This window comes from Pseudomonas sp. JDS28PS106, assembly GCF_036706555.1.
Classification (GTDB): domain Bacteria; phylum Pseudomonadota; class Gammaproteobacteria; order Pseudomonadales; family Pseudomonadaceae; genus Aquipseudomonas.
The window spans coordinates 1-57,061 of the sequence record NZ_JBAJGT010000015.1; the positions used below are offsets into that span (position 1 = coordinate 1).

53 protein-coding genes, 1 tRNA gene and 1 pseudogene (1 of these 55 cut by a window edge) are annotated in these 57,061 nt (G+C 56.5%); 24 read left to right on the forward strand and 31 right to left on the reverse strand.

The genetic code is table 11. From position 1 onward, the window contains the following. Nucleotides 1-87, forward strand: an 87-nt coding sequence (locus TRP66_RS19945) for an IS3 family transposase (protein WP_333406527.1), incomplete at its 5' end; no start/stop codon positions are given. Between the two features lie 321 nt (nt 88-408). On the opposite strand, the gene TRP66_RS19950 is transcribed toward TRP66_RS19945, so the two are convergent. From TRP66_RS19950 to TRP66_RS19970, 5 genes are all read right to left on the reverse strand, one after another. Next, entirely contained in the window at nt 409-1,302 is an 894-nt protein-coding gene (locus TRP66_RS19950; RefSeq protein ID WP_333406343.1) for a nucleotide-binding protein, read from the reverse strand. Next, nucleotides 1,299-1,577, reverse strand: a complete 279-nt coding sequence (locus tag TRP66_RS19955; protein ID WP_333406344.1) for a hypothetical protein — start codon at nt 1,575-1,577, stop codon at nt 1,299-1,301. Before TRP66_RS19955 ends, TRP66_RS19950 begins: the two co-directional genes overlap by 4 nt. Nucleotides 1,578-1,857: 280 nt before the next feature. Next, nucleotides 1,858-3,636 (reverse strand): hypothetical protein, encoded by a 1,779-nt coding sequence (locus TRP66_RS19960; protein ID WP_333406346.1) that lies wholly within the window; start codon nt 3,634-3,636, stop codon nt 1,858-1,860. After that, nucleotides 3,626-4,111: a hypothetical protein gene (locus TRP66_RS19965; protein ID WP_333406348.1), complete on the reverse strand. Its 486-nt coding sequence runs from the start codon at nt 4,109-4,111 to the stop codon at nt 3,626-3,628. Before TRP66_RS19965 ends, TRP66_RS19960 begins: the two co-directional genes overlap by 11 nt. Continuing rightward, nucleotides 4,108-5,265, reverse strand: a complete 1,158-nt coding sequence (locus TRP66_RS19970; protein WP_333406350.1) for a dsDNA nuclease domain-containing protein — start codon at nt 5,263-5,265, stop codon at nt 4,108-4,110. The genes TRP66_RS19965 and TRP66_RS19970 overlap by 4 nt, the downstream gene beginning before the upstream one ends. 861 nt (nt 5,266-6,126) lie before the next feature. Between TRP66_RS19970 and TRP66_RS19975 the strand changes: the two genes are divergently transcribed. Beyond that, the gene (locus tag TRP66_RS19975; protein WP_333406352.1) at nt 6,127-7,086 is read left to right on the forward strand and encodes a toll/interleukin-1 receptor domain-containing protein; all 960 of its coding nucleotides are present in this window, start codon (nt 6,127-6,129) and stop codon (nt 7,084-7,086) included. A 363-nt stretch (nt 7,087-7,449) separates the two neighbouring features. Here the strand turns inward: TRP66_RS19975 and TRP66_RS19980 are convergent, their stop codons facing one another. From TRP66_RS19980 to TRP66_RS19995, 4 genes and pseudogenes are all read right to left on the reverse strand, one after another. Further along, on the reverse strand, nt 7,450-7,944 hold the full coding sequence (locus TRP66_RS19980; protein WP_333406353.1) for a hypothetical protein: 495 nt from the start codon (nt 7,942-7,944) through the stop codon (nt 7,450-7,452). A gap of 572 nt (nt 7,945-8,516) precedes the next feature. Continuing rightward, a complete protein-coding gene (locus TRP66_RS19985; RefSeq protein WP_333406354.1) occupies nt 8,517-9,263 on the reverse strand; it encodes an AAA family ATPase in 747 nt (248 codons plus the stop codon). A 181-nt stretch (nt 9,264-9,444) separates the two neighbouring features. Then, nucleotides 9,445-9,638, reverse strand: a pseudogene (locus TRP66_RS19990) (DUF7740 domain-containing protein). Nucleotides 9,639-9,728: 90 nt separating this feature from the next. Beyond that, nucleotides 9,729-10,187 (reverse strand): helix-turn-helix domain-containing protein, encoded by a 459-nt coding sequence (locus tag TRP66_RS19995; RefSeq protein WP_333406356.1) that lies wholly within the window; start codon nt 10,185-10,187, stop codon nt 9,729-9,731. Nucleotides 10,188-10,805: 618 nt separating this feature from the next. Here TRP66_RS19995 and TRP66_RS20000 point away from each other — a divergent pair. From TRP66_RS20000 to TRP66_RS20010, 3 genes are all read left to right on the forward strand, one after another. After that, complete coding sequence (locus tag TRP66_RS20000) at nt 10,806-11,534, forward strand: metallophosphoesterase (protein ID WP_333406358.1); 729 nt, start codon at nt 10,806-10,808, stop codon at nt 11,532-11,534. A gap of 24 nt (nt 11,535-11,558) precedes the next feature. Further along, the gene (locus tag TRP66_RS20005; RefSeq protein ID WP_333406360.1) at nt 11,559-11,834 is read left to right on the forward strand and encodes a hypothetical protein; all 276 of its coding nucleotides are present in this window, start codon (nt 11,559-11,561) and stop codon (nt 11,832-11,834) included. A 65-nt stretch (nt 11,835-11,899) separates the two neighbouring features. After that, the gene (locus TRP66_RS20010; protein WP_333406362.1) at nt 11,900-12,538 is read left to right on the forward strand and encodes an HAD family hydrolase; all 639 of its coding nucleotides are present in this window, start codon (nt 11,900-11,902) and stop codon (nt 12,536-12,538) included. A 107-nt stretch (nt 12,539-12,645) separates the two neighbouring features. On the opposite strand, the gene TRP66_RS20015 is transcribed toward TRP66_RS20010, so the two are convergent. Next, nucleotides 12,646-13,344, reverse strand: a complete 699-nt coding sequence (locus TRP66_RS20015) for a helix-turn-helix domain-containing protein (protein ID WP_333406364.1) — start codon at nt 13,342-13,344, stop codon at nt 12,646-12,648. 224 nt (nt 13,345-13,568) lie between these two features. Here TRP66_RS20015 and TRP66_RS20020 point away from each other — a divergent pair, with 224 nt between their 5' ends. Then, complete coding sequence (locus TRP66_RS20020) at nt 13,569-13,883, forward strand: hypothetical protein (protein WP_333406365.1); 315 nt, start codon at nt 13,569-13,571, stop codon at nt 13,881-13,883. A gap of 1,126 nt (nt 13,884-15,009) precedes the next feature. On the opposite strand, the gene TRP66_RS20025 is transcribed toward TRP66_RS20020, so the two are convergent. The 9 genes from TRP66_RS20025 to TRP66_RS20065 form a co-directional block, all read right to left on the reverse strand. Further along, a complete protein-coding gene (locus tag TRP66_RS20025) occupies nt 15,010-17,139 on the reverse strand; it encodes a hypothetical protein (RefSeq protein ID WP_333406367.1) in 2,130 nt (709 codons plus the stop codon). A 402-nt stretch (nt 17,140-17,541) separates the two neighbouring features. Next, nucleotides 17,542-18,135, reverse strand: coding sequence for a hypothetical protein (locus tag TRP66_RS20030; protein WP_333406369.1), 594 nt, complete (start codon nt 18,133-18,135; stop codon nt 17,542-17,544). After that, a complete protein-coding gene (locus TRP66_RS20035; protein WP_333406371.1) occupies nt 18,128-21,472 on the reverse strand; it encodes a site-specific integrase in 3,345 nt (1,114 codons plus the stop codon). Before TRP66_RS20035 ends, TRP66_RS20030 begins: the two co-directional genes overlap by 8 nt. After that, nucleotides 21,469-22,980, reverse strand: coding sequence for a tyrosine-type recombinase/integrase (locus tag TRP66_RS20040; protein WP_333406373.1), 1,512 nt, complete (start codon nt 22,978-22,980; stop codon nt 21,469-21,471). Before TRP66_RS20040 ends, TRP66_RS20035 begins: the two co-directional genes overlap by 4 nt. A 743-nt stretch (nt 22,981-23,723) precedes the next feature. Further along, a tRNA-Gly gene (locus tag TRP66_RS20045) sits at nt 23,724-23,797 on the reverse strand. Between the two features lie 252 nt (nt 23,798-24,049). Continuing rightward, nucleotides 24,050-24,943, reverse strand: coding sequence for an alpha/beta fold hydrolase (locus tag TRP66_RS20050; RefSeq protein ID WP_333406375.1), 894 nt, complete (start codon nt 24,941-24,943; stop codon nt 24,050-24,052). Between the two features lie 300 nt (nt 24,944-25,243). Beyond that, nucleotides 25,244-25,936, reverse strand: a complete 693-nt coding sequence (locus tag TRP66_RS20055; RefSeq protein ID WP_333406377.1) for a pseudouridine synthase — start codon at nt 25,934-25,936, stop codon at nt 25,244-25,246. Nucleotides 25,937-25,972: 36 nt separating this feature from the next. Continuing rightward, nucleotides 25,973-26,185, reverse strand: a complete 213-nt coding sequence (locus TRP66_RS20060) for a cysteine-rich CWC family protein (protein ID WP_333406529.1) — start codon at nt 26,183-26,185, stop codon at nt 25,973-25,975. Nucleotides 26,186-26,205: 20 nt separating this feature from the next. Beyond that, the gene (locus TRP66_RS20065; protein ID WP_333406379.1) at nt 26,206-29,550 is read right to left on the reverse strand and encodes a dermonecrotic toxin domain-containing protein; all 3,345 of its coding nucleotides are present in this window, start codon (nt 29,548-29,550) and stop codon (nt 26,206-26,208) included. Between the two features lie 296 nt (nt 29,551-29,846). Here TRP66_RS20065 and TRP66_RS20070 point away from each other — a divergent pair, with 296 nt between their 5' ends. Continuing rightward, the gene (locus TRP66_RS20070; RefSeq protein WP_333406381.1) at nt 29,847-30,332 is read left to right on the forward strand and encodes a hypothetical protein; all 486 of its coding nucleotides are present in this window, start codon (nt 29,847-29,849) and stop codon (nt 30,330-30,332) included. Here the strand turns inward: TRP66_RS20070 and TRP66_RS20075 are convergent. Beyond that, the gene (locus TRP66_RS20075) at nt 30,329-31,462 is read right to left on the reverse strand and encodes an enoyl-CoA hydratase/isomerase family protein (protein ID WP_333406383.1); all 1,134 of its coding nucleotides are present in this window, start codon (nt 31,460-31,462) and stop codon (nt 30,329-30,331) included. The genes TRP66_RS20070 and TRP66_RS20075 overlap by 4 nt on opposite strands. A gap of 163 nt (nt 31,463-31,625) precedes the next feature. Here TRP66_RS20075 and ung point away from each other — a divergent pair, with 163 nt between their 5' ends. Beyond that, on the forward strand, nt 31,626-32,318 hold the full coding sequence (gene ung / locus TRP66_RS20080; RefSeq protein ID WP_333406385.1) for a uracil-DNA glycosylase: 693 nt from the start codon (nt 31,626-31,628) through the stop codon (nt 32,316-32,318). Between the two features lie 15 nt (nt 32,319-32,333). Here the strand turns inward: ung and TRP66_RS20085 are convergent, their stop codons facing one another. Genes TRP66_RS20085 through TRP66_RS20100 form a run of 4 tightly spaced genes read right to left on the reverse strand, consistent with a single transcriptional unit; the run spans nt 32,334 to nt 36,376 of the window. Further along, entirely contained in the window at nt 32,334-33,368 is a 1,035-nt protein-coding gene (locus tag TRP66_RS20085) for an AbrB family transcriptional regulator (protein WP_333406386.1), read from the reverse strand. Further along, nucleotides 33,361-34,875 carry a tripartite tricarboxylate transporter permease gene (locus tag TRP66_RS20090; protein WP_333406388.1) on the reverse strand — a complete coding sequence of 505 codons (1,515 nt, stop codon included), beginning with the start codon at nt 34,873-34,875 and terminating at the stop codon, nt 33,361-33,363. Before TRP66_RS20090 ends, TRP66_RS20085 begins: the two co-directional genes overlap by 8 nt. Nucleotide 34,876: 1 nt before the next feature. Then, nucleotides 34,877-35,335 carry a tripartite tricarboxylate transporter TctB family protein gene (locus tag TRP66_RS20095; protein WP_333406389.1) on the reverse strand — a complete coding sequence of 153 codons (459 nt, stop codon included), beginning with the start codon at nt 35,333-35,335 and terminating at the stop codon, nt 34,877-34,879. A 60-nt stretch (nt 35,336-35,395) separates the two neighbouring features. Then, nucleotides 35,396-36,376 carry a Bug family tripartite tricarboxylate transporter substrate binding protein gene (locus TRP66_RS20100; protein ID WP_442965236.1) on the reverse strand — a complete coding sequence of 327 codons (981 nt, stop codon included), beginning with the start codon at nt 36,374-36,376 and terminating at the stop codon, nt 35,396-35,398. A 432-nt stretch (nt 36,377-36,808) separates the two neighbouring features. Here TRP66_RS20100 and TRP66_RS20105 point away from each other — a divergent pair, with 432 nt between their 5' ends. Continuing rightward, entirely contained in the window at nt 36,809-37,480 is a 672-nt protein-coding gene (locus TRP66_RS20105; RefSeq protein ID WP_333406391.1) for a response regulator, read from the forward strand. Continuing rightward, a complete protein-coding gene (locus TRP66_RS20110) occupies nt 37,473-38,858 on the forward strand; it encodes a sensor histidine kinase (RefSeq protein ID WP_333406394.1) in 1,386 nt (461 codons plus the stop codon). The genes TRP66_RS20105 and TRP66_RS20110 overlap by 8 nt, the downstream gene beginning before the upstream one ends. Here the strand turns inward: TRP66_RS20110 and TRP66_RS20115 are convergent. Next, entirely contained in the window at nt 38,852-39,673 is an 822-nt protein-coding gene (locus TRP66_RS20115) for an HDOD domain-containing protein (protein ID WP_333406395.1), read from the reverse strand. The two genes, TRP66_RS20110 and TRP66_RS20115, sit on opposite strands and share 7 nt — an antisense overlap. Before the next feature lie 100 nt (nt 39,674-39,773). Continuing rightward, nucleotides 39,774-40,715 (reverse strand): CAF17-like 4Fe-4S cluster assembly/insertion protein YgfZ, encoded by a 942-nt coding sequence (gene ygfZ, locus TRP66_RS20120; protein ID WP_333406397.1) that lies wholly within the window; start codon nt 40,713-40,715, stop codon nt 39,774-39,776. A gap of 147 nt (nt 40,716-40,862) precedes the next feature. Between ygfZ and TRP66_RS20125 the strand changes: the two genes are divergently transcribed. Together TRP66_RS20125 and TRP66_RS20130 are read left to right on the forward strand one after the other, a co-directional pair. Next, nucleotides 40,863-41,117, forward strand: coding sequence for an FAD assembly factor SdhE (locus TRP66_RS20125; protein WP_333406399.1), 255 nt, complete (start codon nt 40,863-40,865; stop codon nt 41,115-41,117). Further along, a complete protein-coding gene (locus TRP66_RS20130) occupies nt 41,101-41,565 on the forward strand; it encodes a protein YgfX (protein WP_333406401.1) in 465 nt (154 codons plus the stop codon). The genes TRP66_RS20125 and TRP66_RS20130 overlap by 17 nt, the downstream gene beginning before the upstream one ends. Here the strand turns inward: TRP66_RS20130 and nadB are convergent. Continuing rightward, nucleotides 41,534-43,150 carry an L-aspartate oxidase gene (gene nadB, locus TRP66_RS20135; RefSeq protein ID WP_333406403.1) on the reverse strand — a complete coding sequence of 539 codons (1,617 nt, stop codon included), beginning with the start codon at nt 43,148-43,150 and terminating at the stop codon, nt 41,534-41,536. The two genes, TRP66_RS20130 and nadB, sit on opposite strands and share 32 nt — an antisense overlap. 496 nt (nt 43,151-43,646) lie before the next feature. Here nadB and rpoE point away from each other — a divergent pair, with 496 nt between their 5' ends. The 12 genes from rpoE (at nt 43,647) to pdxJ (ending at nt 54,010) form a co-directional block, all read left to right on the forward strand. Beyond that, nucleotides 43,647-44,228, forward strand: coding sequence for an RNA polymerase sigma factor RpoE (rpoE, locus tag TRP66_RS20140; protein WP_002554912.1), 582 nt, complete (start codon nt 43,647-43,649; stop codon nt 44,226-44,228). Between the two features lie 33 nt (nt 44,229-44,261). Continuing rightward, nucleotides 44,262-44,855, forward strand: coding sequence for an RseA family anti-sigma factor (locus TRP66_RS20145; RefSeq protein ID WP_333406420.1), 594 nt, complete (start codon nt 44,262-44,264; stop codon nt 44,853-44,855). 8 nt (nt 44,856-44,863) lie between these two features. Continuing rightward, nucleotides 44,864-45,826, forward strand: a complete 963-nt coding sequence (locus TRP66_RS20150; protein ID WP_333406422.1) for a MucB/RseB C-terminal domain-containing protein — start codon at nt 44,864-44,866, stop codon at nt 45,824-45,826. A gap of 5 nt (nt 45,827-45,831) precedes the next feature. After that, complete coding sequence (locus TRP66_RS20155) at nt 45,832-46,080, forward strand: hypothetical protein (RefSeq protein ID WP_333406424.1); 249 nt, start codon at nt 45,832-45,834, stop codon at nt 46,078-46,080. 77 nt (nt 46,081-46,157) lie between these two features. Then, the gene (locus tag TRP66_RS20160) at nt 46,158-47,540 is read left to right on the forward strand and encodes a DegQ family serine endoprotease (RefSeq protein ID WP_442965238.1); all 1,383 of its coding nucleotides are present in this window, start codon (nt 46,158-46,160) and stop codon (nt 47,538-47,540) included. Between the two features lie 170 nt (nt 47,541-47,710). Continuing rightward, nucleotides 47,711-49,507, forward strand: coding sequence for a translation elongation factor 4 (gene lepA / locus TRP66_RS20165; RefSeq protein ID WP_333406428.1), 1,797 nt, complete (start codon nt 47,711-47,713; stop codon nt 49,505-49,507). A gap of 9 nt (nt 49,508-49,516) precedes the next feature. Next, entirely contained in the window at nt 49,517-50,371 is an 855-nt protein-coding gene (gene lepB / locus TRP66_RS20170) for a signal peptidase I (RefSeq protein ID WP_333406430.1), read from the forward strand. 106 nt (nt 50,372-50,477) lie between these two features. Further along, nucleotides 50,478-50,855: a DUF4845 domain-containing protein gene (locus tag TRP66_RS20175; RefSeq protein ID WP_333406432.1), complete on the forward strand. Its 378-nt coding sequence runs from the start codon at nt 50,478-50,480 to the stop codon at nt 50,853-50,855. Then, the gene (gene rnc / locus TRP66_RS20180; protein WP_333406434.1) at nt 50,852-51,541 is read left to right on the forward strand and encodes a ribonuclease III; all 690 of its coding nucleotides are present in this window, start codon (nt 50,852-50,854) and stop codon (nt 51,539-51,541) included. Before TRP66_RS20175 ends, rnc begins: the two co-directional genes overlap by 4 nt. Continuing rightward, complete coding sequence (gene era, locus TRP66_RS20185) at nt 51,534-52,436, forward strand: GTPase Era (RefSeq protein WP_333406436.1); 903 nt, start codon at nt 51,534-51,536, stop codon at nt 52,434-52,436. The genes rnc and era overlap by 8 nt, the downstream gene beginning before the upstream one ends. Before the next feature lie 63 nt (nt 52,437-52,499). Further along, on the forward strand, nt 52,500-53,183 hold the full coding sequence (gene recO, locus TRP66_RS20190; RefSeq protein WP_333406438.1) for a DNA repair protein RecO: 684 nt from the start codon (nt 52,500-52,502) through the stop codon (nt 53,181-53,183). 86 nt (nt 53,184-53,269) lie between these two features. Beyond that, nucleotides 53,270-54,010 carry a pyridoxine 5'-phosphate synthase gene (pdxJ, locus tag TRP66_RS20195; protein WP_333406440.1) on the forward strand — a complete coding sequence of 247 codons (741 nt, stop codon included), beginning with the start codon at nt 53,270-53,272 and terminating at the stop codon, nt 54,008-54,010. A gap of 107 nt (nt 54,011-54,117) precedes the next feature. On the opposite strand, the gene cmoB is transcribed toward pdxJ, so the two are convergent. From cmoB to lon, 4 genes are all read right to left on the reverse strand, one after another. Next, a complete protein-coding gene (gene cmoB, locus TRP66_RS20200) occupies nt 54,118-55,077 on the reverse strand; it encodes a tRNA 5-methoxyuridine(34)/uridine 5-oxyacetic acid(34) synthase CmoB (RefSeq protein WP_333406441.1) in 960 nt (319 codons plus the stop codon). Then, nucleotides 55,074-55,817: a carboxy-S-adenosyl-L-methionine synthase CmoA gene (gene cmoA / locus TRP66_RS20205; RefSeq protein WP_333406443.1), complete on the reverse strand. Its 744-nt coding sequence runs from the start codon at nt 55,815-55,817 to the stop codon at nt 55,074-55,076. Before cmoA ends, cmoB begins: the two co-directional genes overlap by 4 nt. Nucleotides 55,818-55,913: 96 nt before the next feature. Then, entirely contained in the window at nt 55,914-56,306 is a 393-nt protein-coding gene (locus TRP66_RS20210) for a protease inhibitor I42 family protein (protein ID WP_333406445.1), read from the reverse strand. 174 nt (nt 56,307-56,480) lie between these two features. Then, nucleotides 56,481-57,061 carry the end of an endopeptidase La gene (lon, locus tag TRP66_RS20215; RefSeq protein WP_333406447.1) on the reverse strand. Its footprint extends 1,837 nt past the window's final position, so only the last 581 of its 2,418 coding nucleotides appear in the window; its start codon lies beyond the right edge, outside the window; the stop codon is at nt 56,481-56,483.

Below are 57,061 nucleotides of genomic sequence, written 5' to 3' on the forward strand. Positions count from 1 at the left end.
TACATCGTGCGGTTTTATAACGAAGGTCGCCTGCACTCGACACTGGGCTATGTCTCACCAAACCAGTACGAACGCCAGCCGGCCTGAAATCACCTGCTGATGTGTCCGGAAAAAGTTGACCAGCACAGAAAAAGCGTCTGGTTCGTATTGCGGGGAGGGTGCAGCAGAGCTGGAAACTGGAGCGGGTAGAGGGAATCGAACCGTTACTCCACTGGAATTACTTAGTGTTGTGTAGGTGTGTAAGGCTAGAAATCATTTTAATTTCAACAAAATCATCAAGTTACATAAGTTTGCTGTCTTTTGCTGGTTTCATTTGAATGCGAACCGAGGTGCAGCTTGGCAGCTCGTTTTCATCGCTGAGCCAAGACTAGGGAAGCAAGGCAGCGTGGGGCTGCCTTGGCTCGGCCCTCAAAAAATTGAGCTGGTGTCGGGGGTGAGGCCCGCTGCTTTCATTTCCTTCACCAATTTGATTTGCCATGCCTCATTGGTATCCATTTCGGTATAAAGCACGCCGAAGAGATCTGAAGGGATCTCCGGATTACCTTTCTTCAGGAGCATGACTTTGCCTCGACCTAGCTTGCCAGTGAAGTATCCCAGCTCAAAAATCACGTTTTGCCGGGCTCTAGCGTTTGTGGCCGTGGTGCTCTCAGCTTTTCCTCCAACGTCATCAGGTGTGAGTAGCACCACTGCAAATGCAACGTCAGATTCATTTTCGAATTTTTCGATAATAGTTTGGCCTTGATCAGGCATCTCCCGCAGCACCACAGGCTTTAGGTGGAGCCGCTCGATGAATCTCGCCAACCCCTGTAATGCAGCTTCATCGTGCCCATGGACAATGAATACTTTGTTTGAGGGAACAGAGCTTTGTACAGGGCGTAGACTCTTCGGTTGAGCCTGGACGTATAATTTGTAGTCTCGGGCGAACGGTGCTAGCACCTGCCCTGTGAAACCATGGACTCCTGCAATGATCTTGTTGCTACCATTGCTGAAGTGCGCATGCCCGAAATTCAAAGCGAAGTTCGGATCATCTCCCATCCGTTGAGCGAGCAAGATAACTAGCCCCAACCTTTTTTCATCATCCAATGGCCAGTGCAGCGCTTGACCACGGCGTGCCTCTCCGCTGGCTGCAATGAACTCGTTCAAGTCAACTTCGGCGGTTAGTCGGCTATTGATAAGGGCCAAGGACGGATCACCCAAGGCGCGTGCGAGTGTCCTGAGGGGTAGCTCGCAGGTCTGATGCTGGGAATTTTGAAGGTCTAGGATGGCGTTATTGATCTTCGCAAAAACGTCGGCGCTGGTCATTCATCACCCCCGCCAAGGCGCTTCTCCACCGCTTTATCGATGATACGTTGTCGCACTGTTTCCTTGAATTGGTCGACTACTGGCCGGACGATGGGATTCGACGCATAGGAGCCCACACGGGCGTCGATTTCTTGATGCATTTCCGTGATGGCCTGTTCGATGCTCAGTGGATCGTGAGCGTCGTATGCAACAGACCCGAGCGTGCCGTTCAGTTCATTTAGCGCTTTTTCAGCTTCTGTTAGATCTCGCTGAAGCTTGTCCAACCCTTTAATCATTTTACCCATTCCTTGAGAGCTTTACCGGATGGTTATCGTGGCACAGTCATGGTAGCGCAGAGAATGGTTAGCAACGAAACCGGCTCCAATTCATTGCCAACCTCTCTCCCGGTCACTCCGATTTGCAGCAGCATCCATACAAGTCCGACACGGTGGGGCTCAGCGTTTGCGTTCGTTTCCAAAACCTACAAGGCCTTCGTCCTCCTATCCATGCGGGGATAGGAAAGCCGAAAGCGGAGCCTTGAAGACGAAACGCAGATAGATCTGAACTAATCCTAATTCAATCTATCAGGTTATTGAGGTCGCCGAGGTACATTGGCTGTTCAAAGCCTCCAAATCGTGGAAGCCATTCGGTATCCAGGTCTGGATCGATATCAAATCGATAGCTAGTTGTTGAAAACACAATCTGGGCGTCATTTTTGGTGGCGATTAGTTTTAGGCGCTTGAAGTAGTCGTCCAAATCCTCAGCGTGAATTTCCTGCTGACGGGGTGTATCGAAAATAAGCGTGCGAAATGGTGAGTTCGGATCGGCGGTGCATATTTCAAATAGGGCGGCGTGGAAGGCTAAGACAGTACGGGCTTTAGAGCTGCCTTTGATGATTCCCAGTTTTTCTGTGCCTAGTACTGGTTTAAAGTCTGTGTCGATACGGATATCTCTAGATATATTTTTCGACTTCAACGTGTCGAGCCACTCAGCCATTTTTTCAGCCAGGGTTCTCTTGAATTTCAGTACTTCCAGTGACTGTTCTCGTGCGGTGCCGAGCGCCTCTTGATCGCTCAAAGCTTTGTCGCGGCGGTTTTGAAGTTCAACATGGGCATTTTCTTGTGCCTGGTATTTTTTGAGTTTTGTTTTTTCCAGCTCAAGCTCAAATATTTCAGAGGCAATACGGCTGATTGCTTCGATGAACATCTCGATCCCAGCCTCCCGCTCAGCTAACCCTCGCTTCTCTGCATAATCGGATATCTGACGTTCCAGCCAGGACTTCTGTGTAGCAATAGCCTCGGCCTGCTGCATATTTGCAGTGCTGACCGTGTCTAAATCCTTGATTTGGTCGCGCAGGTAAAGAAGGCTTTTCCCGTATGAGTCTTTGCTTACAAGAAACATGCCGCACGATGGTGTTGTGCAAATTTCGCTGAAAGAAATGAATGCGCGACGAGCTTCTTCGTTCAAGTCAAGCGTTTCAATCTCGCTTTCGATTTCTTGCCTGATTTGTGCAGAACTCGTGATTTTTGCTTCAAGCGAAATTTGTTGGGATGCGAGGTCGCGGTGTTGACGCCTCAAATCGCTGATGAGGTGGTCAAAGCTATTAATGGTTTCGCTCTTGATATCTTTGGTCGACTTTAATTCGTCCAGTCGGGATTTAAGGCCATAGATTTCCCTGTCTGTCTCGGCCTCGGTTTTTTTGGTCGCAGGAAGGTCTTGTTTTAACCGAACAATCAGTTTTCGGCTGTCAACAATGGTCTTGTCTAAATATTCAAGTTCTTGCTTTAATGCAATGGCTTTTTTGGCGCTATCGAAAGAGCTTCTGGCTGGCAGTCCGACAGCTAGGCGAACCATTTCTGAGTACTGGCCTTTAATGAAACTTTGGCGTGCCGGTACATAGTAATCGGTGTAGCCAGTATCTTGATCTAGGTAGAACAGCGGGAGAAGTGCCGAAAAATAGGGGATGGTGCTGGTGTTGCCATTGGTTGTGAGTCTTTCAGAGCGAAGTGCCAATTTTTCAAGCATGAATCTCGAAAAGTCTTCTTCGTTGTAGAATCGGTCAATGGTTCTTTCGTCTTTGCTTACGGTAAGGTCGAATGCGCCTGCAAGCCTTCGGCTAAAAGATAAAGTCTCTCCCTTGATAATGACCTTAAGTGTGACTTTGGACGTGTGCCGAACAATATCTTCGCGAAATTGAACTTCTAAACCAAGGCAAAACATGATCGATTGAACAAGGGGTGTCTTTCCACTTCCGTTAGGGGCGTACAGCTGCGTTATCGCACGACCAAAGACCAACTCTTCAGAGGCCCAGCCGGCGCCATGGTTTGGCGAAAACTGTAGAGATTTAAATTTCATCAAGCTTGGCCTCAATATCACGTTCTTTGCAGATGTTTCGATACGATCTTTTTATCGTTAACAGTGCCAGGCAAAGCTGGCTCTCTTGCATGAGAACTTTATCAATAAATTTTTTCCCTGCCTCGCTTGTCTCGATTCGTGAATTGCTTTTGTTCACAGAGACTAAGCCAGTGTCTTCTAAAAAAGTCAGTGCTTTCACAGTTCTGACTCTTAGGTTTGCAGACCAGCCAAGCTCCTGTGTCGATCCTTTGAAGCTTGCAATGCTTTGTTCAAAGCAAGCCGAGATGAGCATCCCGATATCGTCCCGTTTGGGTTTTGCGCGACTACCCGCCAACATGACGATAGTCATTGCAATAAGGGGAATATGAAAAAGAGTCTCGTTACCCAAAACGTCACGATAATGTCGAGACGAGTAAGAGGTTTTAAGGTGCTGTGATTCCGAGCGAGCTACCTTCATGACTTCTTGAAAATTCATACCAGTTCTTCCCTGACCATCTCAGACAAAACTGCTCCAAAGACCAATCCGTCCTCTAGATCCGCCCGTCCAGATATTGTACTCAACTCGGTTCTGAGATTTTCCACGGCGCTGGTGACCGTATCCATATCGACTATTCCGCTGGATAATTTATGCGCAAGTTCGCCAATTTTACTCTGCATTTTCAACAGTGTGAATTCTTGAATCGAGTGTCGATTTATTCTGTACCAGGTCTCCCACTGAGACTTGAACGCTGCAAAGCTATTAATAGTATCTTCTTTGAAATTGTTGCGCTGTAGCATTCGCTGAAGTATGGAGACGCTTTTTACGGCATTTGGATCGCCACCTTCCTTGAGGACATGGTAAGCTGAGCGGGAGAGTGCAAGTATGTCTAAAAGATCATCAATTGCAACGCTGGCTTTGTCATTTAACGCACTTTCAGTGATGGTGCCTTTAAGCTCATATGAAGACTTGTCTTCGATCAAAGAAAGCAGTTGTATGATTATTTTTTGTATTTCTTTGGGGTGAAGATTGATTTCGCTATATTTGTAGATTTTGCTATGCGCGTTCGACAGGAAGCTGTCATCTTCTTCGTTGAGTATTTGGTTTCTAGGATCAAGCTCTAGGTGGGCTAGAAAGGCAAGTACTTCGTTGTCGGTTTTTGTTGATAAGCTTGGGATTAAGGCTTTTGTTTCGTTAATCAATGTCGGCGTTATTTTGCTCGACAAGGTGCCCGAGCTGGCATCGTCTATCAAGGCTTCGACATCGTCGTCAAAATTCACATTGGTGCAAATGACAACAGATAGGCACGCGTCACCGAAACTTTCAATATGCAGTAGTAATTTTCCGGCGAAGCTATTGGCAAGGTCGTGCGCGGCATTCTTTGGCTTTTTTTTGATGCCAAATATTTCTAGCGGGCTATATAGGTGGTTTTGTTTCGTCTTTGTTTTGACTTGGACGAAACGATAGCGAATCCCTGTTTTGTCAACCAGTTTTACTACATAGTCTTCGTGAAAGTCGCAAAATACTCGCTCGATAGTATTACTATCCAGTAGAGCCAAGCATTCTAAACTAGCTGCTCTGAACTGCGCTTTGAACCGGTGGATTGTGTCTCGCCCGTTCAGCTCGCGGGCTTTTACGTCGCTCAGTTTCATAGGAGGTACTCAATAGCCCAGCGCCTTTCGAGGTTCGAATTCAGGCAGTTAACCTTGAGGAGAGGGTGGAAGCAAGGTATCTCCCCGTTTCGCTCTGGAAAGGAAATAATTAGCTTACAGATGTATATCTGAAGCCCGCTATCAAGGCCTAACCTTGCTGGCGAGCAGTCGTACGCTGGAGTGAGAAATACTGACATGGAGGGATCGCATCCGCTGCAATCGACCCGCTATCGGGGCCGTGTCCTTGAGTGCGGTTATCATAAGTGGCTAAGCGCCATCAGTAAACGCCTGATCACCTTTGTTGCATGCGCGGTGTAGCAGTCGCCGGCTCCAATGCCTCGTCATTGGGAGAGGCTCAAGCACATTGGGTTATGCTTAAGATCACGTGATTTCCCTTCGTCCCCATGGCCGAGCCATCGGCTCCCAGCAGTCGCTTCTGCTGATAGCGTCTGATACTCATCCTTCCAATGTCGACTGCTGATCCTTCCACAGCAGGCTGACCGTCATTTTTCCGGGCCTTGAGACCTTAGCATGACCAAGCTGAGGAACGGGCGTTCATCGCTCGAAGTACGCTTGCCGTTCCTGCGGTGCTCGCTGACCTACGGTACTGAATGCATATTAGGGCTGCTATTGCCCGCACACGGTGTTTGCAAGGAAGGGCAGTGCCCCAATCTTGATCTTTTGGGGGGAACTCGCAGAGGTATGCAATCTCGACACTGCTCTGCGCCGAAAGCGTCTGTGGCACTGCATTCATTGGCTTGTAGAGGCTGGGCAGCTATCAGGGTGCGGGATGTCTAGGGTTTGGACTCAAAAGCATTGCGGTCGTAAGATAAGTGTAACTACCTACGCGGAGCTGTCATCTTGCCGAACGTATTTTTCTCCTACTGCCACGCTGACGAGGCGCTGCGAGATCAGCTCGAAAAACAGCTCTCCATGCTCAAGCGGCAAGGGGTCATCGAGACGTGGCATGATCGACGGATCGTCGCAGGTCAGGAAATTGATGCCGCCATCGATCAGCGTATTAATAGCGATGAAATCATCCTGCTGTTGGTGAGCCCTGACTTCATCGCTTCCGACTACTGCTACAACATCGAGATGGCTCGCGCTATGGAGAGGCATGAGTCAGGGCAGGCAACTGTGATCCCTGTCATTTTGAGAGCCTGTGACTGGCATCATGCGCCGTTTGGCAAATTAATGGGGACACCTCAGGACGGTAAGCCGGTGACCCAATGGCCCGACCGGGACGAAGCATTTCTGCAAGTGGCGAAAGAGGTTCGTAAAGCGGCTGAGAGACTGTGCAGTGCCAAGCCGACTTCCTCACCACAGGATGCTCAGGTTAACCGGGTTCTCGCTGGCACGGGCGCGCCCCTTGGTTTCGTTGGGCAGCGTTCAAGCAATTTGCGTTTGGCTAAGACCTTCACGCAACTCGACAAGGATCAGTTCCAGTTCGAAACCTTTGAGTACATTGCCCTGTATTTCAAAAACTCGCTCGCCGAGCTTCAGGCTCGCAACCTTGGATATCAGGGTGTGTTCCGCCAGGTTGATGGAAATCGATTCTCCGCTACCGTTTACCGAGACGGTAAGGACGTAGCGAAAGCCACAGTCTTTGTCGGTGGTCAGATGGGGGCCGGGATTTACTACAGTCATGGTGACGCATTCGGCGGGGGATCATTCAACGAGGCGCTTCATGTTGAATCGGATGATCAGAGCCTATACTGGCGAAGCTTGGGCATGTCCTTTCACATGCAGCGTGATCATAAGCTGTCCCAAGAAGGTGCAGCAGAAGCACTGTGGGGGCTTGTCATCGCAACCCTTCAGTAGGTTCGGTAGGCTTGATACCTCGGCCAGGGATGGGACGTAAACCTGATTTTTTGACCCCTAAACTTCAGAGGTTTACGGGGTAAAAAATTAGGTTACGTTCATGGTGTGTGAAGATGCTGGTCGCTCAATCAGTATGACGCTGCGGAGCGCTGTTCAAGCCCAGGTCACACATCTAGCTATTCCATCTCACTCATCAAGATGCCCCTTCTCCACGTCACGCCTGTAATGCATTTCATGAAGCCTGATATCGGTTTTCCCGAAGCCAATGCCTTCGCCTCTCACGCCCGTCACTTGCTGATCGGCCTTTATTGAAAGCCTACTTGGGCAATCACGGCCAAGCTAGCATGATTTACTAAGTCTGCGCTAAATTCCAAATAGATCAGACATGCCTCTGCGGATCCTCAATTCTAGTTCGTTGAGAAGAGCTTGGTATCGATCTCTGCGGCCATATCTATTTTGCTTGCGGGCAACTCGGAAGGCTCGGCTTTGGAGCTTTGTTAGCTCTGCAGCAATAAACTGGGCTCTGTCGTCTGCATTGGCGATGGAGTTTAGCTTCAGATCGTCAATCATCATTGCTGCTTGTGCGTGACGAATCGAGTTTGGGATTGGAGAGTACACAGGCCCTGGAGAGACTTTGATATTTTCCGTGTAGCTGTCAAAGTATGGGTGTAGCCATTTAAATTGACCGATATGCGGCTGTAAATAAGTTGCTGCCCTTACATTGTCATTGCCCAGGTCTTTTGTGGACTTCACAAAGTTGCAGGGTTGGCAGGCTATTACAAGGTTTAATGGATTGAACGCCCATTTTCTATAGTGAGGCTTTGACTTGTCTAAGTAATGCTCAATTGCCTCCCCCATGTTCCTCCGTTCTATTAAGATTATGCGGCGGCAGTAGTAGCATGATTGGTTTTGATTGGTTCTGAGAGAGAGGCGGACTGCTTCCCGAAGCGGTTTCAGAGATTTATCATCCCACTCCATACTGCTATTAAGAAAACTAGCAATATGAGCCTTATTGACTTTGTAACGCAAGATCTTTGCGTGTGCCAGTGGAAGAGGATCAGGGCAGTTCATGGTGCGCCCTCAAATACTCTAGTGAGTGCAATATTTCGTGCATCGGATCACCAGGCTCGGGATTCAATCCTAGGCTAAGCAAAGTATCAATCGTCTCGTAAAGTTCTATGGAATCAAAGTTTCCTTTGGTAATGTAGCTCAGGCATTTTTGCGTGAGTTCGATAACGACCGTTGATCTCGAAGAATACAAATGGAATTGATCTTTCAGGGCGGAATCCGTCGTTTTGCCAAAAAGTTCTGACGGTTGCCACCGTTGCCCAGCTGGGAAGCTGCATGTAAATGCGTCTTGATTAGGGATGCTGGCCGCTATGAGTGGAGAGTGTGTCGCAACTAAAATGGTTGCGTTTTTTGAGTTGAGGTCAAGTGTTTTTCGGAAGTCTTTTAAGATTTGTCTTTTGCCATGCGGGATGTAAAGAATTTTCTGGTTCGTCGAAGAATATTAATGCATCTTGCTTTGTGCAGTAAAGTGCTCCAAGTAGTGCTACCATGTAAGCGCGTTCACCGGAGCTCAAGTCGGAAAGGGTGTAATACTTGTTTCCTCTTTTGACTGAGATTGTTTGAAGTGATAGGCTCTTCTCTTTGAGAGCCGATGCAATTGCTAACGTGTCGAGATCATCCTGAAAATCTAGGAGATTCAGTGATGTTTCATTAGCTACGAAATCAGATAGGCTAGATTTTCGGTTTTTACCATATCTAAAATGCAATTTTATTTCGGCGTCAATATCAAGCTTGTCAAGGCAAAATGCGATAGCTTCAGGCGTTCTTGCTCTGATATTGTTTTTTCCAAGCAAGGCATCTGTGATTACACGAAAAGGAGCAATGTCTGAAATCATGTTATTAGCTACCTTGTACCCAAGATAGCAAATGTTGAATTTGTCGCCGCCAGGTTGCCATATTTTTCTAGGAAACTTGTCATTGTGCGTGCCCGAAAGGCAAAGAATTTGCTTGAACTGCCCTTGAAATAAAAAATTATTCCCTAGCGCTTTTTCAGTCGCTGATGCAAAAAAGCGCGATTTTCCTGTGCCGTTGCTTCCGGTGATAATATTTACTTTGTTGATTTTTATATCATGAAGTAAATTTTCGAATCGCTTTGACTCCGCGTCCATACTTTGGTTTTCTCCATATCGGTTTTGGCCAGCTAGGTGGCATTCTGACACTATGCTGTAGGTATTGGCTACAGTTGTATCCTTGCCTAGGATTGTTTAGACGTTGCGCTAGCGAGTCCACTTCGGAGGCATCGGAGTGACCGATCCGCCCATGTGGATTAGCTAGAAGCAGATTACTTCATTACTCATCCAGATTCGCCGCGAGATGCTGAATCAACTGGCGCGGGTTCTTCGTATCCACAATCTGAAAAATGATGTCGCGCTTGCTCTTGGGAGCTTTTTGATCACGGTCTTGGCTGCGCGCCGGATCGCCTCATCAGAGCCATGGATGCGCTCGGCCAATAGCAACACTAGGAGGGCGTCCGATAGGGGCATGGTCAGCTTCATAGCAGGATTGAGTTGAGTCATGAGGTGCCGGTCAAACCCGAAAACAGGTCGGTGCCATTCACCCTCTGCCAGGTGCTGTCACTGATTCCAAAAATCAGCCACCGTCGATTTTGCTAGTTGCAATTTCTCAGCAGTCTGACGCTGAGTCATGCCGGCAGCTTTGCATTCCTGGACACTTGCCCGCCGAGATTCACGCTGCTCCACACGCACTTGAGCCGGCCCTAGGTTTATCTGATCCGCGAGGTTTTCCAGCCCTCCAGCTTGGCCGAATGCGGCGAGCTCCTTTTCGATCCGCTGCATCACCGATGACAGAGGCTCATCCCTATCAACTGACGCACTGAGCACCAGCAGCGTTAGCGGATCAATACCTAAAACTTTCCCAATTGACTCCAGCTTCCCAAGCGTGACGTCCGACCGCCCCTGTTCGAGAAGCTGAACGTACGACCGTCCTGCTGCGCCGACGAGATCGGTTTGAGCCAAGGCATGAGTCGACCGTATCGCTCTGAGAGCCACCCCCAGGCCATCGCGCAGAGCCATGTCGTTTCCCCAAAACTGAGGATAAAGCCACGTTGTCATGCCCGGATCGACAGTATATATTGTGCCGCCTCGGGCTAATGGTATTGCCGGCTGCAGCGTTCGGAGCGCATGACCGCTTGCTCAAACGCAGCAGTACCCAAGGCAAGCAAACCGTTGGTGCCGAATTTCAATATAGGCCTAAGTCGTGTTTGGGGTGTTCCCTGAGATCGCCAGACCCTCGCTGCCCAGGCGCATGCGGTGTCGATTTCGCCCTGCTGATCGGCATGCAATCCAGCGGGGAGGGCACGAGTCAGCGCTACAAGGTTGGAAAAATACATTGGAAAGGTGAGGGGTTATGGGAGCGCCGCGACAAGTCCTGGCAGCTCAGGCGCTGGACTTCGGTATCACAATTACAGGCTATCTGTGTGCTGCTCGTTTCTATCCGCCTGTGCTGGTGGGTACTGTTTTCGGAGATGCAAAGGCACGTTTTAATGAGGGCACGATGATTCAAACGTCCGCGATCCTTAAGGCGTGTGAGGCACAAGGATTTTTGCTGTGCCAGACCCTCATGGGTAGCGTGTACGTCGTGTGTGATTGGGCTGGGGGCGATCAGGTGTTTAACGCGGATAGGGCTCTCCATTGAAGATTCATGTCTTGTCCGACCTCCATGTTGAATTTGAACGCTATGTCCCTGTCGAGACCGGGGCCGACCTCATAGTCCTCGCTGGAGACATCCACACGAAAAATCGAGGTGTCGAGTGGGCAAACCAGATGTTCAACTGCCCTGTCATTCACATCCTTGGAAATCACGAGCTCTACGGGGGCCACCTCGATCGTACCATTGAAAAAATGAGGCTCCAGGCGGCGCCCCATGTGCACATTCTTGAATGTGAAACCTTCATCGCCGGTGACATCCGTTTTCTCTGCGCAACGGGTTGGACTGATTTCACTTCGACTGGAAATTTTGCGGTGGCTTCATCTGTAGCCAGGGAGGAGATGAACGACTTTCGCATGATCCGATGTGGGCAGGGGTATAGGCGGATCAGGCCAGATGACCTGATCGCCAGAAATCGCGCGACCCGAGCTTGGCTTAATGAGGAGCTCAACAGGTCATTCGCTGGGAAGACGGTCGTTGTGAGCCATCATGCCCCTATACCTCAGGTCATAGGTTACAAACACGAAGGGCATTTGAATGCGGCCTATGCAAATGCTTGGCACGACTTGCTGCCTCTAGTGGATGCGTGGATCTTCGGACACACCCATCTAGCAGTCGATGTCGTGATGGGAGGCTGCCGCCTGGTGTCAAACCCCAAAGGCTACCCCCAAGAGGACACCGGGTTCGACCCTTGGAAGCTGATTGAGATTTGAGTAAATATGCTGCGAGAAAATGTAATGCGCGCCAACCCAGAAGGTGACCTGCCTTGGGTCGTGATCAAAGCCCGCGAACTCGACTGGGGTGTGTTAATCGACGCGTTTCTAGTCGACGCTGCCAAGGTCGGTGACAGATATGCGGCGCAGGTATTTGATGATTTATCTGGGCGTGCGGAGAACGGCTCCACTGTGGTTACACCACCTCTGAAGCTGGTCTGCTCGCAGGGTATGTTCAAGATGTTTAGAAGCATCTGCGGCAGTGACCACTACGTAGTCGCGTCGGAGTATCGAGACTGAGGTGCCACCCAAGGTAGTGCAAGCGCACTGCCCGTGTGTCGATGAATCCATCAGTGAGGGCTACCATGCTTCCGTCTGCGGTGATCTTTGACGCGTTCGGCACGCTGCTCGACATCAAGCATCGAACGCATCCCTATCGAATGCTCCTGCGTGAAGCTGCTCGCCAAGGGCGTGCTCCCCGCGCCGACGATCTGCGCTCCCTGATGACCTGGAACTGCTCGATAGGTGAGGCTGCTGAACAGTTGGGTATTCGTGTCTCTGCTGAACGTATGGAGGCAATCCAGGTCGCGCTGAATGAAGAGCTTGAGTCAGTGGTGCCCTTCGCTGACGGACTCGAAGCCGTTGAGATGCTCCGTGGTGCCGGTGTTCGTGTCGGCATCTGCTCAAACCTTTCGGCGGCTTACGGCGCAGGTGTGAAGCGGCTTCTCTCTGCTGCGGACGCTTTCGCTTTCAGCTTTGAGATCGGCGCTATCAAGCCTGAACCGTTGATCTATGAAGCCATGTGCGACTCGTTGGGTGTTCAGACCCATCGGTACGTACTACCAGGAGCGCCATCAATACTGATGATCGGTGATTCGCCCCGCTGCGACAGAGATGGGCCCCGCACGCTTGGGATCTCGGGACATCTTTTGACGAGGGGACGGGGTGGGATAGAGAGCCTCGTTCAGTTTGCCCAAATGGTTCTGCAGTCCACAGCGCAGTAAGCGACCTACGCTTGCGTCATTCCGATGCAGGATTTTCAAACTACACAGCAGAGCCCCAGCACCTGGGGTGACCAAGATGCTCTGGGGCTCTTGCTATTGGCACCTGGTCAGAATGAAAAGTCTGGCCTCTTCTGTACAGAGAACTGCCCAGGCGCTTTTCCGCGTTCGAAGGCGACCAAGTAGGTAATCTGAGCCTTCATGGGTTTCAGTCCCGGCTGCTCGCCTCGTGTTTTCAAGTAAACGTCGCGGGTGGCGTAATGCACAGTTACCTGGTGCCTGTGCAAATCGTCGATCATTTCCTGCAGTTCGTCGTAAATGGCGAGCTTGTCGTGCGCTGAGAATTCGCTCGCACAGTCCCGGTACTCGTGGAAATAGTCAGTGAGCGAGGCGAACACCCCATGGGCATCCCGTCCAATGTCGAACCCTGGCTGAATCAAGTCCAATGTGGAGGTCTCGGCCAATTGGGCAAGCTGATACCCCGTTGTGATGGGGGAGGTAGGCACCGTCACGTAGTCGCGCTCAATGCGTGCTTTTTCGGCCTGGATTTCGTCATCAGTTGGGAGGGCAAACGGCTTATTGAAGGCGTCGACGTCCTCGAACTCGAAGGCACTGGCGAGCGCGCGCCGAGTATCAAAGCTTGCCGATTTGGCATTTTCGACGCGTTGTATCGTTCGAGGGCTAATGCGGGCGAACTCGGCCAAGGTCTCCTGAGACCATCCGAGTGCCTCCCGCATCAGGCGCACGACAACGGCGAGTTCTTCGAGATTTAGCAATCGAGGTTGGCCGGAATGAGATTGGCTTTGCATGGTGAAGATCCGTCGTGGGGTTGGTGTGGCTGATGATGAGGCTGACATCCAGGTTCCAACACGACAGCACCACGACAGGCGCCTGTGATCAGCTTCATTCAAAGCGGCCAAGCAGCGTAAAATACAGCGCTGCTCATCACCATAACGTAGAAACCTGACAGCGCACACAACGGCCCACTCTGTTGCCGCGAAGCCCGCCGTTCGTATCACATGAGAGTACGCCAATGACTGTAAATTTGAGTGAAGAGGAAATGCGCGCAGCGCTTTTCGGATCGTCACCTTCCGTCGCTCACGATGAAAAAGAAAAGGCCTCAGTCAAGCCGGTTAGTCAGGCTCCAGCGAAGCCGGCAGCGCGTAAGTTTTCATCCCCACGGCTTCGAGTCACTCTCAGAGTGACCAAAGTTTTTGAAGGGGAGGAGGAGGTCTTCACTTATGACGCCAATACCTTAAGCCGCCTGATTGCAGAGCAAGAAGCCAAGGCAGCCGCGAAGAAAAAACGGTTCAAGTATTTCGAGCTTGTTTCCATCGTGTCTGTTTGAGCGACTTGGTTCGAGGCGGAAATTCATCTCTGCGTTGAAGGTGAGACGTGCTTTCCAATGGCCGACGTTCGGAGCGCGCAGGAGTGCTGGGGCAGTCTCAACCAACACGGCGAATGCAATGAGGAAATTTCATTTTTGAGACATTTGATCCAAAATAGCGACATTTTTTCCGACGCATCCCTTAAAAAATTTTAAACGCGACGGAGTTTATATATTTGAAGACAATGAAAAAGCAGCGGTGCCGGTGATATCGCCGTCAGCCAGGTTGCGCGCGGTTTTTTTCGCTCTGGAGTGTTTTTTGATCCTGCCTTTTGGTTGTACGCAGGGCCGGAAGGTCACGCTGGTTGATGGTCATTCAGGGGCGGGAGCGAGGTCGGGTTTAGCCGCCAAAGGCGGCTACTTTGGCTTTGAATACAAAGGCAGGGACGGCCAAAGGCCGACAGAGTGCGCCCAGAGCTGTACCACTTTCGGACAACACGTCTAGCTAATTTTCGGCTACTCGGCCCGCAGCTTCCAACGCCTCGGTGAGCGCGTCTATCGCATCAGCCAGCCTACGATCCTCCCTTGCGTCACCCGAATGCGGACGGAATGATTGATATGTTTTTGGAGAGCAATTGTACGAACTCCTGACGGATGACAGGGTTATCGATGTTTTCAATTTTTCGTGGTTTACAACTTCCCTTGCCTGTAGAGTTTCAGTGTAGTGAGCTCGAAGTATCTGGATAGCGTTCCTTGTTATACGAGGGATTCGTCGGGCTACCGATATTGAATTAGTTGAGGCTGAATGGCTGGTCGCCTGACCATGTTTCGGAATTCCGATGCATGGTTGTAGCCCGGTCTATTATGTTGGTTTCTTGGATCGGGAGTCATGCTTCGAATTCGATTTGGAATCTTTGTATCCAATCACTAAACTCCCGTAAGACTGAGCAATGTAGAGGGGCGTGTGTTCACCAACGCCGTGGCCCATTTGACGCATAAGGTTTATATTTTTTATATGTGCTAGTAAGAAGTTATGTAGTTTATGTCTTTATTCTTTTGGGCTCATTTTTATCACATTTCTAGTAGTGATTTAATGAGGGTGTGATTGCCGGAAAAGATTAGTGCAGGGTGATATCTAAAATATTCCCTATGTCTTTCTATGTTTGGATTTTTTAGTTCGTGTCAAGCTGGGAATGATGTTCATCATGGTCTGCCGCTCGATCGGCAGCGTTGCGGGTAGCGTTATATTTAAATTTTTTATTCCATAGATGACACCTATGCTCATGTTTGAGCGATAGTGGGCGAGCTGCATGTAATGGCAGTCGTGCTGGCCGTTTTTTGGGGCAATAATAATGGACTTCTCAATTTTCTTTCGCTTGAAATTACTGACAGATAAAAAGTAGCAAGGGCTCGGATTACTCCTGAGGAACACCTCGACGGTGACGGATAGGTATGTATCACTGAATTTTAGGAGTACAGTGGTTTCCTGTATCGATAGAATGAAACCTATTGGGTTTGTTTCAAACTCCAGTGGCCCCCATGCTTTTAGAAATATCACCCGGTCGCCGGGAGTGAACGTGAGCCCGAAAGACTTGATCGACGGCCCCGCCTTAGGCTTTCTTCTGGTGTGCAGCAGTTTGCTCAGCATGACCGCTTGGCGATTAGAGGGCACTAGCGCCAAGGCCTGTGTTCTGAGCAGTAGCGTGAATAGGCGGGACAGTTCGATATCGAAGTATACCTTTGTCGACTGCTTCTTATTGTCCATGTCGACGTGATCAATGGAGTCGGACTCATTATGCATCCCACGCACGCTGAGGGTTAAGGGCATGTCGTCTCTAGTGGAAGACGAAACATTACTGGCAGAAGCCGCATAGACGGTGATGAAAGGATATGCAAGGGAGATCAGATGCTGGGTTTTACTGACAAAGTCTGGCAGCCCTGAATAAGAGGTGGCATGGATCAGCAATCTGTGACGGCTAGTCATGCCACGCAGCAAGGTCAAGATTTCATATTTTGAGTAGGTGTCTGCGTCGAGCGCGATAATTATCGCTTCATTTCGGCTGAAAATAGCTTTGTTTAAATTTTTCGATGCGACGACTACTCCATAAGGTATCGAAAATTTCTCTATTTCCAGGGCCGCAGGAGCGATGATGATAGGGCGCGAGTCAAAAAGCTGCTGGGAAGCCACTGACAGTAGTGGCAACAATTTATGGAGCATGTTAAGTGGACTTGTGTACACGGTACTTATTCGGTTATTCAGACATTGACGAATGACTTCCGATATGGATGGATTTGGCGCCTCCCTCCGTTGAAGCGATACCCTTTCAAGGCAGTTATCGATTTCGTATTCATAGAACTGCGGCGGGGGGGAAAAGGACTCTACATTGGTTAACGCGTTGTGCAATGAAGATTCCAAGTAGTACTCGTTGGATAGCATGACATTGGAGCCTATCAGCTTCACTGAGCTGTTCGCCTGCAGACGTGTCAGCGCGTGATCTACAGCGTCGCCGCTGCCCCTTAGGATCGCGCTGAGGTATTCCCGATCTACTAGGCTCACCCCTCGGCTGCGGGCATACGTGAGCCAGAGCAAAAGCTTGGTCTCTGTTCGGAAAAATTCCGCTGGTGAGACAAGTATCCTCGTTTGGATGTCCAGCGCTAGGCGTTGGTGTGTGATAGGACTTTTTAATGGCATTGGTGCACGGCACAAGATCGGCGCGAGCCTGGTGGGAAAGTTGAGAAATGAAAGATGCAGCACTGCCGCTTCCAAATCTTTCCTAACGTGCCAGACCTGATGGATCTTGAAAGCAGAGTACTGGTCGAAGTAGTTCTCCAGCATCGCGGGGGTGCGGGCATCAAGGATCCTCGCTAACAGTACTGGGTGTGCGCCAATCCTGAGGAGGGCCTTGGTGAGTATCTGATGGTCGATAGGAGGCGGTAAGGTCTCTAGGATGGTCGGGAGAGCCAATGAGTAATGTTGCCGTTGCAGCGGCGCCTCCTCCAACCAAGTAATCGATGGTATAGAGCGGTTGGAGTAACTCAGTCGAACGGAGAAGCAAAGGCCTGGGCTGATCAAGTGCCTATTGCACAGCTTGAGAGAGGCTGTGGCCACCTTGGGTCTTCGCTTAATTGCCTTATGTGAGACCTCCGCCGTGGGCTGATCTGACTCCGACGCCGCTTGACCAGGCGCAGTCGGCCTCGTCCCAATCCGCAGGTAGCTGAGCCGTTGGTGTCCGTGGGGCGTGGCCTCGACGCCGATAATCAGAATGAGCGTCAGCATGGCGGGAGCGAAATTACCTTACCGTTAATCAGGCACTCTTCTACTGAAGAAAGCCTGAGCAGGTCTGCTCGCAGGTTAGAGTTCTCTGCGGCTAGCCTCTGAAATTCAGACTTGTACCGAGACCTAGTTTTTTTGGGCTTGGTGGTACCAGAATGTCTCGGGAGGTTTAATTGAGCAAGGTGTGAATTTGCCCAAGTAACAAGGCTTGCGAGCTCATCATTTCCCCGGCCCGTATAAAAAAGTTGTCGATCGCATTGAAGTGTGCGGCTGAGTGCAGACAAGTTTATCTTTCCGGACTTCATCTCTATAGCGAAATCATCATGAGTAGCGAGTGCCAGAAGGTCGCGAAGCTTTTCCCCCAAGGAGGTGTGACATTTCAGGCCTAATAGGTACTGGATGTATTCACTTCTTTCCATTTTTCCACTTCGCATAGGCTTTCATATGGATGCAGTCGACTACGATCGTGATTGAACCGTCTTCGCTACCGCTGTCTACGATTGTGTATTCATCGTTTGTAGATATCGCCAGGGGTTCAAGATGGCGAAGTAGGGCGTCTAACGCCCGGCATGTCTCCTCATACTCCTTGAGGTAGTTTTTTGGGGAGGGCGCCGAAACGCTTTCATTGGCGGGTTGCACCTCGCCCATTCTGCTCAAGATTTTGGTGAGTTTGTCGACGTTGGCTGTAGAGTTAGAAAGCTCCAGCTCTTTGAGATCTAGGGCGCGGGAGAGTTTGGCGATTTCCAGCTTGTCATCTTCGAGCAAGCCACTGGCGTGTTTGATGTCATGGTATTTGGATAGAATCATCTCGCGGTAGTGGCTACCTGATCGCATTAGGGCCGATCGTGAAATGTGGACATGTGATGCGACAAATTCAAAAAAGTCGGTCGACGTCGTCGGTACCCACCGCTTCGGAATTTCATTATCGAGCACTTGACGTATTAAATCCTTTGTGCGCTTAAGCTTGGCCTGCTGCCATAGTTTGCAGTTGCTATCCATGTCCTATACCTTCCAAGGCGTCGGGGTAGTGCAGTAGGAAATTCCGGGACAAGTCCTTAAGTGTCCAGCCTAGGAGTCGTAGCTGGGTGGCGATCTGCCCTAGGTAAGCTTTCGGGCTTGCGACTTCATACTCCACGGTGCTGTCGAAGCCCTTTAAATTCATTGCCCGCGCCGCACGCCTGAGGCTGGCTATATAGTTTTCATTGGAAAATGATGGGTATTGGCTAGAGTCCAGAAGATCGCTTACGATTTTTTGGATGGGATCATCCGTCATCACCGCAACGGGATGCTTGGTAAGGATTTCAGGGTCACGGATCAGGTACCGCTTTGTGCTGTGCTTGGCGTCGGCTAGCGCCGCATTCATAAGATTCGTGACCTGCTCATAACCAGAGTACTCGACTGTGGAGAGGCCTTTGTCCTCACGGTAGCTCCGTATCATGATCTCTGTTTCGCCAGCAGCTTCTAGCTGTGAAATTAGGGTTTCAATTGATTTGATATGACGCTGAAGTTGCCTCATCCGAGCATTAATTCCCTCTAGATGATCGAGTGCGTAAACTGCGAAGGGACACATCCCGCAACGCCTAGGCCCTTTGGTGATAAGCAATACTGCAGAGGTACAGCGACCGTTGAATACGCAAATGCACGTATCAAAGAAACCTAAGTCTTCAATCAACGCTACTTTGATTAGGTCGTAACCTGTTTCTTTGGTCTCGATAAGCCCATCGGTAAGGCTGATCATGTGCTGCGCTTCCATGGCTTGCTTCTTGTCTGTGAGCAGGGAGCTTCGAAGCGCTGACTCTGGGGCAGAGGCCTTGACGGGTTTAGCCCCTGCCAAATTACTCAACAGTTCATGATCAAAGGCTTCAATGCGCATGTCGGCGATCTCCATGGAATAGTCCGTTCCAGGCCGAGGGCCACTTGCATAGTGGTAGGTCTGGAGGAGATTCGTGTGCCCTACCTGCTTCATCACTTCACTTGGTTCTGCTAGGCCCCGCTCTAGCATCCACGTGATATACGTGTTTCTGAGAGAATGCGGGGTGTGCGGAGTGGTGTATTCTGGTGTGCCACGTCGGGGGTACGCGAGAGTTTGCTCGACTTTGGTGACAAAGTTGTATTGGGTATCCTCTGGTGCGATGGAGTTCCAGACCTCCTGTACTCCGCGCAGAATAAGGATCCAGTAGCTGCTGTAGGCGGCGTCAGAAAACGCGCTGTCGGTTTTTCCGTATGGGCTTCTAAATAGCCATCTGGTTTCTGGATAGCCGGAGTGTTCGTCGTCCTCGAAATAACAGGCTTCTGGGGCTTGAGAGCATATTCGTGTTTGAAACTCTGCCTCATCATCAAGCCATTCCATGATGGAGCGCTGCAGTCTACAAGTCCGATGTGAGTAGATCTTATCTACCATCAGAAATAAGGCGGTGTAGTAAGAAGTGCCATCTTTGTGCTGGCATCTATAGTTGTCTAGACCGAGCCATTGAGCATTCTGCAGTCTTTGCCCGGCGAATAGTCCAACAGATATCATGCGAAGTATAGAAAGCCATGGTGCGCCAGTATAAATTTGCTCCTTGCTGCCAGGTGTGATGTGATAGTTATCCCAAATCCAAGTATAACAATTGGGGACTTGCTTAATTGGCACCTCTACAGTCTTTTCGGTTTCAGAAGGTGAGCGTGTGATAAGGGTGTACTCTAAGCCAAGATCGGTCAGATCTATCCATTCAGATCGCGATATTTCGCGGATTTTTTTATTAGAGATTTTTTGATTTAAGCAAAAATCGCGCAGACTTCTCCCGATACTGTCCAAGGCTGATACGTAATGCCTGACCACACCAACGCTGAATGGAGGAAGTATCTGTTTGTCGGTTCCAGATTTTCTTGGCCCGCTGCCCTGGGAGTCCTTTAAGTCGATGGGGTTTGCAAAGTCTTCATCGAGAGCATATAGCCCCGCATCCCGTGAGCGAGCGTGATTGTCGAGGCAGTACTGAAAAAAGCTTTGGATTGCACTGACGAATGACTTAGATGCTGGACTGTCACGCTGGAGCTTTATCGCCTCTAATAGAGGGAGTGGCAATGGCCCGAGTGACTGAAATCGAGGATCGCTAGCGGGCAGCATCCGCTTCCAAAAGAACACTGCTGAAAAATCGTCTACTCGGACAGGAATAGGAACGCTGCTATGAGGGTTTTCTTCTCGCCACTTAGGAAGGTAGGCGAATAGGTAATCGCACAGTTTATAAACTGGTGAAAGTAGCGTCTTTCTGTGATGTTTTTTAATTTTGCGCCCTAGCAAAAACTCGTTGTAGGAGTCCAGAAATGGAAACCAATCGGCACTAAGGTTAATTGTTTCTTCGACGGGGATTCCTATGTAGCCTTCTTTTTGAAGCCATTGGAAACCTGCTCTGTTTTTTACTGTGATATTTGCAAAATAAATTTCAGATGAGCTATTTCCTTCAAGTCTAATCGTTTTTTCTTTCTTCCGTTCACGAGCAATGTAAGCGCCAACTTGGATGCTCTTTTTTTCGTTGAAGGATTTGGCGTAATATTCCGCAAACTGTTCAGGGGTGTCAAATTTATAGTTTCCGTACTGACTTGGCCCGATAGTTTGTGTGTAGGCTTGAATAAGCTTCACCTGATCGGCTGATAGCACGCTTGGATGCTGCCAGTGAAACTGTTCTAGCCAAGATGTCAGTCGAAAATATCTAAATGGATTGTATTTGTAATTTTCAGGTGGGGCTGTTTTGCGACCTTTCGATATCTCGGATACAGCGGCCCATGCCTCCGTAAAGTCAACTTGCTCAATGGTATGCCAATTTAGAGTAAATAGTGTGTATTTCAAACATGTCTTTAGATTGGTGTTGTTGCCTCGCATGGCAACTTCGGAGAAAAAATTCTCAAGGTGTGCGTTCAGGCCGGGAACTATCAGGCTCACGGAACCTTGTTGAAATGATATCGGTAGAAGTAAATACTCGTGGCGCCAGAGACAGAGCATAAGTCCGCGAAGGGGTGTTTTAAAGCCTCGAATGGTACGTATGGTCGCGTTTGTGATCCCGGTTGCACTCTCAAAAAGTTTTCGTTCGAGGTTTTCGTTTGATGTTCCAAGCACCGATAGATTGAAGGCGGCTTGAACTTGCTCTTGAGTAAGGCCGACGCCTCGAATGCTGTTCAGCCATTCGAGGGGAGCATATTTCACCAAAATGCTTTTGTTGGTTTCCTCCCAAAATACCTGGGGAGTAGCGCCTCTCTCGTGCCGAAGCTCACCGTACATTAGTTCAATCGATGCAATGGTTGATGAGCGGGGCTGATTCTCGGAAATAAACTTTACCTGGTCAAGTGAGGTATTGATCATTGGGCTTCCCGCTGCTCGTTCCGCTGTTTATTCTTGATGGGGGTTGCGTAGCTGCGGGTCATATCGCCGGTAAGGCTGTAGGTGCCTTTGGGGTTGTGATCCTCTTTGCGGTGGTTGATCAAGCGGTGGTTAGAGTTTTCGATGGCTGCACTACCGGAGATGAGTGATTGCCCGTATTCGATCAGTGATGAGCCGTAATAGGCGTCGAGATCTATCTCGTTGGATTGGCCTGCCATGGAAAGATCGGCTACCTCCATGATCATGTCGACGATGATCTGGTCGTCATGGCAGTAGCGCATGGTCGTGCTAAGTTGTTTATGGCCCATCAAACGCTGAATCCAATACACATCCAGCCCTGGCTTGTTGCTTCCCTTTGCCCGAGTACAGTTTTTCAGCCACGTGGCATAGAAGTGACGCAAGCTATGTAGCGTGTAGAAATGCTGCTTCTCATCGCCATCAGTCTGGGCTTTCTTGAAAGCGCGGTTGCACGTTCCATTGAGCGTCTTAAACGGAGTGGAGGTGCAGAGGGGCATGCCGTATTTTTCGGCAGTAGACTGCACAAAGAGGTAGTCTTCCGCTACCACGTGAGGGCGCTCCTGTAAGTAGGTCTCCAAAGCCTCGAATAGCATGTCCTTCAGCGGCGCTAGGATGTAGATCCTGGCTGTTCTCCGTCCCTTGTTCGGCAGCTGTTTCTCTTCTTTCTTGATTGGGTCGCGGGCGCCATTGGGATCGTGCACCTTCATTGTTCTGTTTTTCAGATCAATGTCGCTAAGGCGCATCTGCATGGCCTCACTGAACCGCAGGCCTGTGGATGCCAGTAAGATCCAAAGAAGCCTATCTCGGCTGTTGTTTGCTCGTTGGATTGCTCGGATCAAGCGGTTGCGAGGAAAGTCTTTGCCGGCGAAAGTCTGTTCTTGCACCTTGGTAGAAATGCGAGGCCTGCGCTTAGTGGCTTTGAGCTTTGCACCCTTGATGCAGCCAGCAATGATGCTGTTCTGCTGAAGGCGTAGGATCTCAAATCGGGATCGGACGTTGCTTTTGGGCTGGAAGGGGGCGAGGGGAGCTGCTGCCCTGTTGCTGGCCGCCGCCCGATCTAGCTCGTGCTCCTGTAGCGCTACCTTTTTGCTGAATTCGCTGAAATTATTGATGGCCGAGCAGTGCTTACCGCATGACACCTTCGAAATAGGCGTTTTGCCTAGGATCTGGGCTATCTGGGCCAGTTGAGGGTCATCGCTCAAAGTGGCGTCTTCTAAGAAGCGCGGGTAGAGGCTCAGGGCTCGCTGCGCATTGGTTGGCGAGGGAGGGTTGCCCAGATCCAGCATCCCCAATTCGCACATGTAGTCGAGCATGTGAGCAACGTGCTCTGCGTAATCTTCTCGGGCGCTTTCAGAGAGGCCTTGGGATTCCTGCATGTCTACGACGAATCGGTTGAAAAGGTCGACCGGCATACCGTCCGCATCGAACAGCCTCCGGTACCTTCCGACCTGCACCAACATGAAATTCTTCATCCCAATCGCCTGAGTTAATAGCTTGCCCTTAAGGGCATGGTCAGCTGGTAGTGTCTTCAGTTCTCAGCGCTGCTGAAAAGTCGATTTAGATAATAATTGACAGGGTCTGCTTTCTGGTGTATATAGTAATGGCCGAAAGGTCTTTGCTTGTCAACGCCAATGCCTATAGCTAATGGCTATAAGGTTATTTCGTTTGGCTATATTTGTTTGGCTTGCGTTTGGCGGTCGGGTCGCGGGTTTCTGGCCCTCAGGTGCGGGGCGGTATTTCAAGAGCTCGTAGCCTTGCGGCGCGTTGGGGCGAGGTCGGGCTTTTTTTGTGCCTTATAGGCTCTGAGCGTGTGGCTTGGCTGGGGCGCTCTCGCACGCTTCGTTGCGCGTAATTAATCGTCTTTCCTGTTGCACCCTCCCAGTTTTTCGCGGGATGGTCAGTCTCTTCTCTCTTTTTTTTGCTATTTAATCTTGCTCGCCTTGGCTCGGTGGCCATTGGCCTTATTGGCACTCGGTCAGCTTGACTTGCGTTCGGTAGGTGTGAGTGCTGTTTGCCGACCTGGGGAGGGGGTATTGGTGGTGGATTGTTCTAAGGTGCACCTTGGTGCAGATTGACTGCTCTCCCAGGATGCCAATGCGTACTTGGGATTAGGGCCCGAAAGCCTGCGCTCTTGAGGTGCCTGGTAAGAATCGGATGTCTGAGGCTCAAGAGGTTCCGTGGTAGGGCTAACCGCTTGATAAGGAAGGGAAAAGCTTGGAGCGGGTAGAGGGAATCGAACCCTCGTCGGAAGCTTGGGAAGCTACTGTTCTACCATTAAACTATACCCGCTTTGGGATGAACCAATGCGTACCGCGTGTGATGCCGAGTAAGAACCCTCAACTAAAGCTTGGGAAGCTTTCGTTTTGCCACTAAACTATACCCGCTCGAAGCGGCTGACTTTGTACCAGATGCGGGTTCGGATTTGAAGCGCTAATTGCGCCGTACAACTTGTCTGCGCCAGCGAGGCCGGACATGGGCCGCTCGCCGAGAGCCGCTTGCGAGGCTTCGACGATTGGCTGCCGGATCCTGGCGACGCCAGGTTCAGAAGGCGTACGCATGGTGCTCCTGAATGGGGGCGTGATGGTAGTGCTGCGGTTCGACGAGGGGTGTGGCGGGCTTGAGAAAGCCAAGCAACGCCTGTTTCGTGTCCCGCGCCGCGGTCTTGTGTTCCATGTCCAGAAAATGTCCTGCCGCTTCGATGCGGCTGAAGTGGCTGTGCTGCACGTAATTTCCGAACATCACGGCGTCATTGGCTGCGGTGTACTTGTCCCACGCACCATTCATGAACAGCACCGGCACGTTGATCAGTCGGGCGGCCGCCAGGTAATTGTCCGGGTCCAGTTCCAGAACATGACTGATGTGATAGTGCATCTGGTCGTATTCATGCAGGTCCAGACTGCTGACGTGCCGGAAGTTGAAACGCTTGAACAGGGAAGGCAGATGCTGGCCGATCGTTGCGTTGATCAGCTGTCCGATCTGGTAACGGTCGTGATTGCCAAGGTGAGTCAGGCTCCTGTGCAAGTAATCGCGCATGTGCTCGTTGATGATCGGCGAGAACGATGAAATGACGGCTTTCTCGATGAGTCTCGGACGATGCGACAAAGCCACCAGCGCGGCAGCGCCGCCCCATGAAAACGACATAACGTGCTCAGCCCTGAAGTGATCGATGAGTTCCAGCAGAATCTGGCCTTCCATCTCCCGCGTCAGAGGTTTCTCATGGAGATTGTGCGGCTTGGATTTCCCCGAGTAGGGCTGATCGTAAAGTACCACGTTGAGTTGCGGATGAAGACTGCGCACGGTCTGTGCGAATGATGCGGTGGTCGCCAGCGAACCGTTGACCAGGACGATGGTTTTTTCAGCGCCCTCGGCACGATAGAACTCCGTGTAAATCCGAAACTCTCCCTGTATATCAAGCACGGCAATTTCTGGCGTCATAGGTGTATCTCCTGGCAAAACAGATGTGTGCGCGAGCGAGGTCACGCGCGGTTCGTAACAGGCAGGCATTAGCCGGTAATAGGCCCATGTCGATCCGAACGATCTGTCCGACAGGTATTGTTATTGGCGGGCAATTTGTCGTGAGCCCAGCGGGCTCGGTACGGCAAAATGTTTCTTCGTATTTGGGGATGACCAGTCAGTCACGTGTGGACCGACGCTTGGATTCAAGCAGGGGATCCCTGATGTCGCAACAACCGTTCGTAACTCCCTGCAGGGTTCCGCCGAACGGTTGTGACTTTTTCAGATCGAGGCGATTTGAGCAGCTTCCAGCGGTCGATAGCTGCCAGGCTCTAGGTCGGGCGACAGGGTGATGGGACCCATGCTTTCGCGATGAAGTGCCAGTACCTTGTTGTTGAAATGGCCGAACATCCGCTTCACCTGATGGTAACGACCCTCGTAGATCGTCAGGCGTGCACAGCGCGGCCCCAGCAGTTGCAGGATCGCGGGCTGGGTGGTGACGTTTTCGAACGAAAAGTGGAAGCCCTCGGCGAAACGGCTGACGTAGCGTTCGTCTATCGCCTGTTCGGTCACGACATGATAGACCTTGGGCAAATGCGTCTGCGGTTGGGTGAGGCGGCGCGACCACTGCCCGTCGTTGGTGATGAGCATGAGTCCGGTGGTGTTGAAGTCCAGGCGTCCGGCGATATGCAGCTCATGGCTGTCCGGCTCATCCAGCAGGTCGAGTACGGTGGGATGAACGGGATTGGAGGTGGCGCTCACGCAGCCCCTGGGCTTGTGCAGCATGAAATAGCGGGCCGGCTTGCCAGCCTGAAGCAATGCATCGCCGACTTCCACCCGACTGAATTCACAAACCTCGTGCCGCGCATCGAACGTCACGGCGCCGTCCACTTTTACCCGGCCACCCGCGATCGCCAGGCGTACTTGCTGACGATTTAAGCGGGGCAGGTTACTGAGGAAACGATCCAGGCGCATGAAGGAGAGGCGGGTCAGCGATTCGAAGGCGGCATGTTACTCGATCCGGCGAGACGCTTCGCTGTCGAGTTCACCAACAATGCCGGCACAGCGCGGGCACAGGCAAGCGGTGTTTCGCAGGTGCTCGGGCAGCGCTTCCAGGCGTGCCGGCTCGATGGTCTGCGAAAAGCACCAGCAGGCGCGGTCCGCGGTCTGCGGGTCGGACAGGCTGCAGCGATTGCTGGAGCCGCATAGCGGACAGAGATTCATGATGTGGGCATTCGATGGATTCAAGAGACGGCGTCCAGGAAGTGACTTGTGATGCCAACTACCAGCTTTCCTTCAGACAGCTTTCCTTCAGAGCGCCTGTCGATCGCCGGATAGACCGGCGCACGGCTGAGCAGGGCGTCAATGGCGGCGCAACGGCAATGGACCAGCAGGATCTTGTCATAGTGGATACCGCGAGAATAAAGGGTGTCGAACAGGTCCGCCAGTGTCGGAGAAGACATCCCGAAGCGGTTTCGAACGGTCAGGACATCCATGGGCGTCGCTGGCAGCTGATTGCGGAAAGGGGAAGCGTTGGAATGGCGAACGATATGTGCGATGTCGTCGTAGCTTTCATCTCTGAGGCTTTGAAATTTTGACAGAGTGTAGTTTTTCATTCTGCCGGGCAGCTCCGTCCCGGCGATGATTTTGTCCACTCTCGTCAACGGAGGAAGCGTTGAAGAGTTCGAGAACAGTGTATTGTCGAAAGCGCTGGAAATCGCGAAGGGTCGAACAGTCCGGTTGACGACACGATGAAGTCTGGGGTCCGTAAGCACATACCCGTGCGGCGCGTACGTGTGGATCTCGGTCCCAAGGGGAATCCGGACCGTCGAATTCCACGGCATGTAGTACCCATGAGAGCTGACGACCAGCGTGCGAGCCTGCCCCCGGTCGGACGTCCAGAGCAGAAACCTGCGCCCCAGTTTCCAGGCATGTACCGGCAGGTTACCGAAGCGCGGATGGCCGGCAATGGTCCAGCGCTTGAGCATGGCTTCGGTATGGAAGAATTTTTCCAGGCGCGTCTGCCTGGGGGGCGTGATACGACGAGCGATCGAAGTCAGAACCTTCGCGTCGGCACCCAAGGCAGGCCCTGCGCGTACCGCTCTGCCTGGCGCTCTCGTGATTCTGCTAAATGAGCGTGTGATCCTTGACGTCCGGGGCCCGATACTCAACAGTCCCAGCGAAAGAACGGAGAGCACGGCGTCCTTTTTTTCTTCGTAACGCTCACCCGGCAGGTTTGCAAGCATGACGCTCAGCGCGGTATCGCCCAGCTCTACTGCCAGTGAGGCCACGAATGCCGGCGTCAGGAGTATGGACAGTGGCGCCAGGAGTATTCGCAGGTGGCTGAGCCAGGATGACCAGTAGCGTATCGAGACTTCGGCGGTTGTCACGATGCTGGCCTGTGCATCTTCCAGCGCGTTGCGTTTGAGCACTTCACGCAGGAAGTCGAACGGTGGGCGGTCCAGCCGGCTTTCGAGCCAGGCATTGGCGAGGGCTCTGTGCGTGTCGGTATTGAACAGGATGTCGGTCCACGGGCGGAGCAAAGACACAGGCGGGCTAGGAGGGTGTACTTTGCCCCACACCTTGAGCAGATAGTCGAGTCGGTCATGGTGTCCGCGCGGGGTGTAACGCATGAGTGCCTCGCGCCATCGCTTGTCCGCCGTGGCATGCTGCAGACATTGATGAAAATCGTCTTCGATGTGCAGCTCGACGAACGGGTCGCTGTGCCCGGCCTGGTACAGCACCCTGGGCTGGCCCGGCTGCTCCAGTATCAGCAGGCCTGGGTAGATAGGCCTTAACGAGCTGAGCGCCGACCCCTGTACGTGAAAGCCGATCGCTGTCCACTCCGCGTCCTCGGGTCGCTCGATGGCTCTGACGACCTGGTCGAAGCCAGCGCGTGTCAGATGACTTTTCTTGAGCGCGACGAGCGCCTGCCTGATGAAAATCGAGCAAAAAGCACTCTCGATTGCTTCTGCCTTGCGCTCCCAGAAGTCAGCGACATAGCCCGACATGACCGTCAGAAAGTCGAGCTGCCGAATGTGCTGTTCTACCTCCGCCGGGTCGATTGGCAGGGTCCGATCCGGGCTCCAGACTCCTTTGCCGGTCGTATCCAGATACACCAGGGTACGACCGCCATGGTCGATGTAACCTTGCGGATGTTGGACTTGATAGTGGGTCATCAACGCCTCGCTCAGGCTCACTGGTTTATCACTTGGGACACCCAGGGAAGTGGTTGGCCGTCTGGGATCGCCCAGCGGTGATCGCGATTTCCCGTGGCGGTAGGCAATGAAGACGTGATCGGGGTCCAGCATCAGCCCATAGCGCTTGCTGAGAAAATCCCGCATGAGCTGCGCTGCGCATCTCCTGGGCTCCGGGATCATGTCCAGCACGGGGAAGTGGGTGGGCCAGAATTTCACGACGCTCGCCAGCGTCATGACTCTCGCGACAGGTTTCAGAATATCGAGACGGTCGAACCCCTCTTCACCCAGTAACGCGCGAGTGACCTGGATCTGGGCCGTCGTCAACGTATCGAAAACATCTCCACCGATTGGAAACGCCTTGATGACCTGTGCCGAAGCGTCGTTCTGCTCCAGCATGTCAAGCATCCGTCGGTGCCAGCCTGACCGGTTGACCGCGCGAATCAGACGCCGAGTCATCTCGGACGGATCCTCACTGATGTACTCGACCACCCTGTCCTGGGTGCCGACAATATGAATGAAACAGTGCGAGGTGTTTTTCGACCGGACCTGAAATACGCCCGGGATAGGGACCTCATCCACCGACAGACCCCAGACTTCCGTCATCCTGCCGCGGCCGCTGCTTTCGAATTTCGATACGTGGTCAGGGAATGCGTCCAGCCCCAGAGCATCCAGTGCGAGCCGATAACCGCTGGCGCTGATCTGCTTGCGGGCCAGTTGTCTGGCCAGGTGGTCGAGAAAGCTTAGTCGGCTCAAGGTTCGATAGGTTGCGCGGTGCTGCCTCCAGAAGCCTTCGAAGCGGGTTTCATAATTCGCCCGCCAGGGTGCCTGGGTTATCAACCTCAACACCGTCGCGGCACTCAACGACGGGTGCTCCGGCGTCAAGGGTGCATCGATGACATCCACGTGGGCCAGCCCGCCATGGTCCAGAGGCTCAAAGCACGCTTGTGCGATCTCCGTGAGCAAGAACCGGCGCGCGTAACGCTCCTTGCCGTTCATAGCTATGGATGGACGGTCCCGAGTGGTGAACCTCACATGGAGCTGATCCGGGTTCAGAGACGCTCCGGTCAGCTGTTGCAGAAGTCCAGCGAGCTGTTCTCGCACGTGATGGCTCCGGCAGGGGACATCCATGTCCAGTTGATACGCCTTGAGCAAGAGAATTGAATCCGTGAGCAGTGCGTAGCCTGGGCTCTTGCGCAGCAATCGCTGTCTGCGCTCGGCTTCGGGATCAGGCATCGGGTCCTTGGGCGGCGCCTCGCCGGAGGCGGGTTCTGCGAACGGACTCAACACTTCCCCGCTTCGGTCTGGCCACACGATAATCGGTGTTTCCAGCGTGGCGCGGGGAGCGTTGAAGGAAATATCGGGCGAAAAAGGGTAATGCACGGCGCTCATTCAGATCAGTCGATTCGTAAAAAAGCGACACTATTGCTCCCCGCATCGGTCGAGGTGACATAACTATTTATGTGCATCGAAGAAATGTTTTGTAGCATTTCCGGCGGTCGCCCGAGAAGCGGCGGAACCCCCGTTCCAGAGAGGTTGAGGCGGCTTCAGACAGGGGCGAATCGAGGCGTCGGACAGGCTGCAGGCACCGGCAGGCCTTTTTCATGTCTCATACAGCGTCCGTCTCTCTTTCGATGGATGCCGGCCAGCGTCGCTGGTCGAGCCAGATCGCGGTCCGGGAGGCCGCCATGTATAGAAAATTCCTGTTTGTCGCTGCGGCGGCACTGCTGCTGACGGGCTGCTACTCCGGCGCCGGTTATTACGAATCCCAGGTCTATACGCAACCGACTACCGTCGTGGGCGGAGCGTACGTCTACGAAACCGGCTACCGGCCCGCGTATTACGCCGAGCGGCGGATTTATGTTGCGCCGCAGCCGCGCTATTACAACCGTTCGCCTCGCTATTACGCGCCGCCTCCTCGTTATTACTCACCGCCGCCGCTGCCACGGTATTATCAGCCGGGGCGCCCGCCGGGTCATGCATGGAATACCCCGGGTCGCCACGGCTTCGACGGCTATCGCCCGCGTCCTGGATCGCGTGGCGACTATCACGGTGGACCGGGCTGGCGCGACCGTGGCTACGACAGAGGTTTCGACCGCGGTGGCAGGGACCGGGGCAACTGGCATCGCAGCGGTGACTTCCGACGAGGCGATCCTCGGGGCGGTCATCGCTAGTTCGTCGACAGTCTCGCTGGCAACGCTGTCAGGTCTGCCAGCGGGTGCGGCCCTTCCCAGACGTTGCTGAAGTGAGCCTCAATGACAGCGGGGGGGACCGAGGCAATATCGGGCCAATGCCACCGGGGCGCCTGATCCTTGTCGATCAGGCGCGCGCGAACGCCTTCGCTGAATTCCGGATGGCGGCAGCAATTCAGGCTCATGGTGTATTCCATCTGGAACACTTCTGCCAGAGACAGGTGCCGGGCGCGTCTGAGTTGCTCCCAGACCAGATGCGCGGTCAGCGGGCAGCCTGTCGAGAGGCTGCGCGCTGCGGCGCTCAACAATGGATCGGCATCCGACTGCAAGCGCGTGATCGCATGCCAGGCACAGGTCACATCGCCGACGTCGAGCAGTTCGTCGATACGCGTGCGTCGCGGCAGCCACTGGGCCTCTGGAATTTGCTCGCTGGCCTCCTGCTGCAGGGCTCTGAGCAGACTGTTGACCTGGACGTCGGTTCTTTCCTGCCAATTGAGTTGCACCAGGCCTTCTATCAGTTGGTCTTGTTGCGTATCGAGCAGGAACCGGTCGGCCAGGCCAAGGTCGAGCGCATCGCGGCCATTGATCGGCGCGCCGGTCAGGCCGAGAAACAGCCCCAGCTTTCCCGGTAGACGTGGCAAGAACCAGCTTGCACCAACATCAGGATACAGACCGATGCCAACTTCAGGCATCGCCAGGCGACTGCTCGGCGTGACGATGCGGATGTTCGCGCCTTGCAGCGAACCCATGCCGCCGCCGAGCACGTGACCGTTACCCCAGCAGATCAGCGGCTTGGGCCAGGTGTGGATTTTGTGATCGAGCCGGTATTCGGCCTCGAAGAAGTGCGCTGCCAGTGACGGCACCTGGCCCGGCTCGGCGAGACAGGCTTGCGCCAGTGTCCGGACATCGCCTCCAGCGCAGAACGCCCGGCTGCCCGCGCCGCGCAGCAGCACGCAGACGATCTGCGGGTTGCCCGCCCAGGCGTCGAGCCGGGCTTCAAGCGCCAGAATCATCGGCAGCGACAACGCGTTGAGCGTCGATTCGGCGTCCAGCGTGGCAATGGCGATACGCACACCGTCCGCCGCGTGCAGCTCTTCGAATTGCAGATTCATCGTGGCCCTCGTTTTTCTTGATGGACGGCAGTTGGCTTGGGGAGTGACCGCGCGCAACAGCCTGGCTGACCTTCAGTGTAGGAAAGACCTGTTCCGATGCAGGGCATTTGACAATGTTTCCTGGCTTTCCTAGTGTCCGCGGATCGTTTCCAAAGGTATGAACATGACAAGCGAAGATCGCATCAAGCTAGAACCCAGCTGGAAAGCCGCGCTGCGCGACGAGTTCGAGAAGCCTTACATGCAACAGCTTCGCGACTTCCTGCGCCAGGAACACGCCGCCGGCAAGCAGATCTACCCGCCGGGCCCGCTGATCTTCAACGCCCTGAACTCGACGCCGCTGGACAACGTGAAAGTGGTGATTCTGGGTCAGGACCCCTACCACGGGCCGGGACAGGCCCATGGCCTGTGCTTCTCGGTACAACCGGGCGTGCCCGCGCCGCCGTCGCTGGTCAATATCTTCAAAGAACTCAAGCGCGACCTCAACATCGAAGTGCCCAATCACGGCTGCCTGCAATCCTGGGCCGATCAGGGCGTGTTGCTGCTCAACACAACCCTGACCGTCGAGCGCGCCAATGCTGCGTCCCATGCGGGCAAAGGCTGGCAGCATTTTACCGACAGGGTCATTCAAGTGGTCAGCGAGCATCAGCCTCATCTGGTGTTCCTGCTCTGGGGCGCGCATGCGCAAAGCAAGCAGAAGCTGGTGGATACCACCAAGCATCTGGTGCTGACCTCGGTTCATCCGTCGCCGCTTTCGGCCTACAAGGGTTTTCTCGGCAACGGACATTTCGGTCGCGCCAACAAGTATCTGGAGCAGAACGGAATCGCGCCTATCGATTGGCGGCTTGCGAATATCTGAGCCTGCGCGGGCGCTTCAGGCGCCGGTCGCCCGGTTCCAGCGGCGGAACAGTGGCTCGGCCAGAAACAGCACGAACAACAGGCGCATCACTTGCATCGCCGTCACCAGTGGCACCGACAGCCGCAGCACCTCGGCAGTCAGGCTCATTTCGGCGATGCCGCCGGGCATCATGCCCAGCGTCAAAGAACGCAAGTCGAGATGGGTGAGGGCACTCAGTGCCCAGGCGGCAAGCGCTGCGATGAGCATCATCAGCACCGTGCCCAGCAGGGTGCGCGCCAGAAATGACGGCGCGCGGCGAAAGAACTCCCGGTTGAAATGACAGCCCAGGCCGCTGCCGATCAGCAGTTGGCCCAGCTGGCTGGCGCCGTGCGGAAGACCGATGCGCAGGTCCCAGATCACGCTGACCACGGCGCTCAGCAACAGCGGTCCGAACAGCCACGGGTTGGGTTGTCGAAGCCGCTGCCAGACCCAGGCGAGCGCCGCTCCGCATGGCACCAGCAGCATTAGCCAGCGCCAGTCCACCTGAGCGGCATGCAGGGCAGGCCCGCCATCGCCCAGCAGATACTTGAAGATCGCCGGAACGCACAACACCACGGTGAGCACGCGCAGGCTTTGCGCCGCCGCGACACTGCTCAGCGTTGCGCCGTTGCGGGCGCCCAGATTGACCATTTCCGCCGAGCCACCCGGCATGCTGGAAAAGAATGCCGTGGCGCGATCCTCGCCCGTGCGCAGCATCAGCCACACAGCGGCGAGACAAGACAGGCTGGTGATCAGCGCACCGAACAGGATCAGGCCGAAATGCGCCAGGACCTGCTCGATGACAACCGGCGTGAAGTGCAGGCCGATGCCGATACCGATGATCAGCTGGCCGCATTTGCGGCCTCCGGGAATCTGCGCGAGCTGCCAGGGAGTCAGGCAGCGCACCAGGATGATCGCTAGCAACGAGCCGACCATCCAGGGCAGGGGCCAGCCGACCTGGCTGGCGAGCCAGCCGCCAGTCAGGCCGACCAGCGGCGTGGCCCACCAATTGCGCAGTCCCGTGTCAGGCATGAGACGACATGGAGCGCTGCTTGGCGCGTCTGCGCCAGATGCGCACCAGCGGGAACAGCAGCATCAGAACGGTGAGCACCCAGATTCCGGCGGTGATCGAGCTGGACCACAGAATGCCCAGTTCACCGTTGGAGATCGACAGTGCGCGACGCAGGTTCTGCTCCATCAGTCCGCCAAGAATGAAACCCAGCAGAATCGGCGAAAGCGGGAAGTCCAGCTTGCGCAGGATGTAGCCGAAGATGCCGATACCGACCATCAGGAACAAGTCGAAGGTCGTGGCATGCACCGCGTACACGCCGATGCCGGTGATGATCGCGATAACAGGCACCAGTGCCCAGTTCGGCACCGCCAGGATGCGGGTGAAGACGCGGATCATCGGGATGTTGAGGATCACCAGCATGACGTTGGCGATGAACAACGAGGCGATCAGTCCCCAGACCAGGTCCGGTTGTTGCTCGAACAGCATCGGCCCCGGCGTGATGTTGTACAGCGACAGCGCACCGATCATGACCGCCGTGGTTCCTGACCCCGGAACGCCCAGGGTCAGCATCGGCACCAGCGCGCCGCAAGCCGCTGCGCCGATCGCCGTTTCGGGGGCCGCCAGACCTCGGCTGTCCCCTTTGCCGAATTTGCCGGTGGCACCTGCCATGCGCTTCTCGGTCATGTAGGCCACGGCGCTGGCAAGTGTGGCACCGGCCCCAGGAAGAACGCCCATGACGAAGCCCATGACACCGCAGCGTAGATTGACCACGAATACCGATGCCGCTTCCTTGACGTTGAACATCATGCGCCCGGTCGCCTTGACCGCTTCCTGGCCGCGATGGGTTTTTTCCAGCAGCAACAGGATTTCGCTGATGGAGAACAGGCCCAGCACCAGCACGACGAACTGGATGCCGTCCGCCAGATGGATGTTGTCGCCGGTGAAGCGATACACACCGCTGTTGGCGTCGATGCCGACCGCCGACAGGAACAGGCCGATCAACGCCGCGATGAAGGTCTTGAGCGGTCGGTCACCGGCCATGCCGCCGAGGCAGACGATGGCGAACACCATCAATACGAAGTACTCGGCCGGTCCGAAGGCGATGGCCCATTTGGCGAGCAACGGCGCGAACAGCACCATGCCGCAGGTGGCGATCAGGGCGCCGATGAACGAACTCCATGCCGACAGCGACAGGGCGACGCCAGCCAGACCCTGGCGAGCCATGGGGTAGCCGTCGAGGGTGGTCATGACGGTCGATGCTTCGCCAGGAATATTGAGCAGGATCGAGCTGATGCGACCACCGTACTCGCAACCCAGATAAACCGCCGCCAGCAGGATCAGGGCGGATTCGGGTGGCAGTCCCAGCGCGAACGCAATCGGGATCAACAGCGCCACGCCGTTGATCGGGCCGAGGCCCGGCAGCAGGCCCACGATGGTGCCGATCAGGGTGCCACACAAGGCGGTGATCAGGTTGTAGGGAGTCAGTGCGACACCGAAGCCCTGGCCCAGATAGCTGAATGTTTCCACGTTAATTCTCCAGAACGCTGAGCAGGCCGAGGGGCAATGGAACGTCCATGGCTTTATCGAACAACAGATAAAGGCCGACGCTCATCGCGATCACGACTACCACGCTTGGTATCCAGCGGCCGCCATACAGCCGCGCCATGGGAATGCCGATCAGGATGCTGCTGAGAATGAAGCCCAACGGCTCGAACAGTCCGGCGAAGACCAGCAGCAGTGCGATGCAGATGCCGATCTTGGTCAGGGTCTCCCGATCCAGGGGCGGCTCATCGTCGCTATGTACGATCGGGGTGGGGCGGATCAACAGGTACAGCAGAGCCACGGCCATCAGCCCGAGCATCAGCAGCGGGAAAGCGCGTGGTCCGACAGGTTCATAGGAAAAGGGCGCCTGATAAGGCCAGGCCATCAGGGCCAGGCCCGCGCATGCCAGCAACAGCACGGCGGCGAAAATACGTTGTATGACCATGGAAAGCTCCGGGGCCGCGCCTGCGTCTGCAAGCGCGGCCGATCAGTCAGTGGATGTCGATCACTGGATCAGGCCGAATTCCTTGGCCAGCAGCTTGTACTCGGCGACCTGCTTCTTGACGTAGGCATCCAGCTCGGCGCCGGTCATGGCGAACGGGAACAGCTCGCGCTGATCACGCAGCTTGGCGAAATCTTCCGAAGCCAGCACCTTGTCGAACGCGTTTTTCCACCAGTCGTATTCTTCGTCGGTGACTTTCGGGCCCAGATAGAAGCCGCGCACCACTGGCCAGACGATGTCGTAGCCTTGTTCCTTGGCCGTCGGGATGTCCTTCATTTCCGGCTCTTCCAGACGCTTGTCGGAGAACACCGCGAGCAGGCGCATGTCGCCGCTGAGAATGTGCGGCATGGAGTCGGAGATGTCGGTACTGCCGACTTGTATATGGCCGCCGAGCAGCGCGGTCGCGATTTCGCCGCCACCTTCCAGGGCTACGTAGCGCAGTTTGCGCGGATCGATGCCGGCGGCCTTGGCGATCAGTGCGGTCTGCATCCAGTCCTGGCTGCCGACGGTGCCGCCCGAGCCGATGACGACCTTGCCCGGATCGGCTTTCAGAGCCTGAACCAGATCATCGAGGGTCTTGTAAGGCGAATCGCTCTTCACAGCGATGGCCCCGTAACTGGTGCCCACCGCCGCCAGCCAGCGCACGGCGTTCTCGTCGAAGCGGCCGAATTTGCCCTGCGCCAGGTTCAGCAGGGAACCGCTCGACCATGCCACCAGGGTGCCAGCGTCGGCGGGGCGCTGGGCCACGACCGCGTTATAGGCCACAGCGCCTACGCCACCCGGCATGTAGGTCACGCGCATCGGAGACGTCAGAACCTTCTCGTTGATCAGTGCGCTCTGCACCAGTTTGCAGGTCAGGTCGAAGCCGCCGCCCGGCGAGGCCGGCGCGATGCATTCGGGGCGCTTGGGCTCCGCCGCGAACAGTTGCGAGGCAACCAGCATGCAGCCGGCCGTCAGTGTCAGATGACGCAAGGAAAATCTCATGTTCAGTCTCCAGAAGCATTGTTGTTTTTGGATCAGAGAAGCTGTCGAGCAGGAGTCAGGCGCGTCTGCGGCGCATCATCGAGGCACGGTCATGTCGGGACGGGCGAAGAAACGGACGCGAACGTACGCAGCGCACGGGCTGGCGATGTCGGAAGGAAAAGCGGACGAGACGGCGTAAAGCGCCGCGGGTGACGTGGGCATGGCTGACTCCGGCTATTGTTTTTATTGTCCAGATGTGTCGTGACATCTGTGATCGTACCCGTTTTTACGGGTCGTACCGCGATGCTAAAGGGCGAACCTTTCACAAACCTTTCAATTTATGTCCGGTGACGTGCTTTCTGGCATCCAGATGTTTCGGTGCTTCACAGTGCGCGGGACCGCTGTACACTCCGGCGGCGCTGCCCTCATAACACATTACAAGCAGGAGACGACATGCGTGTTCTACTCGTCGAAGACCATCCGCAACTGGCTGAAAGCGTTGCGCAGGTGCTCAAGAGCGCGGGCCTGAACGTCGATGTGCTGCACGATGGCGTGGCGGCGGATCTTGCGTTGAGCAGCGAGGACTATGCCGCGGTTATCCTCGATGTCGGTTTGCCGCGCATGGACGGTTTCGAAGTGCTGGCGCGCCTGCGAGCGCGTGGCCGCAACCTGCCGGTGCTGATGCTCACGGCGCGCAGCGACGTGAAGGATCGTGTCCATGGTCTCAATCTTGGCGCGGACGATTACCTGGCCAAGCCTTTCGAGTTGTCGGAACTGGAGGCGCGCGTCAAGGCGTTGCTGCGGCGCAGCGTGTTGCGCGGCGAGCGCCAGCAGCGTTGCGGGGTGCTGGCATACGATCTGGACACGCGCCGCTTCAGCCTCGATGAAGAGCTGCTGACCCTGACGTCGCGCGAGCAGGCCGTGCTGGAAGCATTGATCGCCCGGCCCGGACGGGTGATGAGCAAGGAGCAGTTGGCAGCGCAGGTTTTCGGTCTCGATGAGGACGCCAGCCCCGACGCCATCGAGATCTACATTCATCGCCTGCGCAAGAAACTCGACGGGCATTCGGTCGCTATCGTGACCTTCCGCGGCCTGGGCTATCTGCTGGAAAGCCGCGATGAATAACGACAGTTTGCGCTGGCGGCTGTTATGGAACCTTGCCTTGCTGCTGGTGGTGCTCATGCTCGCCAGCGGCATGAGCGCCTACTGGAACGGTCGCGAAGTGGCGGACACCGCCTACGACCGCACGCTTCTGGCTTCGGCGCGAACCATCGCTGCCGGGCTTACCCAGCGTGACGGAACGCTTAGTGCCGACATTCCCTACGTGGCCCTGGACACTTTCGCCTACGACAGCGAAGGCCGCATCTATTACCAGGTCAATGACATTCACCAGCAATTGATCTCCGGCTACGAAAATCTGCCATCCCCGCCGCCGGGCACCCCGCGCACCGATGACTATCCGGCACTCGCCCGCTTCTATAACGGCCGATACCTGGGGCAGGACGTCCGGGTTGTGAGTCTGTTCAAGCCGGTCAGCGAGCCGGGCATGAACGGCATCGCCGAGATTCGCGTCGCCGAAACCCAGGAAGCCCGGGTCGGCATGGCCCGCAGCCTGATGGCCGACACGCTGCTGCGCCTGGGGATGCTGGGCGGTGGCGCGTTGCTGCTGGTCTGGTTCGCGGTCAGCGGCGCGCTGCGTCCTCTGGAACGTCTGCGCACTGCCGTGGAGGAGCGTCAGCCGGATGATCTGCGAGCGCTGCCTATGGTGGAGGTGCAGCATGAACTGCGCCCACTGGTCAGCGCGCTCAATCATTTCACCGAGCGATTGCGCGTGCAGTTCGAGCGTCAGGCTCAGTTCATTGCCGATGCAGCCCATGAATTGCGCACGCCGCTCGCCGCCCTGAAGGCCCGACTGGAATTGGGTCTGCGGGAGCAGGACCCAACGCAGTGGCGCGCCACGCTGGAAACGGCCGCGCAGGGCACCGACCGCCTGACGCATCTGGCAAACCAGCTGCTGTCGCTGGCGCGCATCGAGAACGGGGCACGGGCGATTGCCGAAGGCGGGGCGCAGCAGCTCGACCTGAGCCAACTGGCTCGCGAGCTGGGCATGGTCATGGCGCCGTTGGCCCATGCGCGGGGCGTGGCCCTTGCGCTGGAGGCGGACAAACCGGTGTGGCTGCGAGGCGAACCGACCTTGCTCAACGAGTTGGTGAGTAACCTGATCGATAACGCGCTGGCACATACGCCGGTGGGTGGCAATGTCGTCCTGCGGGTCCACGAGCCCGGCATCCTGGAGGTCGAAGACGACGGCCCCGGCATCCCGCAGGCGGACCGGGATCTGGTCTTCGAGCGATTCTATCGACGCAATCCCCAGGGCAGCGGCTCCGGGCTGGGGCTGGCGATCGTCGGCGAAATCTGTCGCGCGCATCTGGCCCAGATCAGCCTGCACGACGGCGCCGAAAGGGGTTTGAAAGTAAGAGTCAGCTTCGCCGGGAATCAGTAGAGCATGGTCATGGCTTCGTCCATCTGCGCGCTCAGCAGCCCGCCCGCCGGGTCCAGATTCAACTGGCGGAAGGCGGGCAGATCGACGATATCGATCTGGCTGAACGGATGGCCGGTGTGCCGATGGATATGCACAGTCGCCACTTGGACCAGGTCGATATAGTCGGCGCTTTTGGAAACCCGGTTGAAGTCCTGGAAACAGGCGGGCACCGACGCCAGTGCATCGGGGAAATCCCACGAGCGCAACAGGCGCTCGCCAATGACCGGGTGAATGTTGTCGATCACGTGATTGAGACTGATCGGGTCGGCCAGAAGATCGAAGTGATCCTCGGCATAGGTCAGGATCGGCAGAATGCCGATCAGATGAATCAGCCCGGCCAGCGTGGCCTGATCAGGTTTGAGGCGGGTGTGACGCTGGCACAGGCTGTAGCTGATGCCCGCCACTTGCAGACTCTGCTTCCAGATCTCGCGCATTTTCTGTTCGATGACTTCGGACTTGGCATGGAACATCTGCTCCACCACCAGCCCGATGGCAAGATTGCAGGTGTAGTTGACACCCAGGCGGCGGATGGCGGTATTCACGTCGCTGACTTCGAAACTGGCGCGCAGCAACGGGCTGTTGGCGACCTTGATCATGCGCGCCGACAGCGCGGTATCGCTGCCGATCACTTTGCTCAGCGCGGCGATACTGATTTCGGTGTCCTCGGCGGCGAGGCGGATTTTCAGCGCGACTTCAGGCAGGGTCGGCAGGAACAGGGCATCGCGGTCGATGGCCTTGATCAAATGTCTCTGCACCTCGTCAGCCATCTTGCTCATGTTGCTTCTCGCAGCCGTTTGGGGTGTCCGGGATCTCCGGGCAAGCGCCCGGGAACCGGATAGTCTGAATGACAGTTGTATCGCGAATGTATGCGTTCGGTCAGCGTTGCGTTTCGAGCTTGCTGTCCAGGATGTAGGGCAGATCACACAAAACCAGTGCCGGTCCGTCCTGCGCACCCAGATGAACCTGACCGCCCTCCGCGGCATCGGCCTGTAGCACCGCCAGCAGTTCGATGCCTTGACCCGCCCCGGCGGCGATCACGACATTGCCGGCTGAGCTGGCATTGACCGGCGAGAACAGCGGGGTGCCGGGCGCGGGAATCTCGCCGCTTTCGACCGACAGCCGGTAAAGCCTGCGCTTGAGTTTGCCCAGGTACTGCATGCGAGCGACGATTTCCTGACCGGTATAGCAGCCTTTCTTGAAACTGACCCCACCCACGGCCTGCAAATTGATCATCTGCGGAATGAATTCTTCGCGGGTCTCGATGAAGACCTGGCCGATGCCGGCGCGGATCTGACCCAGGAACCAGTCATTGAGCGAACCTTCGCTCAACTGCGCAGCCAGTTGGGAGCGGACGGTCTGTGCCTGTTCGGCAGCGGCCCAGAGCTCGGCGCGGCCGGGAGATACACGAATGGCAACCAGAGTGTCGGTGCGTACGACACTGTCGGTTTCTTCCGGCAGCTCCAGGCCCAGGCCACGCAGAGCGGCGTCGGCGTCCTGCACCCCGAAGCGCACCCAGGCATCGCTTTCATCGTTCAGTTTGGACTTGGAGAACACCGCGTATTTGCGCAGGTCCAGCAATTGCGGCTCGATCAGCTCTTTCGCCATCGCCAGCAGGCAATCGGTGCCCTGGATCAGGACCCGAAAGCTCGACTGCATGCGGCCTTTCTGCGTACAGCGGGCGCCGAGGCTGGATTTGTCCTCGCTCAGGTAGTTGATGTTGCAGGTCAACTGACCTTGCAGGAATTTTCCGGCATCCACGCCGCGAACGGCTAGGACGCCTTCATGGGATAGCGTGCAGAAGAAAGCTGAATGGGCCATGGTCATCGCAAGTGAAATTGTCCGGGGCACATCATAGTGCCGTGCCGCGATTATGAATATGGGTACATGAAAACTGCTGCGACCATTGCACGATTCGCGCGCCGGTCCCGCGCCTGTATACTCGCGGCCTATTTCGAGGAGTGCTCCATGGTCGAAGACGTAGAACTCAACCGCCTTTACTGGCATAGCCGTCGTGGCATGCTCGAACTGGACGTGCTCCTGGTCCCGTTCGTGAAAGAAGTCTATCCGAGCCTGAACGACGTCGATCGCGAACTCTATCGCCGTCTGCTGTCCTGCGAAGATCAGGATATGTTCGGCTGGTTCATGCAGCGCGGCGAGTCCTCTGACCCGGAATTACAGCGCATGGTTCGCATGATTCTGGACCGTGTCCAACCCAAGTGAGCGGTTCGAATGTCAGTGGCGGCCGTCCCGGCTGCTGCTGAAGGCGTACCTCGCGGTTCAGGCGCTTGCGCTGGTGGCCCTGCTGAATCTGGACGTCAGTGGCATCCTGGTCTGCGTGGGTGCGCTGGTGTGCGCCGCGCACGGCGTCTGGATGGTTCCGCGTTCAATCCTGCTGACTCACCCCGCAACCTTTACCGCACTGCGCCGCGATGCTCGCGGCTGGCAGCTCTACAGCGAGCGGGAAGGCTGGCGGGACGTGCAGGTCTGCAATGACAGCGTCGTCTTGCCACTGATCGTCATTCTTCGAGTGCGCCTGCTGGCCGATGGCAAACCGCGATTTTCGACGAGGAGCGTCTGCATCCCGCGTGACGCGCTTGCGCCAGACAGCCATCGGCGCTTGCGCGTGCGCCTGAAATTCAGCCGACGTGGTTTGGCGGCACCAGAATAGTGTCACGGGCCTCGGGCAGCATGTCCGGATAATCCAGGGTGTAGTGCAGGCCCCGGCTTTCCTTGCGCTCCATCGCCGAGCGAATCATCAATTCCGCGACCTGTGCCAGGTTGCGCAGTTCGATCAGGTCCCGGCTGACCTTGTAGTTCGAGTAGAACTCGTCGATCTCGTCCAGCAGCAGCCGAACCCGATGCTGAGCCCGTTGCAGACGCTTGCTGGTACGCACGATACCAACGTAGTCCCACATGAAGCGCCGCAGCTCGTCCCAGTTGTGAGCGATGATGACATCCTCGTCCGAGTCGGTGACCTGGCTTGCGTCCCAGGCCGGCAGATCCAGCGGCATGGGGACGCTGTCCAGCTGTGCTTCGATGTGCGCGGCAGCGGAGCGGGCATAGACGAAACACTCCAGCAGCGAGTTGCTGGCCATGCGGTTGGCACCGTGCAGCCCGGTGAAACTGGTCTCGCCGATTGCGTAGAGGCCGGGGACGTCGGTACGCCCCTGACTGTCGACCATGACGCCGCCGCAGGTGTAATGCGCGGCAGGGACGACCGGAATGGGCTGGCGGGTGATGTCGATGGAAAATTCCAGGCAGCGCTCGTAGACGGTCGGAAAATGCGTCTTGATGAACTCCGCCGGTTTGTGAGTGATATCCAGGTAAACGCAATCGATCCCCAGGCGCTTCATCTCATGGTCTATGGCGCGCGCGACGATGTCGCGAGGCGCAAGCTCGGCGCGCTCGTCGAAGCGCGGCATGAAGCGCTCGCCGTCCGGCAGTCGCAGCCAGGCGCCTTCACCACGCAATGCTTCGGTGATCAAAAAGCTCTTGGCCTGTGGATGGTAGAGGCAGGTGGGGTGGAACTGGTTGAACTCAAGGTTCGCCACCCGGCAGCCGGAGCGCCAGGCCATGGCGATGCCATCGCCGCAGGCGCCGTCCGGGTTGCTGGTGTACAGATAGACTTTCGCCGCGCCGCCTGACGCCAGGATCGTGAAGCGCGCTGCGTACGTGTCGACTTCGCCGCTGCGCCGGTTCAGCACGTAGGCGCCCAGGCAGCGCTGGCCGTCGCGGCCCAGGCGCGGCTCGGTGATCAGGTCGATGGCGGCGCACTGGTCGAGCAGCTCGATATTGGGGCGCTGTCTCGCTTGATCGAGCAACGTCTTGAAGATGGCCGCGCCGGTGGCGTCCGCGGCATGAATGATCCGTCGATGGCTGTGGCCGCCCTCGCGGGTCAGGTGAAACTCGAAACCGCTTTCCTCGGTGTCCGCCTGTTCGCCCCGGGTGAACGGCACGCCTTGGTCGATCAGCCACTGGATCGCCTCGCGACTGTGCTCAACCGTGAAGCGAACCGCTTGTTCATTGCACAGACCGCCGCCAGCGTTGAGCGTGTCTTCGACGTGCGACTGCACCGTGTCGGCGTCGTCGAGTACCGCGGCGACGCCGCCCTGGGCCCAGAACGTCGAACCGTTCGACAGGTCGCCCTTGCTCAGAACGGCAACCCGCAAATGCGCGGGAAGCGTGAGCGCGAGGCTCAAGCCTGCGGCGCCGCTGCCGATCACCAGAACATCGTGCTGAAATTGTTGGCTCATCTGTGAATATCGCCTTTAACGGCCACTAGTATAAGTAAGGGGGGATCGGCACAATAGCCTTGCCTTCATGGCAATGTGAGACCATCGGCGGGCATGAATTGTGCTCCAGTCCGTAATGCGATGCATACCGTTTTCCATTTTGCGGGGCAGGGACTTGCGTTTCCTTGCCGGTCTGGCTCATGGGATGCCTCGCGGGTCTGACGCCTGCTCTGAAATTCCGGGAACTTTTACGAAAGGCCCAGGCTCAATAGCAGGATGCCTAAAAAGGAACAGCGCCGGGTTCGTCGGTGTCGATAGGTCATCATCGACGGCGGAATCGGCGACAAGACTATTCGCGCAGCCGACTCTGTTCGAGCTGCGTTTTTCGTGCAGGCCCGCGCGGCTCTGCAGGAAACTTGCTTGAAGGGGGAGAACTTTTGCGCAAAGCCCGAGTCTATGTCTGCGAGCCTGAACAATGTCAGTTGCAACGCTCCTTCAAGCTTAACGAGGAGTGTTCATGCTAACCCAGGAAGAGGATCAGCAGCTGGTCGAGCGCGTACAGCGCGGCGACACGCGAGCATTTGATCTGTTGGTGCTGAAGTACCAGCACAAGATTCTAGGGTTGATCGTGCGGTTCGTGCACGACACCCATGAGGCTCAGGATGTTGCACAGGAAGCCTTTATCAAGGCTTACCGTGCACTTGGAAACTTTCGCGGCGACAGTGCTTTCTATACCTGGCTGTACCGCATCGCCATCAATACGGCGAAAAACTATCTGGTGTCCCGCGGTCGGCGGCCGCCTGATAGCGATGTGAGATCCGAGGATGCAGAGTTCTACGATGGCGATCATGGCCTCAAGGACATCGAGTCGCCGGAACGAGCGTTGTTGAGGGATGAGATCGAAGGCACTGTCCATCGAACCATCCAGCTTCTCCCGGAAGATTTGCGTACTGCGTTAACTTTACGTGAATTCGACGGTCTGAGTTACGAAGACATTGCGAGCGTCATGCAATGTCCTGTTGGTACCGTGCGCTCTCGCATCTTTCGCGCTCGGGAAGCCATCGATAAAGCCCTGCAGCCGTTGTTGCAGGAATCCTGAGACAGCGGCGATAGCCCAAGAGAGGAACCCGCCATGAGTCGTGAAGCCCTGCAGGAATCGCTGTCCGCAGTGATGGATAACGAAGCGGATGAACTGGAACTGCGTCGAGTGCTCAACGCAATCGACGACGCGGATACACGGGCCACTTGGTCGCGTTATCAAATTGCCCGTGCAGCCATGCACAAAGAGCTGCTGATGCCGCATCTGGATATTTCGGCTGCCGTGTCTGCCGCTATCGCCGACGAAGTGAGCCCGCTCAAGCCTGCTCGCGGTCCGTGGCGCGCTCTGGGTCGTCTGGCAGTGGCAGCGTCGGTGACGGTTGCCGTTCTGGCCGGTGTTCGTCTGTACAACCAGGACGATATCGCGGGTGCTCAGCTTGCCCAGCAAGGTCAGCAGCCTGCCAATCTGTCCATGCCTCAGGTCAAAGGTCCTGCCGTTCTGGCCGGTTACACTGAGACTACCGAGCAGGCTCCGGGCCCTATGGCCAATGGCGTTCTGCAGGGTCAGGCCGGTGAAGACGATAGCCGTCTGCCAGGTTATCTGCGTCAACACGCGCAGGATGCCGCTGTAAAGGGCACCGATAGTGCGCTGCCTTACGCTCGCGCTGCCAGCCTGGAAAACCGTTAAGGAACTGCATGCGAGCCGTCCGTCTATTGCCTTTGTTGTTCGGTGGATGGCTTGTCCTCCCGGTCCATGCCGATGAAGCGCAAGACGCAATCAAGCGTCTTGCACAGGCAGATCTTCAGCAGAGTTACCAGGGAACGTTCGTCTACGAACGTAACGGTAGTTTTTCTACTCATCGAATCTGGCATCGCGTAGCCGATGGCAAGGTTCGTGAGCGTCTTCTTCAGCTCGACGGTTCCGCTCAGGAAGTGCTGCGCGTTTCGGGGATGACCCAATGCGTCAGCGGCTCTCTGGTGCCGGGTGTCGAGAATTCTCCGCAATCTTCGCCACGCGTGCTCGATGCGAAGAAGCTGTCCGCATGGTACGACCTCAAGATGGTCGGTGCTTCCAGAGTAGCGGGGCGTCCCGCGTCCATTCTGGCGATTACGCCGAAGGATCAGCATCGTTATGGCATTGAATTGCATGTGGACAATGCCACCGGGCTGACGCTCAAGTCGCTGTTATTGAGTGACAAGGGCCAGTTGCTGGAGCGCTTCCAGTTCACCGAGTTCGATCCCACGATGCCGACCGATCAGCACTTGCAGGCCAGCGCCGAATGCAAGCCGGTGGTGGTGGAAAAGTCGCAGCCGCAGCCTCGACCGGCGATTACTACCGTGGACTGGCGTTCGGACTGGTTGCCCGATGGCTTTGAGCTGAGCAGCAGTGCCGTGCGCAAGGATCCGACATCGGGCGCGCAGGTCACGTCGCTGATGTACGGGGACGGTCTGGCTCGGGTCTCCATCTTCATTGAGCACGTCAGTGGCGCGGCTGCGGCGGATATCCGCACGCAGCTCGGGCCTACCGTGGCGGTTTCCCGTCGCCTGACCACGCCGCAGGGCGACGCGCTGGTGACGGTGGTCGGAGAAGTGCCACTCGGGACCGCAGAACGTATAGCGTTGTCGATGCGCAAGAACGCTGCGCAGAGCAGTCGCTAGAATTCTTGCTGAATGCCCGTGATGTAAAAGATTTCATCTCGGGCCGAACAGGTCGCCAGACCGCAGTCATGCTGGCTTTGCGCTGGAGTGCCGAAATGTTTGGTGAGCTTTGCAAGTTGCAAAAATCCGGTTTTTTTTCTATAGGTCACAGCCTTGCCGCTCTGGCCTTTGTCGTTTGTGGGGCCCTGAAGCTGATCCGCGGCATGGATCGGAATTCAACCGGCCCATCGGGTCAGTCGCTCTGTACTGCTTAACTTTGCTCGTTATGAACGGGAGCCGTATGTCCATACCACGCATCAAATCCTATCTCTCGCTGTTCGCCGCCGTGCTGATGCTCGGACAGGTCGCCGCGGCCCAGGCCGAGGACCTGCCGGATTTCACGGGGCTGGTCGAGCAGGCATCGCCGGCTGTGGTGAACATCAGTACCCGCCAGAAACTGCCCGATCGCGCCATTGCCGGCCAGCAGATGCCCGACCTGGAAGGCCTGCCGCCCATGCTGCGCGAATTTCTCGAACGCAGCATGCCGCCAGGATCGCGGCCGCCAGGAAAGGGCGACCGCCAGCGTGAAGCGCAATCCCTGGGTTCGGGCTTCATCATTTCGGCGGACGGCTACGTCCTGACCAACAACCATGTCATCGACGGTGCTGATGAGATTCTGGTGCGCCTGTCCGACCGCAGCGAACTCAAAGCCACCCTGGTCGGGACCGATCCGCGCACGGACGTTGCTGTCCTGAAAATCGAGGGCAAGGGCCTGCCAACCGCCAAGCTGGGCAATTCCAACAAGCTCAAGGTCGGCGAATGGGTGCTGGCGATCGGTTCGCCGTTCGGCTTCGATCACTCGGTGACCAAGGGCATCGTCAGCGCCAAGGGCCGCAGCCTGCCTAACGACACCTATGTGCCGTTCATCCAGACCGACGTGGCGATCAACCCCGGCAACTCCGGTGGCCCGCTGTTCAACATGGCCGGCGAAGTGGTGGGTATCAACTCGCAGATCTTCACTCGATCCGGCGGCTTCATGGGCCTGTCGTTCGCGATTCCCATCGACGTCGCGATGGACGTCGCCAACCAGCTCAAGGCGACCGGCAAGGTCAATCGCGGCTGGCTGGGTGTCGTGATCCAGGAAGTGAACAAGGATCTGGCCGAGTCCTTCGGTCTGGAACGTCCGGCCGGCGCGCTGGTTGCGCAAGTCCTCGAAGACGGCCCGGCCGCCAAGAGCGGGCTGCAGGTCGGTGACGTGATCCTGAGCGCCAACGGCCAGCCGGTGATCATGTCGGCCGATCTGCCGCACCTGATCGGCAACCTGAAGGAAGGCAGCAAGGCCGAGCTGGAAGTCATCCGTGACGGCAAGCGTCAGACCGTGACCGTCACCGTTGGCGCGCTGCCCGACGAAGGTCAGGAAATGGGCGGCACGCCCGGTGCCGGTTCCGAGCGCAGCAGCAACCGTCTCGGCGTCTCGGTGACCGAGCTGACCGCTGAGCAGAAGAAGACGCTGGACCTCAAGGGTGGCGTGATCATCAAGGAAGTCACCGGCGGTCCGGCGTCGCTGATCGGCCTGCAGCCGGGCGACGTGATCACTCACCTGAACAATCAGGCGATCACGTCCGGCAAGCAGTTCACCGACGTCGCCAAGGGCCTGCCCAAGGATCGTTCGGTTTCCATGCGCGTGCTGCGTCAGGGCCGGGCGACGTTCATCACCTTCAAGTTGTCCGAGTAACCGGGCGGTTTGACGAAAAAGGGCGGCCGGTGTCGCCCTTTTTTGTGCCTGCTGGAAAGCACGGTGGTCGGGCACGCGCCTGCGCGCGTGACGCCTCTCGCTTCCATCAGGTACAATTCCCGGCTATTTTCGGCGGGTATACTGCCTGTAACCTTTTTGAGTGTTGATCCGTGAGTGATTTGAGTCATATCCGCAATTTCTCCATCATCGCCCACATTGACCATGGCAAGTCGACCCTGGCCGACCGCTTCATTCAAATGTGCGGTGGTCTTTCCGAGCGCGAAATGGAAGCTCAGGTCCTCGACTCCATGGACCTGGAGCGCGAGCGGGGCATCACCATCAAGGCCCACAGCGTTACCCTGTACTACACAGCTCGTGACGGCAAAACCTATCAGCTGAACTTCATCGACACGCCCGGCCACGTCGACTTCACCTACGAAGTCAGCCGTTCCCTGGCGGCGTGCGAAGGCGCGCTGCTGGTGGTGGACGCCGGCCAGGGCGTCGAGGCGCAGTCCGTCGCCAACTGCTACACCGCCATCGAGCAGGGTCTGGAAGTCATGCCGGTCCTGAACAAGATGGACCTGCCGCAGGCCGATCCGGATCGCGTCAAGGAAGAAATCGAGAAGATCATCGGTATCGACGCCACCGACGCGGTCGCGTGCAGCGCCAAGAGCGGCATGGGCGTCGACGAGGTGCTCGAACGTCTGGTGACCACCATTCCGGCGCCGACCGGCAATATCGAGGATCCGCTGCAGGCGCTGATCATCGACTCCTGGTTCGACAACTACCTGGGCGTCGTGTCCCTGGTGCGCGTTCGCCATGGCCGGGTCAAGAAGGGCGACAAGATTCTGGTCAAGTCCACCGGCAAGATCCATCTGGTGGACAGCGTCGGCGTCTTCAACCCCAAGCACACCGCCACCGCCGACCTGAAGGCCGGTGAAGTGGGCTTCATCATCGCGGGCATCAAGGACATTCACGGCGCGCCGGTGGGTGACACCCTGACCCTGAGTTCCACGCCCGATGTCGAAATGCTGTCGGGCTTCAAGCGCATTCAGCCACAGGTCTACGCCGGTCTGTTCCCGGTCAGCTCCGATGACTTCGAAGACTTCCGCGAAGCCTTGCAGAAGCTGACCCTGAACGACTCGTCCCTGCAATATCTGCCGGAAAGCTCCGACGCACTGGGCTTCGGCTTCCGTTGCGGCTTCCTCGGCATGCTGCACATGGAAATCATCCAGGAGCGCCTGGAACGCGAATACAACCTGGACCTGATCACCACCGCTCCAACCGTGATTTTCGAGCTGCTGCTCAAGACGGGCGAAACGATTTACGTCGACAACCCGTCCAAGCTTCCAGACGTGTCTTCCATCGAAGACATGCGCGAACCGATCGTGCGGGCGAACATTCTTGTGCCTCAGGAGCACCTGGGCAACGTCATTACGCTGTGCATCGAAAAGCGAGGCGTGCAGCGTGACATGCTGTTCCTCGGAACCCAGGTTCAGGTGAGCTACGACTTGCCGATGAACGAAGTGGTTCTGGATTTCTTCGATCGTCTCAAGTCGGTCAGCCGGGGTTATGCGTCGCTGGACTATCATTTCGATCGTTACCAGTCCGCCAACCTGGTCAAGCTCGATGTGCTGATCAACGGTGAGAAGGTCGACGCCCTGGCGCTGATCGTGCACCGCGACAACGCGCACTATAAAGGTCGTGCGCTGACGGAGAAGATGAAGGATCTGATTCCACGGCAGATGTTCGATGTCGCGATCCAGGCAGCCATCGGTGGCCAGATCGTCGCGCGGACAACCGTCAAGGCGCTCAGAAAGAACGTACTGGCCAAGTGTTACGGTGGCGACGTGAGCCGTAAGCGCAAGCTGCTCGAAAAGCAGAAGGCCGGTAAGAAACGCATGAAGCAGGTCGGCAACGTGGAAATCCCACAAGAAGCTTTCCTCGCAGTGCTCAGGTTGGAATAGTAAGGTCTTATGTCACTAAATTTCCCGCTGTTGTTGGTCATTGCTGTCTTTGTCTGTGGCTTGCTTGCACTGTTTGATCTGGTCGTCCTGGCGCCTCGTCGCCGGGCCGCCATTTCGAACTATCAGGGCAGCGTGGGACAACCGGACATGGCAGTCGTCGAGCGCCTTAACAAGGAACCCTTGCTGGTCGAATACGGCAAGTCGTTCTTCCCGGTGCTGTTCATCGTGCTGGTGCTGCGTTCGTTTCTGGTCGAGCCGTTCCAGATTCCGTCCGGCTCGATGAAGCCGACGCTCGACGTGGGTGACTTCATTCTGGTGAACAAGTTTTCCTACGGCATCCGCCTGCCGGTGCTGGACCAGAAGATCATCCCGATTGGTGACCCTCAGCGCGGCGACGTCATGGTCTTCCGCTATCCAAGCGATCCAAGCGTCAACTACATCAAGCGCGTGGTCGGCTTGCCGGGCGATCACATCCGCTATACCAGCGACAAGCGGCTGTTCGTCAACGGCGAGCTGGTTGCCAAGACGCTGATCGGCGCCGAGCCGGGCACGTTGGGCAGTGCCGAGCTGTATGAAGAAAAGCTGGGCGAAGTGGAACACCAGATCCGTCAGGAAATGAGCCGCTATCGCGCACCGCCGGACAAGGAATGGACGGTTCCGGCCGCTCATTACTTCATGATGGGCGACAACCGCGACAACTCCAACGACAGCCGTTACTGGGACGATCCGAACATCCCCAAGGATGAACTGGGCATGGTTCCGGACCGCAACATCGTCGGCAAGGCCTTCGCGGTCTGGATGAGCTGGCCCGAGCCTAAACTCAGCCACTTCCCCAACTTTTCGCGGGTCGGCTTGATCAAGTAATCGGGATGGCGCTGCTCAGGCAGCGCCATCTGTCATTGGGTGGTCGGAGCCTGTCTGATCGATAAAACGCTCATCTCCTGCCAGCGGGCTATCCTTGAGGTCTTAGATGATGTTCCCGGGTTCTCAGAAAGGGCTGTCGCTGGTCGGCGGGCTGGTGGTACTGGCGCTGGTGGCCTTCGCGGCAAACACCGCTTTCAGGCTGGTTCCGCATTACCTCGACTTCAGGACGATCAAGAAGTCCATCGAAACGATCGACGCCAATCAGGCCCTGGACATCACCACGGTCGACGATTTTTACAGTTATGTCGGTAAGAGCATGCAGGTCAACAGTATTCGGGATGTGGATTTGAACAAGGCGTTAAAAGTGACGGTAGCGAACAACAAGTTCAACGCCCATTTGCAATACGAGCAGCGCGAGCCGTTGATTTTCAATATCGATCTGGTGGTGAAGTTCGACCAGCAATTCAGCGTGGGCAAGCCGTGAGCGTATCCTTGAGTCGTCTGGAGCGTCAGCTCGGCTACACCTTCAAGGACCAGGAACTGATGGTTCTGGCCCTGACCCATCGCAGCTTCGCGGGCCGTAACAACGAGCGCCTCGAATTTCTCGGCGATGCCATTCTCAACTTCGTGGCGGGCGAGGCGCTGTTCGAGCGTTTCCCGCAGGCGCGCGAAGGCCAGCTGTCCCGTCTGCGGGCGCGACTGGTCAAGGGCGAGACCCTGGCGCTGCTGGCCCGCGGTTTCGATCTGGGCGAGTACCTGCGCCTGGGTTCGGGCGAGTTGAAGAGTGGCGGTTTCCGCCGCGAGTCGATTCTGGCGGACGCTCTCGAAGCCCTCATCGGCGCGATCTACCTGGACGCCGGCATGGAAGTGGCGCGCGAGCGCGTACTGGCCTGGCTGACCACCGAGTTCGACAGCCTGACGCTGGTCGACACCAACAAGGATCCCAAGACCCGGCTGCAGGAGTTTCTCCAGTCGCGGGCTTGCGAGCTGCCACGGTACGAAGTGGTGGATATCCAGGGTGAGCCGCACTGCCGGACCTTCTTCGTCGAATGCGAAGTCACCTTATTGAATGAAAAGAGCCGAGGTCAGGGTGTCAGTCGCCGGATTGCCGAACAGGTAGCCGCGGCGGCAGCACTCATCGCCCTGGGCGTGGAGAACGGTAATGACTGATACAACTGCAACACGCTGTGGCTACGTCGCCATCGTCGGCCGGCCCAACGTGGGCAAGTCGACGCTGCTCAACCACATCCTGGGCCAGAAGCTGGCGATCACCTCGCGCAAGCCACAGACGACCCGCCACAACATGCTGGGGATCAAGACCGAAGGCAACGTGCAGGCGATCTACGTCGACACGCCCGGCATGCACAAGGGCAGCGACAAGGCCCTGAACCGCTACATGAACAAGACCGCTTCGGCCGCACTGAAGGATGTGGACGTGGTGATCTTCGTCGTGGACCGCACTCGCTGGACCGATGAAGACCAGATGGTGCTCGAACGTATCCAGTACGTCGAAGGGCCGGTCATCCTGGCGATCAACAAGACCGACCGCATCGAGGACAAGGGCGAGCTGATGCCGCACCTGGAATGGTTGCAGGGCCAACTGCCGAATGCGTCCATCGTGCCGATCTCCGCCCAGCATGGTCACAACCTCGAAGCGCTGGAAGGGCTGATCGCCCAGCATCTGCCTGAGAACGAGCATTTCTTCCCCGAAGACCAGATCACCGACCGCAGCAGCCGCTTCCTTGCCGCCGAACTGGTACGCGAAAAGATCATGCGCCAGCTCGGCGCCGAGCTTCCGTACCAGATCACCGTCGAGATCGAAGAATTCAAGCAGCAAGGTCGTACCCTGCATATTCACGCGCTGATCCTGGTCGAGCGTGACGGTCAGAAGAAAATCATCATTGGCGACAAGGGCGAGCGCATCAAACGCATCGGCAGCGAAGCGCGCCGCGACATGGAATTGCTGTTCGATTCCAAGGTGATGCTCAATCTCTGGGTCAAGGTGAAAGGCGGCTGGTCCGATGACGAGCGCGCACTGCGCTCGCTGGGCTACGGCGACCTTTAATCCGCGACGTCTCCCGGCCGGCCCCTTGCGTCCGGCCGGGCACTCCTCAGTCGAGCCCGTCCGATGAGCACGCCCACCGCCCGATCCGCCTACGTGCTCCACAGCCGTCCCTATCGTGAAAACAGTGCCCTGGTGGATTTTTTGACACCTCAAGGGCGGCTGCGCGCAGTGCTGCGCAGCGCCAAAGGCAAGGCGGGCTCGCTGGCCCGACCCTTCGTGCCGCTGGAGGTCGAATTCCGTGGGCGAGGCGAGCTGAAGAATGTCGGGCGCATGGAAAGCGCTGGCGTGGCCAGATGGATGACCGGTGATGCGCTGTTCAGCGGCATGTATCTCAATGAACTGCTGATTCGCCTGTTGCCGGCCGAAGATCCGTTTCCCTCGGTCTTCGATCACTACGCGGCCACCCTTGAGGCCCTGAGCGAGGGTCGAGCGCTGGAGCCATTGCTGCGGTCCTTCGAATGGCGTCTGCTCGACGATCTTGGCTATGGCTTCGCGCTGGACGTCGACATCAATGGCGAGCCGCTGGCACCCGATGGTCTGTATCGCCTGCAAGTGGACGCCGGGCTGGAGCGGGTATATCTGCTGCAACCCGGTCTGTTCCAGGGCGTCGAGCTACTGGCAATGGCCGAGGCCGATTGGAGCGCTCCCGGTGCACTGGGTGCCGCCAAACGCCTGATGCGCCAGGCGCTGGCGGTGCACCTTGGCGGCCGTCCGCTGGTCAGCCGCGAGCTGTTTCGCAAGCCCTGACGATTCAGGCCCTGGCAACGGTTTCGCAACTCACGGCCACGCCGTATCCTTGCTCTCCAGATATTGCTCATCATCAGGAGACCCACGTGGCCCACAGCACTCGCATTCTTCTCGGCGTGAACATCGATCACGTTGCCACCCTGAGACAAGCGCGGGGCACGCGTTACCCCGATCCGGTCAAGGCCGCGCTGGACGCTGAAGAAGCGGGTGCCGACGGCATCACCGTGCATCTGCGCGAAGACCGCCGGCACATCCAGGAGCGCGACGTTCTGCTGCTCAAGGAGGTTCTGCAAACGCGCATGAACTTCGAAATGGGCGTGACGGAAGAAATGCTGGCGTTCGCCGAGCGCATTCGCCCGGCGCATGTATGTCTGGTTCCCGAAACCCGCCAGGAACTGACGACCGAAGGCGGGCTGGATGTCGCCGGCCAGGAAGCGCGGATTCAGGCGGCCGTGGAGCGGCTGGCGAAAATCGGCTGTGAAGTGTCGCTGTTCATCGACGCCGACCCGCGTCAGATCGAGGCATCGAAGCGCGTCGGCGCTCCGGCCATCGAACTGCACACTGGCCGTTATGCCGACGCCGAAACGCCTGCCGAAGTGGCCGAAGAACTGCAGCGGATCGCCGACGGCATAGCCTTTGGTGTGTCGCAAGGGCTGATCGTCAATGCCGGTCATGGCCTGCATTACCACAACGTCGAAGCTGTAGCGGCCATTCCGGGTATCAACGAATTGAACATCGGCCACGCGCTGGTGGCCCATGCCCTGTTCGTCGGTTTCAAAGCGGCGGTAGCCGAGATGAAAGCGCTGATAGTCGCAGCGGCCCGCTGAGCCCAGTCTGCTGTAGGAGCCAGCTTGCTGGCGATGCAAGCGGCGCGTTATATCTGACGCACTGCATCGCCAGCAAGCTGGCTCCTACGACGATATTCTGTGTTCGTTCAGGGCTTGCGACCGACGATGACCGCACGCATCGGCGCGGGCAGACCTTCGATGGTTTTGCTGTGATCCTCGGGATCGAGGAAATGGCCTAGCGACTGGTAGCGCATCCATTCGGTACTGCGCTGCTCGTCGACCGTCGTGGTGCTGATATCTACACAGCGCACATCGGTGAATCCGGCGCGGCGCAGCCACAGCTCCAGCGCCGGTACTGACGGCAGGAACCATACGTTGCGCATCTGCGCGTAACGATCTTCCGGCACCAGCACCTGTTGCGCGTCGCCGGGAACCACCAGGGTTTCCATCACCAGCTCGCCGCCCTTCACCAGGCAGTCTTTCAACGCCAGCAAATGGTCGATGGGCGATTTGCGGTGGTAGAGCACGCCCATGGAAAACACGGTGTCGAACCCTTCCAGATTCGGCGGCAGGTCCTCCAGCGCGAAGGGCAGGTGCCAGGCTGGAAGGTCCGGCAAGTAGCGCTGCATCGCCTGGAATTGACAGAAGAACAGCCAGTTCGGATCCACTCCGATCACGCTGTCGGCGCCTGCGCCCAGCATTCGCCACTGGTAATAGCCGTTGCCGCAGCCGACATCCAGCACCCGTTTGCCCTTGAGGTCCAGGTGCGGCGACACCCTGGACCACTTCCAGTCCGAACGCCATTCGGTGTCGATGTGCACGCCGAAGACATTGAACGGTCCCTTGCGCCACGGCGAAAGACCCATCAGCGCGGTGCGCAGGCGAGCGCCGGTTTCAGCGTCGCACTCGGTTTCAAGCGTGAAGCTATCAATAAGGTCGATCCGCTCGGGCGTCAGATCCGGCAGTGCATCCAGGGCGCTTTGCCAGCGTTGCAGGTCGCCGTGTCCCTTGGCCATCTTGGCGTCCAGTTGGGCTTGCTGGCCGTTGGCCCATTCGGCAAGGGGCGTGCCCGCCAGACGGCGGACCAGAGGGGCTAGATCAATCATGGCAGGGCAATCAGAGAGGCAAAGTTAAGGCACTGAAACCAGGGAACGACCTTGGAAAATCCGGCGGCGAGCAAACGCTCGCGATGCTCTTCGAGGCTGTCGGGCTTCATGACGTTTTCGATGGCGCTGCGCTTCTGGGCAATTTCCAGCTCGCTGTAGCCGTTGGCACGCTTGAATGCGATATGCAGCTCGGTCAGCAGTTCGTGCTCCTGTGGATCGTTGAAGCGCAGCTTTTCCGACAGGATCAGCGCGCCGCCCGGCACCAGCGCCTGACGAATACGACTGAGCAGTTCCAGGCGCTCGGAAGGCGGAATGAATTGCAGGGTGAAGTTCAGGGCTACGACCGAAGCCGGCAGGAAGTCGAGCGCCAAAATATCGGCCTCGATCACCTCGACCGGCAGCAGCTCCTGAAACATCGAATCCTGGGCATTGAGGTATTCCCGGCAGCGCTCGACCATGGCCGCGGAATTGTCCACCGCGATGACACGGCAGCCGTCGGCGCGCACGTGACGACGCAGCGCCTGGGTCACGGCTCCCAGCGAGCTGCCCAGATCGTAAAGGACGGTATCGGGACTGGCGAACTGTGCCGCGAGCACGCCCAGGTTCTCCACGATAGTCGGGTAGCCGGGCACCGAGCGTTTGATCATGTCCGGAAATACCCGCACGACGTCTTCGTTGAAGGCGAAGTCAGGCACCTGAGCCAGTGGCTGGGCGAATAGGCGGTCGGGTTCTTTGCTCACGGCGATTCCGGCTGGGATTCTGAAAGGGCGGCATTCTAGCCAAGTTGCGGCCTCGATGCATGAACCGGATCGTGATGTCGGATGAGCCGCCGCGATTCAGCGCACGGAGATCGAGCAGTCGAAGGTCGCTTGTGGCGTGACTTCCGGGGCCCAGGGCTGCTGATAGATCATCAGCAGCCGTCCGGTCCCGGCCTCGCTCGCTTTGTAGCGCCAGACCGACTGCCCGGCGCTGCCGACCATATCCATCTGCTCGGCGCTCGAGTAAACCTCGGGACCAAGGCTGCGCAACACATTGGAAGCCGGATTCTGCACCTGCCAGCGGAAGCCGGTGGTGGGGTTGCTGGGCAAGGTCAGGATCAACGTCTGGCCCTTGCTCAACTGTGCCGGGCAGTCGCTTTGCTCCTCGATCGATACGCTATGGTCGGGCGTCTGTGCGCAGGCGGTCAGCAAAGCGAGACCAAAAGGGGCGAGCAGGCGGGCAGCGGTCATGACAGGGTCCGTGGTGACGTGACAATGTGCGCAGGATAGCCGATGCGAACCCACGCGTCTGTGAAGGGCCGGACCTGTCTGCGGCTATGCATTGCCCGGACCGACGATTCGCGGATGAATCCGCTCCTACGGACGATGCGGGCCGTAGGAGCGGATTCATCCGCGAAGGGGCCTTTAGAACAACACCTTCGCCACGTCTGTGAAGCGCTTGGCGAAGTGCACGGTCAGGCCTTCCTTGAGGTAGTCGGGCAGTTCTTCGAAATTGCCTCGATTGGATTCCGGCAAGATCAGCTCGTTGATTTTCTGCCGCCGGGCCGCGATGACCTTTTCCCGCACGCCGCCGATGGGCAGTACGTGACCGGTCAGGGTCAGTTCGCCGGTCATGGCGACGCCTTTCTTCGGCGGCTGGTTGCGCGCCAGGGACAGCAGCGCGCTGGCCATGGTCACTCCGGCGCTGGGGCCATCCTTGGGTGTCGCACCTTCGGGAACGTGAACGTGTACGAAAGCTTCGTCGAAGAATTTGCTGTCTCCGCCGAACTTGGCGAGATTGGAGCTGACGTAGCTGTAGGCGATTTCCGCGGACTCCTTCATCACCTCACCCAACTGCCCGGTCAGTTTGAAACCGCGGTTGAGCGTATGGATGCGGGTCGCTTCGATCGGCAAGGTGGCGCCGCCCATGCTGGTCCAGGCCAGGCCGGTAATCACGCCTGTGCCGGACAGCACTTGCTCGCTGCGGAACACCGGCATGCCGAGGG

What these genes read in the sequence shown, in the direction of transcription:
- TRP66_RS20040 (WP_333406373.1), bottom strand. Translation starts at nt 22,980, where the DNA reads ATGAAGAATTTCATGTTGGTGCAGGTCGGAAGGTACCGGAGGCTGTTC.
- TRP66_RS20005 (WP_333406360.1), top strand. Translation starts at nt 11,559, where the DNA reads ATGCGCGCCAACCCAGAAGGTGACCTGCCTTGGGTCGTGATCAAAGCC.
- TRP66_RS20010 (WP_333406362.1), top strand. Translation starts at nt 11,900, where the DNA reads ATGCTTCCGTCTGCGGTGATCTTTGACGCGTTCGGCACGCTGCTCGAC.
- TRP66_RS20110 (WP_333406394.1), top strand. Translation starts at nt 37,473, where the DNA reads ATGAATAACGACAGTTTGCGCTGGCGGCTGTTATGGAACCTTGCCTTG.
- TRP66_RS20035 (WP_333406371.1), bottom strand. Translation starts at nt 21,472, where the DNA reads ATGATCAATACCTCACTTGACCAGGTAAAGTTTATTTCCGAGAATCAG.
- rpoE (WP_002554912.1), top strand. Translation starts at nt 43,647, where the DNA reads ATGCTAACCCAGGAAGAGGATCAGCAGCTGGTCGAGCGCGTACAGCGC.
- TRP66_RS20210 (WP_333406445.1), bottom strand. Translation starts at nt 56,306, where the DNA reads ATGACCGCTGCCCGCCTGCTCGCCCCTTTTGGTCTCGCTTTGCTGACC.
- TRP66_RS20055 (WP_333406377.1), bottom strand. Translation starts at nt 25,936, where the DNA reads ATGCGCCTGGATCGTTTCCTCAGTAACCTGCCCCGCTTAAATCGTCAG.
- cmoB (WP_333406441.1), bottom strand. Translation starts at nt 55,077, where the DNA reads ATGATTGATCTAGCCCCTCTGGTCCGCCGTCTGGCGGGCACGCCCCTT.
- TRP66_RS20085 (WP_333406386.1), bottom strand. Translation starts at nt 33,368, where the DNA reads ATGCCTGACACGGGACTGCGCAATTGGTGGGCCACGCCGCTGGTCGGC.
- era (WP_333406436.1), top strand. Translation starts at nt 51,534, where the DNA reads ATGACTGATACAACTGCAACACGCTGTGGCTACGTCGCCATCGTCGGC.
- TRP66_RS20125 (WP_333406399.1), top strand. Translation starts at nt 40,863, where the DNA reads ATGGTCGAAGACGTAGAACTCAACCGCCTTTACTGGCATAGCCGTCGT.
- lepB (WP_333406430.1), top strand. Translation starts at nt 49,517, where the DNA reads ATGTCACTAAATTTCCCGCTGTTGTTGGTCATTGCTGTCTTTGTCTGT.
- nadB (WP_333406403.1), bottom strand. Translation starts at nt 43,150, where the DNA reads ATGAGCCAACAATTTCAGCACGATGTTCTGGTGATCGGCAGCGGCGCC.
- TRP66_RS19950 (WP_333406343.1), bottom strand. Translation starts at nt 1,302, where the DNA reads ATGACCAGCGCCGACGTTTTTGCGAAGATCAATAACGCCATCCTAGAC.
- TRP66_RS19970 (WP_333406350.1), bottom strand. Translation starts at nt 5,265, where the DNA reads ATGAAACTGAGCGACGTAAAAGCCCGCGAGCTGAACGGGCGAGACACA.
- TRP66_RS20115 (WP_333406395.1), bottom strand. Translation starts at nt 39,673, where the DNA reads ATGAGCAAGATGGCTGACGAGGTGCAGAGACATTTGATCAAGGCCATC.
- TRP66_RS19960 (WP_333406346.1), bottom strand. Translation starts at nt 3,636, where the DNA reads ATGAAATTTAAATCTCTACAGTTTTCGCCAAACCATGGCGCCGGCTGG.
- TRP66_RS20050 (WP_333406375.1), bottom strand. Translation starts at nt 24,943, where the DNA reads ATGACGCCAGAAATTGCCGTGCTTGATATACAGGGAGAGTTTCGGATT.
- TRP66_RS19965 (WP_333406348.1), bottom strand. Translation starts at nt 4,111, where the DNA reads ATGAATTTTCAAGAAGTCATGAAGGTAGCTCGCTCGGAATCACAGCAC.
- TRP66_RS20020 (WP_333406365.1), top strand. Translation starts at nt 13,569, where the DNA reads ATGACTGTAAATTTGAGTGAAGAGGAAATGCGCGCAGCGCTTTTCGGA.
- ygfZ (WP_333406397.1), bottom strand. Translation starts at nt 40,715, where the DNA reads ATGGCCCATTCAGCTTTCTTCTGCACGCTATCCCATGAAGGCGTCCTA.
- TRP66_RS20075 (WP_333406383.1), bottom strand. Translation starts at nt 31,462, where the DNA reads ATGAATCTGCAATTCGAAGAGCTGCACGCGGCGGACGGTGTGCGTATC.
- TRP66_RS20105 (WP_333406391.1), top strand. Translation starts at nt 36,809, where the DNA reads ATGCGTGTTCTACTCGTCGAAGACCATCCGCAACTGGCTGAAAGCGTT.
- TRP66_RS20015 (WP_333406364.1), bottom strand. Translation starts at nt 13,344, where the DNA reads ATGCAAAGCCAATCTCATTCCGGCCAACCTCGATTGCTAAATCTCGAA.
- TRP66_RS20025 (WP_333406367.1), bottom strand. Translation starts at nt 17,139, where the DNA reads ATGCTGACGCTCATTCTGATTATCGGCGTCGAGGCCACGCCCCACGGA.
- TRP66_RS20070 (WP_333406381.1), top strand. Translation starts at nt 29,847, where the DNA reads ATGTATAGAAAATTCCTGTTTGTCGCTGCGGCGGCACTGCTGCTGACG.
- recO (WP_333406438.1), top strand. Translation starts at nt 52,500, where the DNA reads ATGAGCACGCCCACCGCCCGATCCGCCTACGTGCTCCACAGCCGTCCC.
- TRP66_RS20030 (WP_333406369.1), bottom strand. Translation starts at nt 18,135, where the DNA reads ATGGATAGCAACTGCAAACTATGGCAGCAGGCCAAGCTTAAGCGCACA.
- TRP66_RS19995 (WP_333406356.1), bottom strand. Translation starts at nt 10,187, where the DNA reads ATGGCTCTGCGCGATGGCCTGGGGGTGGCTCTCAGAGCGATACGGTCG.
- TRP66_RS20175 (WP_333406432.1), top strand. Translation starts at nt 50,478, where the DNA reads ATGATGTTCCCGGGTTCTCAGAAAGGGCTGTCGCTGGTCGGCGGGCTG.
- TRP66_RS20160 (WP_442965238.1), top strand. Translation starts at nt 46,158, where the DNA reads ATGCTCGGACAGGTCGCCGCGGCCCAGGCCGAGGACCTGCCGGATTTC.
- TRP66_RS20100 (WP_442965236.1), bottom strand. Translation starts at nt 36,376, where the DNA reads ATGAGATTTTCCTTGCGTCATCTGACACTGACGGCCGGCTGCATGCTG.
- TRP66_RS19955 (WP_333406344.1), bottom strand. Translation starts at nt 1,577, where the DNA reads ATGATTAAAGGGTTGGACAAGCTTCAGCGAGATCTAACAGAAGCTGAA.
- ung (WP_333406385.1), top strand. Translation starts at nt 31,626, where the DNA reads ATGACAAGCGAAGATCGCATCAAGCTAGAACCCAGCTGGAAAGCCGCG.
- TRP66_RS20150 (WP_333406422.1), top strand. Translation starts at nt 44,864, where the DNA reads ATGCGAGCCGTCCGTCTATTGCCTTTGTTGTTCGGTGGATGGCTTGTC.
- TRP66_RS20060 (WP_333406529.1), bottom strand. Translation starts at nt 26,185, where the DNA reads ATGAATCTCTGTCCGCTATGCGGCTCCAGCAATCGCTGCAGCCTGTCC.
- TRP66_RS19980 (WP_333406353.1), bottom strand. Translation starts at nt 7,944, where the DNA reads ATGGGGGAGGCAATTGAGCATTACTTAGACAAGTCAAAGCCTCACTAT.
- TRP66_RS20065 (WP_333406379.1), bottom strand. Translation starts at nt 29,550, where the DNA reads ATGAGCGCCGTGCATTACCCTTTTTCGCCCGATATTTCCTTCAACGCT.
- TRP66_RS19985 (WP_333406354.1), bottom strand. Translation starts at nt 9,263, where the DNA reads ATGGACGCGGAGTCAAAGCGATTCGAAAATTTACTTCATGATATAAAA.
- TRP66_RS20095 (WP_333406389.1), bottom strand. Translation starts at nt 35,335, where the DNA reads ATGGTCATACAACGTATTTTCGCCGCCGTGCTGTTGCTGGCATGCGCG.
- TRP66_RS20145 (WP_333406420.1), top strand. Translation starts at nt 44,262, where the DNA reads ATGAGTCGTGAAGCCCTGCAGGAATCGCTGTCCGCAGTGATGGATAAC.